The following is a 56,799-nucleotide window of genomic DNA, read 5'->3' as shown; positions in this document are numbered from 1 at the left end:
TCGCCCTCTACCGGTTCGTCGTCGCCGTCAACGAGATCCTCACCAACGCGGTACGGCACGGCGGCGGCAGCGGCACCCTGCGGCTGTGGCGCGACGACGGCCGCCTGCACTGCCGGATCAGCGACCGCGGCGCCGGCCTGAACCCGTACCGGCCGGTGCGCCGCCCGCCCGAGCGGGACACCAGCGGCCGCGGCCTGTGGCTGGCCCGGCAGAACGTCGACCGGTTCAGCATCGACGCCCGCCCGTCCGGCACCACCGTCACCCTGTCAGTCCCCACCCAGTAGCCGGGTGAGCGCGGCGGTGCGCTCGGCGGTCCAGCCCGGTGGCGGCGCGATCTGCGCCCACGCGGCGGCCGGCGCGGCGCCGAAGTTGTGGCCGTGCCCGGCCGGCACGTTGTTGGAGACCGCCATGTCCGCCGACACCTGCCAGAACGTCACGAACGGGTACCACCGCACGGCCGGCAGCACATCGGCGCCGCGCGGCTCGGCCAGCCAGTCCGGCCGGCTGACCATCAGCCGCGGCGACCACCAGGTGATCGGGTCGGACGGGTACTGCAGGTACACCACGCGCGGCTCGGACCACAGGTAGCCGGCGGCGCTCAGCTCGGCCGGGTCGGCGGCGAAGCGTACGGTCTCGCCCTGCTCGTAGACCGGCCGGACCTCCGGCGTGCCCTCGTCCCGGTGGTCGAGGAAGCCGTTCCACAGGTCGTTGTGGTTCGGCGGGCCGATCAGCAGCATCCCGTCGGTGCGGTTGCGGATGTCGGCGGGCCCGCTGAACGCGGACTCCGCGCCGAACGACCCCAGGCTCTCGCCGAACACCAGCAGCTTCGGGCGCCCGTCCTCGGGCAGCCGCGACCACACCCCGTAGACCGCGTCGAACAGGTCGCGCCCGGCGTCGCGCGCCCGGTCCGCGTCGACCAGGAACGAGATCGGGCTCGGCAGGTACGAGTACTGCGTGGCGACCAGGGCGCTGTCACCGTGGTACAGGTACTCGAGCGGGTCGGCCGCCTGCTCGTTGACCCAGCCGGTGCCGGTCGTGGTGATCACGCAGAGCACCGCGCGTTCGAAGGCGCCGGTGCGCTGCAGCTCCTGGACGGCCAGTTCGGCGCGCTCCCGCGACGACGCGGCCGCGTCCAGCCCGACATAGACCCGCACCGGCTGTTTCGGGTCCGGGCCGCCGAAACGTTCCAGCTCGGTGGCGTCCGGGCCGCCGCCGATGAAGAGGCGGCCCTGATTGCCGAGCGACTCCCAGCTGACCAGCGATCCGGGGCCGCCGGAGCGCAGCCGGTCGGCGGTGGCGGCCAGGTCGGGGCTGGTCACGCCGTTGAGCGTACGGAAGGAGGCGTCCGCGGCCTGGAACGCCGAGCGGATCACGATCCCGTCGAGGACGCCCAGCAGCAGCGCAACCACGGCCACGCCCGCCAGCACGCGGGCGGCCGCCGCCGGCACCCATCGGCCGAGCAGCGCGGCGAGGCGGTGCGCGGCGCGGCGCAGCAGCCGCACCAGGCCGACCCAGCCGGCCGCGGAGAGCACCGCGATCGGCAGGACCAGCGCATATCCGATCGCCGGTGGCGGGTCCAGGCCGATCAGCCGGTGGATCTGGCCCTGCCAGCGGGCTCCGAGAACCAGGAAGATCACGATCGCGGCGGCGCTCACCGCCGCCAGGACGCGCCAGGCCGCACGAGAGGCAACAGCGGCGGTACGCCCGGACAGCTGCTTCACCAGCCAGACGCCGAGGACGCCCAGCCCGTACCCGATGGCGGCCAGCAGTCCACTGATCAGCCCCTGGAACAGGTAGCTGCGGGGCAGCAGGGACGGCGTCAACGACAGGCAGAACATCACCGTGGCGCCGGCCAGGCCGGTGTAGCCGTACCGGCGACGGCGCAACCAGGTCCCCACCTTCACACCCGGCGATCCTGCCGCCGCCGGGCGTGGCCCGGCTCATCCCTGCCGGTTGATTTCCGGCTGCCGGGCGGTCCAGCTCGCCAGCAGACTCAGGGCGTCGGCGGTGGGCGAGCCGGGCTCGGCGGTGTACGCCAGCAGCGTCAGACCGTCGTCGGCGATCAGCTCCATCGCCTCGTACTGCAGGTCCAGGTCGCCGACGACCGGGTGGCGCAGCCGCTTGTTGCCGGTGCGGTGGAACTTGACGTCGTGCGCGGCCCACCGCACCCGGAACTCGTCGCTGCGGGTGGACAGTTCGCCGATCAGGGCGGTGAGCTCCTGGTCGTACGGGTAACGCCCGGCCTGGGCCCGCAGGATCGCCACGATGTCACCGGCGGTCCGGTCCCAGTCGACGTAGAAGTCCCGCGACCCCGGATCGAGGAACGTGAACCGGGCGCTGTTCGCCGGCCGGGCCACGCTGCTGAGCATCGGCGCGTACAGGGCCCGGCCCAGGGTGTTGGCGGCCAGGAAATCGAGCCGGCCGTTGCGTACCCAGGCCGGCGCGCCGACCATGCTGTCCAGGATGCGCTGCACCGCCGGCCGGATCCGCCGCTGCCCGGCGGTGCGCCGCCGGGTGGCCGGGCCGGCGTTCGCGGTGCGGGCCAGGTCGAACAGGTGGATGCGTTCCGCGTCGTCGAGCTGCAGCGCCCGGACCAGCGCCTCCAGCACCCCCTCGCTGACCCCGGCCAGGTTCCCGCGCTCCAGGCGGGTGTAGTAGTCGACGCTGACCCCGGCGAGCAGGGCGACCTCCTCGCGGCGCAGCCCGGCGACGCGCCGGTTGCCGCCGTACACCGGCAGCCCGGCCTGCTGCGGGGTCAGCCGCGCCCGCCGGGTGGTGAGGAAGTCACGGGTCTCGCTGCGGTGGTCCATGCCCACGACGGTAGGCCCCGGCGCGCGCCGGCTGGGAGGTACTGCCAGTACCTGGGTCGTCAGGAACTCCCACACCGGGCCGGCGCCGTGTTTGCTGGGGACATGCAGAAACGCACTCTCGGTCAGGGCCTCGAAGTCTCCGCGCTCGGCTTCGGCGCCATGGGAATGAGCCAGAGCTACGGTCCCGGGCCGGACCGGGACGCCAACATCGCGCTGTTGCGGGCGGCGGTCGAGCGCGGGGTCACCTTCATCGACACCGCCGAGGTGTACGGGCCGTTCGTCAACGAGGAACTCGTCGGCGAGGCGCTGTGTCCCGTCCGTGATCAGGTGGTGATCGCCACGAAGTTCGGCTTCGACATCGCCGCCGACGGCCGGCAGAACGGCGTGAACAGCCGGCCCGAGCACATCCGGCAGGTCGCCGACGCCTCCCTCAAGCGGCTGGGCACCGGCCACATCGACCTGTACTACCAGCACCGCGTCGACCCGGACGTGCCGATCGAGGACGTCGCCGGCGCGGTCAAGGAGCTGATCGAGGCCGGCAAGGTGAAGCACTTCGGCATGTCCGAGGCCGCTGCCGGCACCGTGCGCCGCGCCCACGCCGTCCAGCCGGTGACTGCGTTGCAGAACGAGTACTCGCTGTGGTGGCGGCGCCCGGAAGCCGAGATCATCCCGATGTGCGCGGAGCTCGGCATCGGCCTGGTGCCGTACAGCCCGCTCGGCAAGGGGTTCCTGACCGGCGCGATCGACGCGAGCACCGCCTTCACCGACGGCGACATCCGCGCCACCATCCCGCGGTTCGACGCTGCCGCCCGCCAGGCCAACCAGGCGCTGGTGGACCTGCTGTCCACCGTCGCCGCCCGCAAGAACGCCACGGTCGCCCAGATCGCGCTGGCCTGGCTGCTCGCCCAGCAGCCGTGGATCGTGCCGATCCCGGGCACCCGCCGGCTGTCCCGCCTCGAGGAGAACCTCGGCGCCGCCGACGTCGAGCTCACCGCGGCCGATCTCGCCGAGATCGAGGCGGCCGCCGCGAAGATCGAGGTGCAGGGCGCCCGTTACCCCGAGCACCTGGAGCGCATGACCAACCGCTGATCAGGCGATCTTGCGGCGGTAGGCGGCCATCGCGGCCGCGTACGCGACCACGGTGATGCCCACACACCAGGCGATCGCGATCCAGACGTCGTTGCCGACGGGTTGCTGATCGAACAGGGCGCGCATCGAGTTGACGATCGAGGTGACCGGCTGGTTCTCGGCGAAGGCCGCCACCGGCGCCGGCATGGTGTCGGTGGGGACGAACGCGGAGCTGATGAACGGGAGGAAGATCAGCGGGTAGGAGAAGGCGACCGCGCCGTCCGGACTCGACGCGGACAGGCCGGCGAGCACCGCGACCCAGGTCAGGGCGAGCGTGAACAGCAGCAGCATCCCGATCACGGCGAGCCAGGCGAGCACTCCCGCCGAGGACCGGAAACCGATGGCCAGCCCGACCAGGACGATCACGACCACGGACAGGGCGTTGGACACCAGCGAGGTCAGCACGTGCCCCCAGAGCACCGACGAGCGGGCGATCGGCATCGAGTGGAACCGTTCGAAGATCCCGCCCTGCAGATCGTTGAACAGCCGGAAGCCGGTGTAGGAGATGCCGCTGGCGATGGCGATCAGCAGGATGCCGGGGATCAGGTAGTTGACGTAGTTGTCGGCGCCGGTCTGGATGGCGCCGCCGAAGACGTAGCGGAACAGCAGCATGAACGCGATCGGCGTGATCGTGACGGTGATGATGGTGTCCAGGCTGCGGGTGATGTGCTTCATCGACCGGCCCAGCATCACGCCGGTGTTGCTGAGTACGTGCGTGCTCATCACTGCCCCTTCTGATCGGCGCCGACGGTGGCCAGGAAGATCTCTTCCAAGGAGGGTTGCCGTTCCACGTACTCGACCTTGGCGGGCGGCAGGAGTTCGCGCAGTTCGGCGAGGGTGCCGGAGACGATGATGGTGCCCTGGTGCAGGATCGCGATCCGGTCGGCGAGCTTCTCGGCCTCCTCCAGGTACTGCGTGGTGAGCAGGACGGTGGTGCCGTTGTCGGCGAGGCTCTGGATGACCTGCCAGACCTCGATCCGGGCCTCGGGATCCAGGCCGGTGGTGGGTTCGTCGAGGAAGATCACCGGCGGATCGCCGATCAGGCTCATCGCGATGTCGAGGCGCCGGCGCATACCACCGGAGTAGGTGCCGACCGGCCGGCCACCGGCGTCGGTGAGACTGAACCGCTGCAGGAGGTCGTCGGCGATGTCGCCGGAGTCTTTGACCTGCCGCAACTTCGCGATCATGATGAGGTTCTCGCGGCCGGTGAGGATCTCGTCGACCGCCGCGAACTGCCCGGTCAGACTGATCGACTCGCGGACCTGCTTCGGCTGGGTGATGACGTCGAACCCATTGACCTCGGCCGTGCCCGCGTCCGGCTTGAGCAGGGTGGCCAGGATCCGGATGAGCGTGGTCTTGCCGGCGCCGTTGGAACCGAGCAGCGCGAAGATGCTGCCCCGGGCCACGTCGAGGTCGACGCCCTTGAGCACCTGCACCTTGCCGTACGACTTGTGCAGTCCGGAAACCTGTATCACTGCTCGCTCCCTACTCACAGAACACCTGGACCTTGGTCCCGGGCTCGTCGAGGTCCACGGAGATGTCGTCGAGCGAGTCGACGAGGTCCTCGAGCTGCTCCGGCTTGAGCTGGCCGAGGTCGAACGGGACGCCGGACCTGGCCAGCTGCTCGTTGACCTTGGTGACCGCCACCGGCGGGATGAGGCTGGTCAGTCGGACCCCCGCGCTCAGCAGCCGCAACGGGACCCGGATGTTGATCCGGGTAGGTCCGGTGCCGAGGCCGTCGTCCTCCGTGTTCACCAGTACGCGCAGGTGTTTGGGCCGGCCTTTGGGGCGGGCCGCGACCGCCGGCGGTGGCTCGGGCACTTCCTGTCCCAGGGCGTCGATGAGCCGCTCGGCCTCGTCCGCGGTGATCTTGCCGTCGGCCAGCATCTCGAGGATCTGGCGGCGCTGTTCGTTCATGATCTGCTCTCTTCCTTGGCTCATCGGATGCTGATCTGCATGGCGAATTGGCCGTCGTCGATGTCGATCCGGGTGCCGGGCAGCGCCCACAGCAGCCGCCCGAGGCCGAGCAGGGCGCCGACCGCGCTGATCTTGAAGATGACGCAGGCGACGATGCCGCCCAGCACGGCGAGCAGCAGCAGCGGCGACAGCAGCAGGGCGACCGGTACGACCGGCACGTACAGCCGCAGCCAGGTCCCGTCGGTCCGGCGGTAGCGGGCGGTCACCAGCTGCGGTATCACCTGGACCTCTTCAGCTCGTCCAGCGCCTGCTGGACGGTGAGCTCGCCGCGCTGCAGGCGATCGACGACGTCGGCCCCGGCGGCCGCCGGCCCGGACTCGGGCTCGGCGAAGTCGAGATGCTCGGCGAAGGCGAGGTTGCCGGCGATCCGGTTCAGCCGGGACTTGATCGTCGGGTAGCTCACCCCGAAGATCCGCTCCATCTCCTTGATCGAGCCGTGCGCCCGCACGAAGGCGGCCACGAAGACCTGGTCGTCGGCGTTGAGCTGGGCCAGCTGCGGCGGCTCGAACTGGCCTTCGATCGCCACACCGTTGCCGGTGAGCCGGACGCGCTCGACGGTGAACGGCTGCCCTTGGGTGAGGTCGGTCAGGTCTTGCCAGTCCACGCTCGGCTCCTTCGCTCAGCTCGTACAAATTAAGTTGTACTTTGATTTTCTTAAGCAAGCAACATGCGAGCGTTGATTTTCTTGATTCGGCCATGAAGATCTCGTAGGCGGCGCTAGCGTGGGGATGATCAAGCCGCCGGTGGAACCGATGCGGGCCGTGCCGGTGAGCGACCTACTGGAACCGCGCACCCACGGCACCCCGCAGTACGAGATCAAGTTCGACGGATGGCGGTGCCTCGCCTTCACCGGTGAGCGGATCCACCTGCAGTCGCGGAACCTCAAGCCCCTGACCCGCTACTTCCCGGACGTCGGCGCCCACCTCGACGCCGCGCTGCTGCCGGACACCGTCCTCGACGGCGAACTCGTGGTCTTCGACCCCTCAGCCGGCCGGACCTCGTTCCCGGCACTGCAGGCGCGCGTCACCGCCGGCCGCCGGCTGGCCGCCGAGGTCGCCGCGCGCCCCGCCTCGTACGTGGTGTTCGACCTGCTCCAGTTCGACGGGCACGAACTGCTCGACCGCCCGCTGCTGGAGCGGCGGATGCTCCTGGAAGAGCTGCTCACCGGCGTACCGGGCCTGACCGTCTGCCCGGCCACCCGCGACCCCGGCGAGGCCCGGCGATGGTTCGGCGACTACACCGCCACCGGCGCCGAAGGGCTCGTGATCAAGGACCTTTCCAGCCGTTACCGGGCCAAGGGGCGGGGCTGGTGGAAGTGGCGGCACCGCAACACCACCGAGGCGATCATCGGGGGAGTGCAGGGCACGCTGCGGGAGCCGACCGCGCTGCTGCTCGGCCGGCGCGCCCCGGACGGGCGCCTGCACTATGTCGGGCACACCGTGCCGCTCACCGCCGGGCAACGCGCTGACCTGGCCGGCCTGCTCACACCGGCGGGACCCGACCATCCCTGGCCGTGCCCGCTGCCGGCCGCCTGGTCGGGGCGCTTCGGCCGGGCCGGCCCGCTCGACTACCTGCCGGTGCAGGCGTCGCACGTCGCCGAGGTGAGCGTCGACGAGGCCTACGAGCACGGACGCTGGCGGCACCCCGTCCGATTCATGCGATTACGGCCGGAACTGCAGCCATCGCAGGTCGAACCTGTCAGCCGCGCAGCTCGGCGTTGAGCCGGGCGGCCTGGCGGATCAGGTGGTCGCGTTCCGGGATGTTCGGCGCCGACCGGGCGGCCTGCGCGTACAGCCGGGCCGCCGTCACCAGGTCGCCGTCGCGTTCGTGCAGGTACGCCGCGACCGCCGCGTACCGGGGCAGGGCCGGATCGAGCCCCGCGAGGGCAGCCAGCCCGGCCCGCGGCCCGTCGGCCTCGCCCACCGCGACCGCCCGGTTGAGACGCGCCACCGGACTGTCGGTGATGCGCACCAGTTCGTCGTACCACTCCACGATCTGCACCCAGTCGGTCTCCTCGGCCCGCTGGGCGTCGGCGTGCAGCGCCGCGACAGCGGCCTGCGCCTGGAACTCGCCGAGCCGGTCGCGGGCGAGCGCGGCCTGCAGCACGTCGACCCCCTCGGCGATCATCCTGGTGTCCCAGAGGCTGCGGTCCTGCTCGGCCAGCGGCACGAGCCTGCCGTCCGGGCCGGTCCGGGCCGGGCGCCGGGCGTGGTGCAGCAGCATCAGCGCCAGCAGGCCCGCGACCTCCTCGTGGTCGGTCATGGCCGCCAGTTGCCGGGTGAGCCGGATGGCCTCCGCGGACAGGTCGACGTCGCCGGAGTAGCCCTCGTTGAAAACCAGATAGAGCACGCGTACGACGGTGGCGACGTCACCGGACTGGTCGAACCGGACACCGGAGACCGTCCGCTTGGCCCGGCTGATCCGCTGGGCCATGGTCGCCTCCGGCACCAGGTACGCCTGCGCGATCTGCCGCGTGGTCAGACCACCGACCGCACGCAGCGTGAGCGCCACCGCCGAGGCCGGGGTCAGGGACGGGTGGGCGCACAGGAAGTACAGCTGCAGCGTGTCGTCCACCGCCTCACCCGGGGCGGGCGCGGGCTCCGCCTCGACCAGGTCCTCGCGCCGCCGCCGGGAGCCGTCCGCGCGTACGGCGTCGAGGAACTTGCGCCACGCCACCGTGACCAGCCAGCCCTTGGGGTCGCGTGGCGGCTCGCCCGGCCAGGCGCGGACGGCCTCGACCAGGGCGTCCTGCACGGCGTCCTCGGCCGCCGCGAAGTCCGCTCCGCGACGGACGAGGACGCCGATCACCGCGGGCACCAGCTCCCGGAGCAGCGACTCGTTCACTCGGTGGCCGTGGCCTGCACGCCGTACGCCGGGCGCACCTCGAGCCACTCGTGGATCGGCCGGCCACCCGCGCCCGGCGCCGCGGACAGCTCGGCGGCCAGTTCCAGCGCGCGGTCGTAGGTCTCCACGTCGATCAGCATCCAGCCGGCGATCAGATCCTTCGTCTCCGCGAACGGGCCGTCGGTGACCGGCGGCCGGCCCTCCCCGTCGTAGCGCACCCACGCGCCCTCGGACGAGAGCGCCTGCTCGGCGACGAACTCGCCGGTCCCCTCCAGCCGGCTGGCGAAGTCCCGCATGTACTGGATGTGCGCGGTGACCTCCTCCGGCGTCCACTGGTCCATCGGCACGTCGTTGACCGCCGCCGGCGCGCCACGGTAGTGCTTGAGCAGCAGGTACTTGGCCATCGATTTCTCCCTCATGCGATCCGGCCCATTGTGGCCGAGTTCGCACCGGGGACGGAGCCGCGCCCGGCTTCTCGACATCCCTGACGAGGCGAAAACTCGATGGCCGGGCCGGCGCGGTGCTGCCATGATCTTCCACGGGTCGCTAGCTCAACTGGTAGAGCATTCGACTGAGTAGCGCGTCCGCTCCCCGCCGGTGCGGGCATGGAGGCGCTTCCTTCTCCTTCGCTGGATCGAAGGGTTCGGGGTTCGAGTCCCCGGCGGCCCACTCTGCACGGCTGCCGGATCGACCCGGCGGAACGGAGGGCCTCGTGCTCGAGAAGCTGATCATTCAGAAGACGTTGCGGGTGCCGGCGAGCACCGGCGCCGCCGGCGACGGCACGCCGGTCGCCCGGCAGCTGGATGCGGTGCTGCTCGACGCCGGGTTCTCGGCGTCGCGGGCGCTGCTGGAGCACATCGGCGCCCTGGCCCCGGAGCCCGCGATGGATCTCGCCGCCACGGTGGTGTCCGCGGTCCGCGAGCTGGTCGGCGACCACGTGCGGCACAACGCGTACTTCATCGGCTTCCCGCACGACGTGCCGGACACCGTCGAGTTCTGGGTGGAGCGGCTGGGAGCGGCCGTGCTCACCGGCGGCGGCGACGCGGTCTTCTCCGGCGGGGTGAACCTGCTGGAGCTGCCGGGCTACGGCACCTACCAGCACACGTACGCGGAGCTGCTCGCCGCGCACGACGAGCTGATCGCCGGAGCCGGTGACCGGATCACGCTGCTGCACCTCGGTGACACCGCCGAGGTGGAGGCCGAGCGGCTCTACCTGGCGCTGGCCGGCAGCACGACGCCGCACGGCGAAGCCGGCCTCGAGCTTCTCAGTCGGCTCGCGCTCGCCTGTGCGGACGGTCCGCAGCCGGACGACATTCCGGTACGCGAGAACCGCGCCGTGCTCAATGGGATCCGCCTGGTCCTCGGCCGTCCGCTGGTCGCCGTGGACACCACGACCGACGTGCTGCGCCTGGCCTGCCAGGTCTCCGGCGGGGACGTCTCGCTGATGGCGGCCACCCGGTTCCGTGCGTTCCGGCGCCCGGAACGGCGGATCCTGCTGGCCGCGCTGAACGAGGTCGTCGGTGCGAGCCCGGCCAAGCTCGGTGACGTCGGCCGGTACGCGGAGCGGTGGAAGCGGCTCGGCGAGCGGCTCCACCCGCACGAGTACGAGCAGTGGCCGTACGCCCAGCAGGTCTTCGCTGTGGCCCGTGGCGAGCGGAAGGCGCGCAGCCTGGCCGGCCGTGCGGAGGCCGCGATCCGTGACGGGGCGATCGGCCCGGCCGCGTCGGTGCTGACGGCCGCGCCGGGCCTGCTGCTGCGTTCGGCGGACCGGCTGCTGCGGCTGGCGCCGGCGTCCGAGCGGGCCACAGTGGTCGACGCGGTCACCGGTGCGCTCGGCTCGGCGTCCGGCCGGGTGCTGTGCTCGCTGCGGGAGCACGTCGGCAACCGGCTGACCCCGGCGTCCGCCCGGATGTACGCGAGCCGCTCCCGCAACGCGTGGGTCGGGCCGGACCGGCGGGCGCCGCTGCCTGCTGAGCTGGTGACCGAGCTGTCGGCGCGGCTGGACGCCGAGATCAGCGCCCGGCTGCCGGAGCCCGAGCGGCCGCTGGTGGTCGACCCGGCCGTGCTCGACGTCGCGCTGCCGCTGTCCGGCAAGGCGGCGGAGGGCGGGTTCGCGGTGCTGCCGCGCGGCTCGCGGGCGACGGTGTCCGGTGAGTTGCTGCGCTTCTTCACCTACTGGCGGCAGAGCAGCCGGCGCACCGACTACGACCTGTCGGTGCTGCTGCTCGACGACGACTATCACACGGCGGGGCAGGTGTCCTGGACCAACTATCACCACGGCGGGGTCGTGCACTCCGGTGACATCACGGAAGCTGCCGACGGTGCCACCGAGTTCATCGACGTGCCGCTGAGTGTCCGTGGCAGCTTTGTCGTGCCGCAGGTCTACATCTACGCGGGGGAGTCGTTCGACGAGGTCGCCGAGTCGATGTTCGGGTACCAGACGCGTACGCGTGAGCAGCGCGGCGCCCCGTTCGACGCCCGGACCGTCCGGGCCCGTTCGCAGCTGCGCGGGCAGGGCCGGATCGCGCTGCCGATGGTGTTCGCGCGGAGCGGGGACGGCTGGCAGGCGGTGTGGCTGCACCTGTACCTGCGTGGCCAGCCGTCGTTCAACCGGGTGGAGGAGAACACGTTCACCACCGCCGACCGGGTACGTGCGCTGATGGAGCGGGACTACCTGACCGTGTCCTACCTGGTCGACCGGTGGCGCAGCCGGGCTGACGTGACCACCTGGGACGGTGCGTCGCTGCCAGACGAGCCGGTCACCTACATCGGCATCGAGGCGCCGGAGGACCTGCCGGAGGGATCGGAGGCGTACACCCTGGACCGGCTCAACGAGCTGATCCCCGCATAACCGGCACGAGCCGAGGCCATGTGAACGCTTCCTTCTCTTCCGTTCGATTCGGGAACCTCCGCGCAGGCGGGGGATTGGTCATTCAGCGCTCACGCTCTCCTCGGCTCGTGCCAAAGTACGGCCGGCGTCTCCGACCTTCGACCGGGGACGCTGCGGCCTGCGCTCCGATGAGTTCCGCACCGCCCGTCGCGACGATCGGGTGGTGCGAAAACTCATCCCGGCCGGCCTGCTCGCGCTCGCCGCCGTCCCGGTGTTCGCCGGCAGTGCGCGGCTCGCGGAGTTCGCGGGCGGGGCGCCGATTCTGCCGGACAGTGAACGGATCACTTCGGCGCCCGTACCCGTCATCCTGCACATCGTCAGCGTCACCGTCTTCAGCGTCCTCGGCGCGTTCCAGTTCGTGCCTGGCCTGCGCCGCAGGCGCTGGCATCGCCTGGCCGGGCGGATCCTGGTCCCGGCCGGGCTGCTCGCCGCGCTGAGCGGCCTGTGGCTGACCCTGTTCCTGCCGCGCACCGAACTCGACAGCTCTCCGCTGGTCGCCATCCGCGTCGCGGTCGCGCTGTGGATGGTCGCGTCGCTGCTCCTGGGCCTTTCTGCGGCCCGGCGGCGTGCCTTCGGCCGGCATCGCGCCTGGATGATCCGGGGTTACGCGATCGCGATGGGCGCCGGAACGCAGGCCTTCACCCAGGGCGCCTGGCTCGCCGTAGCCGGCCCGTTGACCACGTGGGGCAAGACGGGCACACTGCTCGCCGGCTGGTTGATCAACCTGGCCGTCGCGGAATGGCTGATCCGCCGCCCACGCACCTGATCCGCCCGGCCGGGTTCTATTACTGTTCGGCAGGTGGACCAGATGCGCCGGGCCGTCGTTCTGGCTGAACACGGCCAGTTCTACATCCAGGATGTGGACGGGCAGGCCGCGGCCGAGGACGACGGTGACTACGACTGGCCGGAGGCGTGGTCGGACGAGGCGGTCGACGAGTGGCGGATCGGCCTGGACGGGCCCTGCTCGATCGCCGTCGGAACCGCCCGCAGCGACCACGTCGAGACGATCCTGCAAGCGCATGCGGCCGCACCGCCGCTGCCACCCGGCGCCGAGCACGTCGTGGAAGCAGATCTCGCCGTGCCGAGCGGCGCCGTCCACGTCTTCGGATGCATGGAACGCCCCGGACCGCAGCACCGGGTCGCGGTCCCGGCGGGCGCATACCGGATCCGGGTCTCCCACGTGCCGTCCGAGCCGCCCGCGGCGGCGAAGTCCGCGCAGCCGGGACCGCACTTCCGCTACCACCTGGACCTGTGGCCGTGCACCGGCGCGAGCGGCGTCACCGTGATCCGGCATGGACTGCCCACCTGATCGCCGGGCACAGACACCCGCGCGGCGTCGCCCATTTGGGCGCGTGGTTGCCCGCTGGCGCTGAGGCATGGAATGCGGCGGCGATGAGGTGCGTGGCTGCCAGCTGGCCGAGCCCGGCCGGCGCTGAGGCATGGAATGGGCGAGGCGCCGAAAGTGCGCGGCTACACCGTTGTAGCGGTGGGGAGTTCGTTGAGCCAGGCGGCGGGGGCGGCGCGGAAGGAGTCGGAGACCGGGACGGCGGCGTCGCGGAGGGAGCGCTGCCAGGACATGGCTCGGGAGACGCGGGTTACGCGGCAGGCCAGCGTGGCTGAACGGCGCAGCGTCGAAGGGGAGGCCAGGTCGGACCACGGTTCCAGGTAGGCGTCGCGGAGCCGGGGGAGTGCGACCGGGCGGTCCGCCGGGTCGAGCGCGTCGTGCATGACGTTCAGCGCGACCAGCAGCGAGCCGAACGGGTGCGCGATGCTGGCGTCGCCCCAGTCGAAGAAGCGCAGGCCGGGAAAGACGTTGTTGTCGTGCAGGTCGTCATGTTGCAGAGCGGCCGGGATGCCGTCGGCCGCCAGCTCGGCGCACCACGAGCTGAACGACGGACCGAGGGCCGGCACGGCGGGGTCCAGCTGGGCGCGCACCTGCGGGTCGGCCAGCAGGCCGGCCAGGTGGCCGGGCAACAGCGGAACCCGCTGGTCAGGCACGCCGAGGGCAAGCAGGGCGGCGACATGGGGCTGGGTGGCGCGCTGCAATCGGGCGTACGCCTGAAGCACCTCGACCCACGTGTCCAGCCGGCTGTCCGCGTTCAGCGTCGAGCGCAGCGTCGGACCCGCGTCGGCGGTCAGCATCCAGCCGCGTTCGGTGTCGACGGCCAGCGGGGGCAGGGTGGCGCCCGGCGCGATCCGGGTCAGCGCGGAGGCGAGCGCCGCCTCGTACCGGCAGTCGGTGGTGTTCGCCTTGAACCAGCGGGTTCCGGCGGCGGTCGGCGCGCGAAGGGTGACCGACCACGGGCGTACCCGGAATTCCTCGATCGAGCCGGTGACCGGCGTGCCCAGGTCGGCCAGCCGGCTCTTGATCCAGTCTTCGGCGCCGGCCCGCCAGCCGGGATCGTTCCAGTCGTTCGCGCGCACGAGCGCACACCCTAGGGGCGGACCACCCGATGCGGCACACGATTTATCAGGGATCTGGGGATCAGCCGCGCCCTGCTGCAGGTGCACCTCAAGAAGCTGGAGAAGGCCGGCCTGGTCACCGCGCACCTGGAGCTGCCCGGCGACGGCAAGGCGCTCAAGTACTACGAGACCACGCCGTTCTCGCTGCACCTCACACCCGACGTGGTGGCAGCTGCCGCCATGACCCTGAGCACCGCCGGAGACGGCGACGCCGTACCGAAAGGAAACATCTAGATGGACGTCGCCTCGGTCTTCCGCACTGATCGTGCTGCGGCCCGCCACCGCCCTGCCGATCGCGATCTTCCTGGTCCAGTTCATGGTCATCGACCAGTTGCTCAGCCTGATGTTCCTGCGCTGGCCGCTGCTGAGCCCGAACTACTTCGCCCGCGTCGATCGGCGCATCTACCGGTGGAACTGGTCGCCGCCGGCGAAGGCGCTGAACACCGCCGCGGTGGTACTCCTGGCTGTCTTCGCTCCGATGGCCGTGGCCGTCACGTTCGCCCTCGGCGTGGCCGCCGCTGCCGGCCAGACCGCGGGCAAGGTCCTGACCTTCCTCGCCGCACGCGGCGCGATCCACTCGACCTGGCTGCGGCGCCGGCTGAGCAGAGCCGCACCGAACCGATCGAGACAACCGGGCCGGGTCGGCACGATGCTTGCGCGCCCGAAGGCGGCCGGTGCGCGACTCGTCGAGCAGATGGACCGTCCCCGGCAGGCGACCGGGGTGCTGCTGGTCAGCGCCGTGACCGGAGTGCCACCGCTGATGGCCGCCAGCGTCTACCTGGGCCGCACACCCCTTCGCCCGGCGGCGTTCGCGGTGACGTGCCTGCTGGGCCGGGCGATCCGCTTCGTCACGGTCGTCCTGGCCCCGCAACTCGTCGGCCACTGACGACCGGTCAATCCCAGCAGAGGCAGAACGGCTTGCCGGCCGGGTCGGCGTAGACCCGCCAGTTCGCGCCGGACGCGGGCAACCGGGTGGCGCCGATCGCCAGGGCCGCCGGCTCGGCCGTCTCGATGTCGTCGACGGTGACGTCGAGGTGGAACTGCTGCGGGTACGCCGGGTCCGGCCAGCGCGGCGCCACGTACCGCTCGACCTGCTGGAACAGCACCGGATGCGCGCCGTCCTCGCCGATCATCGCCATGCCGTCGCCGGCGTAGGTGACCGGCTTGCCGAGCAGCTCGCTGTAGAAGACGCTCAGCTCCTTGGCGTCGGGGCAGTCCAGCATCACGCCCATCAGCGTGACCTGCGGATCGTCGGCCTTCAGGCACAGGTCGAACGGGTGGCCGGCCGGATCGGTGAGGGTGTGCCAGGTCTGGTTGCGGCGCTGCGGGGTGGCGCCCAGCGTGACGGCCTGCTCGGCCGCGGCGTCCAGGTCGGGCACGCGCAGGTCCAGGTGGGCCTGTTGCGGGTGCGCGGGGTCGGGCCACTGCGGCGGAGTGTGGTCCGGTGCGGACTGCATGGCGATCCGCCAGCCGTCGGGAGTGGTCAGAGTGATCCACTCGTCGTCGGCGTAGACCTGGGTCCAGCCGGCCAGTCCGGTGTAGAACGCGGAGAGCCCGCCGATGTCGCGTGCGTCCAGCACGATGGTCCGCAACGTGCCAATCATCAGCCAGATCTACCACAATTCTCCCGGCACGGCTGTACCTACCTGCACCCCACCTGGGTAGCCTGCCCGCATGTGGTGGGGGCCGCGCCGGCGAAGACTCTTCTCATGACTCGCCACGCGCTCGCCGTACCCCGATGTTTCGTCCTTGTCGTGCTGGCGGCAGCCGGTTTCGCGTACGGATGGATCGTCCTGACCGCCGTGACCCTGCTCGCGCCCTTCCCGTCCGCGGTGGCCGGCCAGATCCGGCTGGCCGGGCTCGGCCGGCGCCTGGCCCGCGACTGGGCCGGCGCCGACCTGCCGGACGTCGACCGGTTGCCGCCGCCCGTGCCGCAGCGCCGCGCCGACGGCTGGTACGTGCACGCGAACACCCTGTTCAAGTCCCCGAGGATCCCGGCCTGGATGAGCCGGATGGACCACTACGCCGACGACGAGGAGGCCGGTCGCGAGTGGCGGTGGCTGATGCTCGCCCCGTTCTCCAGCGCCCTGCCCGTCCTGCTCCCGCCGGCCTTGATCGTCACCGGGGTGCTCGTGCTGATCTTCCAGCCGTGGCCGTGGTCCGTGCTCGCTGCCCTCACCGCGGTCACGGTCGCCGTGCTGGTCGCGCCGGCCGCTCTGCGCAGGTATGGCCAGGCGACGCAGGCGCTCCTGCGCCGGGAAACCGTGCGCACGGAGCGCAAGCAGCGATGGATCGGCCGGGCCTGGGACGCCACCTGGCAGGTCGCCGGTCTTGCCGGGCTCTCGCTCGCCGCGTTCGGCGCCGCGCTGCTGGCCACGGTCGCGGTGGTGCTCAGCCTGGGCGGCCTGCTGCTGAGCGTCACCATGCTGACCCGCCCGCTGGCCGAGATCTACCGCCGGTTCGCGCACCGCTGGACCGGCGTGGACCTGCCCAGCCCCTACCGGCCGTTCCCGGCGCCGCCGCCGCTCGGCGAGGACGGCACCTACCGGGTCGGCCGTGGCCTCTACACCGAACGGTCCGACGCGGTCAGCATGCAGCGGTACGGCTGGATCAGCGGCGACCCGGCCACCTGGCGCGACCAGCTGTGGGCCCTCGGCGGCCTGCTGCTGGCCCCACTGTCGTTCGTCCCGGCCGCCCTGGTGATCTTCGGGTTCTTCGGCCTGGTCTGGCAGCCGCTGTCCTGGTTGCCGTGGGGCGTGCCGGTCGGCCTGGCCAGCGGCTACTGGGTGACACCGTTCTGGCTCTGGTACGCCTTCGAGTACGCCGGTGTCGTCCCGTCGTCGGTCCCGGACTGGACGAGCATCCCGATCGGACTGGCGATCACCGCACTGGGCCTGGTGTCCGCGGTCCCGGTGCTGCGACTACGGCTGCGGTGGGACAGCGCGCTGCTGCGCCCGACGGCCGCGACGGTCCTCGCCCTGCGGGTCGCCGAGCTGCGCACCAGCCGTACCGATGTGGTCGACTCGCAGGCCGCCGAACTGCGCCGCATCGAACGCGACCTGCACGACGGCCCGCAGGCCCGGCTGATCGCGGTCGGCCTCGGCCTGGGCGCCGTCGCCCGGCTGATGGAGACCGACCCGGCGCGGGCCCGGCAGCTGCTCGCCCAGGCCCAGGACGCGTCGGCGACCGCGCTGACCGAGCTGCGCGACCTGGTCCGCGGCATCCACCCGCCGGTCCTGGCCGAACGGGGACTGGCCGACGCGGTACGCGCAATCGCGCTGGACACCCCACTGCCGGTGACCGTGCACGCCGACCTGCCCGGCCGCCCCGAACCGCCGGTCGAGTCCGCCGTCTACTTCACCGCCTGCGAGACCCTGGCCAACGCGGCCCGCGTCGCCTCGCACGTCACCCTCACCCTGTCCCATCACGACGGCGTCCTGCGTATGGTCGTCACCGACGACGGCCCCGGCGGCGCCGACCCGGCCCGCGGCACCGGGCTGAACGGCATCACCCAGCGCCTGACCAGCTTCGACGGAACCCTGACCCTGCACAGCCCGGCCGGCGGCCCGACCGTCATCACCGTGGAGGTCCCATGCGTGTTGTCCTCGCCGAGGACCTCCACCTGCTGAGGGACGGCCTGGTCCTGCTGCTGGAGAGTCACGGTTTCACGATCGCCGCCGCCGTCGGCGACGGCCCGTCGCTGCGCGACGCCCTGGCCAAGCACCGGCCCGATGTGGCGATCATCGACGTACGCCTACCGCCCACCTTCACCGACGAGGGCCTGCAGGCCGCCCTGCAGGCCCGGCGGGAGAACCCGGGCCTGCCCGTCCTGGTGCTGTCCCAGCACGTCGAGCAGCTCTACGCCCGCGAGCTGCTGGCCGACGGCGCCGGCGCGGTCGGCTACCTGCTCAAGGACCGGGTGCTCAACGGCGACCAGTTCGCCGACGCGGTACGCCGGGTCGCGGCCGGCGGCACCGCGATGGACCCGCAGGTCATCGCGAAACTGCTCACTTCGGGCGGCGCCGGCTCCCCGCTGGCCCGGCTCACCCCGCGGGAGAACGCCGTGCTCGAGCTGATGGCGCAGGGCCGCTCCAACGCCGCCGTCGCCCAGCGGCTGTTCCTGAGCGAGAGCGCGGTCAGCAAGCACATCGCGAGCATCTTCACCAAGCTCGATCTGGCCCCGTCGGACGACGACAACCGCCGGGTGATGGCCGTGCTGGCGTTCCTCAACAACGGCTGACAATTTGATTACATGCTTACAGAGTTACAAAGGTCTACGGTGGACGCCATGACGGTCGAATACATCCGGTACCAGATCTCCGGTGACACGACAGCATTCGAGCAGGCCTACTCCCGGGCGCAGCGGTTCCTGGCGCAGGCGCCGCAGTGCGTCGACTACGAGCTGAGCCGCTGCACCGACGAGCCGTCCGCCTACATTCTGCGGATCACCTGGACCTCGGCGGAGGACCATCTCAAGGGCTTCCGGGGCGGCGACCTGTTCCCCGGCTTCCTGGCCGAGATCCGCCCCTACATCGAGTCCATCCAGGAGATGCGCCACTACGAGCCGACCACCGTGCGGGGCGAGGGCCGCGCGGTGCCGAGCCTGTACGAGTGGGCCGGCGGCGCTGAGGCGTTCGAGCGGCTGACCGAGCGCTTCTACGACAAGGTGACCGCCGACGACGTGGTCGGGCCGCTCTTCGCCCACATGGACCCCGGGCACCCGCGGCACGTCGCGATGTGGCTGGCCGAGGTGTTCGGCGGCCCGGCCCGCTACACCGGCGAGCGCGGCGGATACCCGCACATGCTCGCCCATCACCTGGACAAGGCGATCACCGAGCCGCAGCGGCGCCGCTGGGTGAGCCTGCTCGCTGACGCCGCCGACGAGGTCGGCCTGCCCGACGACCCCGAGTTCCGGGCCGCCTTCATGGGCTACCTCGAGTGGGGCACCCGCCTGGCGCTGGCCAACTCGCAGCCCGGCGCCGATCCGCCCCGGCAGGCCCCGGTGCCGCACTGGGGCTGGGGAGTCGCCCCGCCGTGGCTGGGCTGACCCGCCAGTCGTGAACCCGGGCGGGGGAGCGGCCGGCGACTTCGCCGGCCGCGTTCGGGCACACCGGATCCTCGACCCGTGAGCGCGGCACCCTCGGCACCGTCTTTGGGCGGTCGCCCAGATCGATCGTCCAGCCCTGGTCGCGGCCCTGAACTGTCAGGTGCGCTGCCGCGCAGCGCCTTGCAGGCCAGCAGCAGTCGTTCACCGCGGGCAACGCGATGCTGGCCGCCCTGGCCCGGCTGCGGACTGGGCCGTGCTGTCAGGAACGCGGCGCGTACATGATGACGGCGACACCGGCCAGGCAGATGGCGGCGCCGATCACGTCGTACCGATCCGGCTTGAACCTGTCGACCAGCATCGCCCAGGCCAGCGACCCGGCGACGAAGACGCCGCCGTAGGCGGCCAGGATGCGACCGAAGTTGGCGTCAGCCTGCAGGGTGGCGACGAAACCGTACGCGCCGAGCGCGGCGATGCCCGCCCCGATCCACAGGACGCCCTTGTGCTCGCGGACGCCCTGCCAGATCAGCCAGGCGCCGCCGATCTCGGCGAGGGCGGCCAGGGCGAACAGCAGGACCGAGCGGATGATCGTCACCGGCGTATGTCAGCACATCGACCGGGCTGAGTCACCCGGAGCCCGGCCAGCCGATCGCGTCGAGGAACTCCTGGACGGCCTCGACCACCTGCCCGAGCACGGCGATCGAGCCGGTGAGCGGGCCCGGCACGTACAGGCCGTGGTCGGCGTCGGGCACCTCCAGGACGTACGGGGTGAGCGCGCGCGCCAGCGACGGGTTCCAGCTCTCGTCGCCGGTGCCGCCGACCAGCAGGAACGGCGCGGTCGCCCGGCGCAGCGCCGCTGCGATCCACGGCCCGTGCAGCAGCGGGGTGAGCCACACCGCGGGAAGGGAGCGGTCCGCGGCCAGCGCCGCGGCGTTCGAGCCGAGTGACTTGGCGATCAGCAGCGGCCGGCCGCCGAGCGCGTCGAGGGCCGGGCTGATCTCGGCGGCCACCCAGTCCTGGAGCAGCGGGTCGAACACTTCCGGGGGTTCCTGCGACCAGGAGTGCCGGTGCACCCGGGCGCCGCGACGGTCGGCGACGTCACCGGCGTACATGGTCAGCGGTGCCCCGGGCCCGAACAGCCGGCCGGGAATCACGACAGCGTCAGCCACAGCCTGCACGGTAGCGCCGCGCTGCACGGCTCCCGCCGGTTCGTCACTGTCGAGAGCGATTCCCGAGGTCCCGGCTGCGCCCCGCCTGGTATGGGCATCCGGCCGCCTCGAACGCGCCCGCCGTGCCGAGCACCCGTGCCAAGTCACCGTCGAGCAGCGCCTGCGCCCGCTCCACCATGGCCTCCGCGACCGGGTTGCCGGCCACGATCCCCCGCGCCGCCGCTACCCGCGCCTCAGCCGCCGGCGAGCCGGCCAGGACCGCGGCCTCCGCCCGCAACGCCACGTACCAGTGCAGCCAGATCCAGGTGACCCACTTCCACACCTCGTCCGGCTCCGGCGCCAGCCGCTCGACCGCCTCGGCGGGCCGGCCGCGGTGCAGCAGCAGCATCGCGTCGAACACCGGGCCGTAGCCGAGCGCCCGGCCCGGCGAGACGCCCACCCGCTCCAGGATGGCCGTCCACTCCCGGTAGCCGTCCTCGTCGCCGCTCAACCCGTGGACCATGGCGATGCCGGCCACCGCCGGGCCCAGGTAGGACCGCACCGGGCTGCCGGCCCGCTCCCACGCGTCACGGAACCGCAGGCTGCTCGCCCGCACCTCGTCGACGTCGCCGGCGAGCGCTCCGGTCATCAGCAGCCAGCTGGTGGCCCGGTGACCGATCTCGGCCAGCAGCGGATGATCGGCGAGCTGCCGCGACCACCGGCGCGCCCCGGCCAGGTCGCCGGCCCCGAGCGCCGCCTCGGTGGCGTCGCCGAGCGCGTCCAGCACCTCGTGCGTGCCGGCCGGTGTGTGCGGGGCCGACGCCAACCGGGTCATCCGCCACCGGGCCGTCTCGGCGGTGCCGAACGTGTCGCCCGCCCAGCTCGTCGCGCCGGTCAGGGCGCCGAGCGCCGCCGACTCGGCGAGCGGGTCGCCGGTGCGTCCGGCCAGGTCGACGGCGCGTTGCGCGTATTCGAGGGTCTCCGGGACCATGTTCTCCGCCGGGCCCTGAGCCGACCCGAACGCGTCCGCCAGCACCCCGGCCTCGGCCAGCGCCACCGCCGCGAGGCCGGCCGGATCGTCACCGGCCAGCTGCCGCGCCGCATCGACCAGCGCGACCACCTCGCCGTGCGCCGGGACCTGCTCGAACTTGCCGGAGAACCGGTACGCGTCGGTCGCCGCGTTCGCGAGATCCACCGCCGCGCCCGCGTCGTCGCCGGCCTGCCGCGCCGCGTCGGCCGCGGCCAGCCGCAGCCGGAACATGTCCTCCCCGCGCATCCGCAGCCCGGCCGCCGCCGCAGCCTGCCGCAGCATCGCCGCGGCCGCACGGGGTTCGCCGGCCAGCGCGGCCGCCTGCTCATAACGCTGCTGAGATTCCGAGATCAGCGTACGAGTGAAGGCCAGTTCCGCCATCGCCCGAGCCAGCCCGTACGCCTCGCCGTGCCGCCCGGCCGCCGCCCACGCGAGAGCCGCTCGCAGATCGTCGGCCACCCGGTCGAACCGCCCCCGCCAGTCCGCGGTGTCCGCACCGCTCAGCCCGCCGGCCTCGTCCAGACACCAGCGCAGATGCCCGTCCCGCGCCTCGTCCAGCTCACCGGCCGCCGCCAGCTGCTCGGTGCCGTACTGGCGGATCGTCTCCAGCGCCCGGTACTCGGTGCCACGCTCGGTGGCCGTGACCGTCAGCAGACTCTGCTCCGCGAGCCGGGCCAGCCCGTCCACCACGACACCCACCGCCGAGCCGGTCACCCGGGCGGCGGCCGTGACCATGAACGGGTTCACGAACACCGACACCCGCCGCAGCAGCTCCCGGTCCTCCGGTTCGAGCAGCGCGTGACTCCAGTCCAGGGCGGCCCGCACCGACCGGTGCCGGTCGTCGGCGCGCGGCCCACCCGCCAGCAGCCGCAGCTGATCCGACAGCCCCGCGGCCAGCCCGTCCGCGCCCAGCGCCGGCCACCGGGCCGCCGCCAGCTCGATGGCCAGGGCCATCCCGTCGAGGCGGGCGCAGACCGTCACGATGTGATCGCGCAGGCCCGGCGGGGGAGGGCCACCCACCGACGCCGCCCGGTCCAGGAACAGCGTCACCGCATCGGCGTCACCGTCGAGCGACAGCGGCGGCACCGGGTACACCCGCTCGAACGGCACCATCAGCCGCGCCCGGCTGGTCGCCAGCACACTGACCCGCGGGCACGCCGCGAGCAGCCGCTCCAGGAACGGCGCCACCCCGTCGCGGACCTGCTCACAGTTGTCCAGCACCAGCAGCGCCCGCTGATCGGCGAGCGCCGCGAACACCGACTCGTCCAGGCCCTGCCCCGGCTGCTCGCCCAGCCCCAGCGCCCCGGCGACCGCCGCCACCACCATGCCGGCGTCACTGACCGGAACCAGGTCGACGAACCACACCCCGTCCGGGAACTCGCCGGCGGCGTCGGCGGCCACCGCCAGCGCCAGCCGGGTCTTGCCCACCCCGCCCGGGCCGACCGCGGTCACCTGCCGCTGTCTGCCGATCAGCTCGGCGAGGGCGGCGCGCTCGGGCACCCGCCCGACGAACGAGGTCAGCGGCGCCGGCAGCACCGGTCGCGCCGTGTGGCCTGCCGTCGGCGCCGGAGCGGCCCGCCGCGCGAGCGCCCGGCGGTCGGCCACGTTCAGCTTGCGCAGCAGGGAGGAGACGTGCGATTCGACGGTACGCACGGAGATGAACAGCTTCGCCCCGATCTCCGCGTTGCTCAGGTGCTGCCCGACCAGCGCCAGAACCTCCGCCTCACGAGCGGACACCTCTTCCGTCGTCATGGCGGCAATTCTTGCGTACGATCGCTGTCGTCTTTGATCCGTGCTCTTTCCGTGCTCGGCACGGATGCCCGCACCGCGCCGCGCAACCAGGCTGGGCCCATGTTGGAAACCCGCACCTCTCCGATCGCCCGGCTGCTGCGCAACCCCGTGCTGCGCCGGGTGCTGCCGGCCACCCTGGTCTCCGCGCTCGGCGACGGCATGAGCATGGTCGCGGTGGCCTGGCTGGCCGTGCAGATCGCCCCGGCCGGGCAGGCCGGTGTCTGGACCGGGCTCGCCGTCGCCGCCTACGCGCTTCCGGCGCCGCTCGGCGTGGTCCTGCTGGCCAAGCCGATGCGTGCGCTGCGCGCCTCGCAGTTGATGGCCTCCGACGCGGCGCTGCGGGCGCTCACCCTGGGCGCCATCGCCATTCTGGCGATCACCGGGACGCTCAACCCGATGGTGTACGTCCTACTGCTCGCCATCTCCTCCCTGCTGCACGCCTGGGGCAACGCCGGCGCCTACACGCTCATCGCCGAGCTGCTGCCCGACGAGGAGGACCGGGTCGCCGGGAACTCGCTGCTGTCCACGTTCGCCCAGGCCTCGTTCGTGATCGGCCCCGCCCTGGCCGGCCTGCTGACCGCCGTCACCGGTCCGGGCTGGGTGATCGGCTTCGACGCCGTCAGCTTCGCCGTCCTCGCTGTCGCCGCCCGGTCGGTGCGCACCCGCACCAGCGCCGCCGTGACCCCCACGGAATCCACCACCGGCGCCTGGCGCACCATCGCCGATCGTCCCCGCCTGCTCGGCCTGCTGGCCGTGACCTGCGCGTTCTTCTTCCTGTACGGCCCGGTCGAGGTGGCCCTGCCGATCCACGTCGCGCACGGCCTGCACGGCTCACCCGGCCTGCTCGGCCTGTACTGGACGGTCTTCGGCATCGGCGCCACCATCGGCGCGCTGAGCGCGTCGGCGCTGCGGCGCCGCCCACCGTGGCAGGTCGTCACCGTGATCATCATCGGCTGGGGCGCGGCGCTGCTGCCGCTCGGCCTGACCGACACGATCTGGCCCGGCATGCTCGGGCTGGCCGTGGGCGGGCTGATCTACGGCCCGTTCACCGCGATCACCACCGCGCTGTTCCAGAGCAGCACCCCGCCGTACGCGCTGAGCCGCGTCCTGGCCGCCCGCACCGCCCTGACCACCCCGTCGACCGCGCTCGGCACCCTGCTCGGCGGCCCGGTCGTCACCGCCCTCGGCGGCCGGCTGACCTTACTGCTGTCGGGCCTGCTCACGGTGGCCCTCGGCGTAGCGGTGGCCGCGGTCCTGCGCCTCGCCCGGACCCCGTCGCCGGCCCGTTGCGAGCAGGGCTAGGACCGCCGCACCCAGGCTGATCACGGCGGCGACTCCGGTGATCGAGGCGAACGCCGTCTCGAACGCCGGGCGGGCCGGCTCGGGGACAGCCATTCCGCCGACAGCCGGGTAGGCATGCCGGTAGACGGCGACGCCGAGGGAGCCGAGCAGGGCCATGCCGAGTGCTCCGCCGAACTCTGCGCCGGTCTCCGCGACGGCGCCGGCGGTGGCAGCGCGTTCCGGGCGGGTGCCGGTGACGATCAGTTCGGTGGTGAGGGCGTAGACCGGGGCCAGGCCCAGGCTGAACAGGCTGCTCCCGGCGACGACCAGGGCCAGGTCGGCCGGGGTCCCGGCGGTGCCGCCGACGGCGACGAGGGTGAGGACGGCGGCTCCGGCGGCGACGGCGAGCAGTCCGGCGCCGACGACCCGCAGGGGTGCGAGATGGCGTACGGCCAGCGGCGCGATCATGGTGGCGAGCAGGTAGACGACGACCGAGGGCATGTTCCACAGCCCCGCCTGCAGCGGTGCGAGACCGATGCCCCATTGCAGGTACTGAGCGACCGCGACCTGGATGCCGTAGTGGGTGAAGAACGTGAGCACGCTCGTCACCAGTGCCACGGCGACGCCGGGACCGCGGAACAGGCCAGGTTCGATCAACGGATTCGGGGTGCGGTGCTGCCGGCGAACGAAAACAGCGCCGAGAACGACGCCCACCGCGACCGGCACAGCGAAGTTGGTCAGGCCGTGACCGTCCGCCCCGCTCTTGATTCCGTAGACGATGCTGAGCAGCGCGAACAGGCTCAGCGCCGCCCCGGCGACGTCGAAGCCGGCCGGGTCGGGGTCGCGCAGTTCGGGCAGCGCAGGCCCGGCCGCGAGGACCAGGACGGCGACCGGAACGGCGAGCAGGAACACCGCGCCCCACCAGAGGTGCGCCAGGAGCAGGCCACCGACCAGCGGAGCGAGCAGGCCGCCGAGCGAGAAACTCGCGGTCCAGACGGCGAGGGCCGTGGTGCGCTCGCGTGGCTCACGGAACAGGCCGCGGATCAGGGCGAGCGTCGTCGGCATCAGCGTCGCGCCGGCCACGCCCATCAGGGCACGGGCGGCGATCAGGGTCTCGGGGGTACGCGCGAACGCGGCAACCACCGAGACCGCGGCGAACAGGGTGACGCCGATGAGCAGGAGCCGCCGCCGGCCGATCCGGTCGCCGAGCGCACCCATCGCGAGCAGTGATCCGGCGACCAGGAACGTGTAGCCGTCGATGATCCACAGCAGTTGCGCGCCGGTGGGATGCAGATCGGCGGTGATCTCGGGAACGGCCAGGTTGAGCACGTGCGAGTCCATCGACACGAGCAGGCAGGGCAGGGTCAGGACGGCGAGGGCGGTGCGTTGCGTGCGGTTCATCCGGCAACCTCCGTAACGGCATAAACTCGTTCATGACGTTACGACCCGCGGCCGCATGGTGCAACGCGGTAAACGCCTTCAACGCGTTACCATGGGGGAGTGACGGTCCCAGTCGAACCGATGAGCGCCGCCGATGTCGTGGCCCTGGTCAACGAGTGGGGCAGCCTGCCGCGGCAGGTCGGGGCGCGCCCCACCCCGGCATCCGAGCTGGTCGGCGTCGCCGATCGGCTGCACCCGGTCTTCGCCGCCACCGATCCGGCCGAGCGCGCCGCCACGGTGACTGCGATCCTGCACGACACCGGCGTGCGTCCCGGGCTGCGGATCTCCGACGGGACCCTGGCCGCCGGCTGGTCCGTGCCCGATCGGGCGGACACCGTGCTGGCGGCGGCGGCCCTCGCCCTGCGCGAGCGGCTGGCCGCCGACCCGGACCGGATCGGCGTCTGCGGCGACCGGCAGTGCGCCGACGTCTACGTGGACTCCTCGCCGGCCGGCCATCGGCGGTTCTGCTCGGTCACCTGTCAGAACCGAACCCGGGTCGCCGCCTTCCGGGCCCGGCGCCGCAGCACCCCCTGACACACGCCATCGATGCGGATCGTCGTCTGATAGGCGGCGCGTTGCGGCCGAACGGGTGACAACTCTGCACCTGTGCGTGGTGTCCCATGCATGAATGAGGGCAAGGGCCCGCGTTCTGCTTGCGGTGGTGACCACGCTCATGGTGTCGGCCGTGCTGGTCGGCGCGACCCCGGCCGCGGCCGCCGATCCCCATGTGATTCCGCGTGATCCGGTGGCCATCGACGACATCGACGCCCTGCTCGAGATCTACGGCCCGCCCGAGCCGCGCAGGTCGGCGGATCCGACGGCGGACGCCCGCTGCGGCAGCGCGGCGATCGACCCGGTGCCGGACGGCCAGCCGATCGTGGTGAGCATGCCGCCGGCCCGGGGGTTCACGGTCGGCGCGATCCCGTCGTCGTGGTGGCGGAGCCCGCCGGTCACCGACCCGACGTGGCTGTTGCAGTTCCAGGGTCTGATGTGGATGCGGCCGCTCGCCCGGCGCGCCGCCATGGACGGCCAGCAGCAGTCCCTGGCGGCCATCGTCGGTCAGGCGGTGCGGTTCCACCAGCAGAACCCGGATCCGAACGCCAACCGCTACGGCTGGGACGAGGGCACCGCGTTGCGCCGGCTGGAGACGATGAACTGCCTCTACGCGCTGACCGGCGCGGCATCGTTGCGCACCGGCATGGCGGCCGACGCGAAGGTCCTGCTCGGCTGGCGCTACTACGGCCCGCCCAACCACCCGGTGCACAACCACGGCCTGATGGCCAATCTGCAACTGGTCCGCGCGGGCGACCTGCTCGGCATGCCGGCCTGGAAGAGCACCGCCGTCAACCGGATGTCGAAGGAGGCGCCGCTCGCATTCTCCCGGCTGGGCACGTCGTACGAGCAGTCGTCGATGTACCAGAACGTGAACGCCGGCCTGTGGGCGCAGGGCGCGAATGTGCTCCATCAGTCCCCCGGCACCGAGAGTGCGTCGACAGCGATCGACGCGACCGTGGCGAAGGCCCGGTCGGTGTACCAGTGGATGACCGAACCGGACGGCGCCATCGTCCAGGTCGGCGACTCCGATCAGCAGGCCGGGAGCATCGGATCGCTGACCACGCCGCGGGTGTTCCGGGACGGCCAGACTGGCTGGATCATCGGCCGCTGGTCGTGGACGGACCCCACCACCACGTACTACACGGTCCGGTACGGCCCGGGCCGGCGCGCGCACGGCCACCACGACCGGGCCGGCGGGGTCACGTGGTCCAGCCGCGGCGTGCGGGTGCTGGTCGGACCGGGCCGCTTCAGCTACGACCTGACCGACCGATACAACGCCTACCAGCTCAGCCCGAAGGGCCAGAACGTCGCCATCCCCGACAAGCGCAAGGTCACCAACGCCGGCGGCTCGGTCTCGGCGTACGTGGTCCAGGCGCCCGCCCATGCCTGGACCATCAAGGACCGGATGTTCGGCGTCGACCACGTCCGCAACGTCAACGTCAACCGGGACCTGCCCGCCATGCGGGTCAGCGACAACTTCCCGGCGGTCACGCTCTGGCGGCAGCACTGGCACCTCGACCCGGCCTGGAAGCACGTGTCGGGCAGCGTGAACGGCACCCGGCTGGTGTTCGCGCACCCGTCGGGCCGGCGCGTCACGATCACGACGACCGGCCGGATCTCCAGCTTCGTGCAGGGCATCACCCGGCCACCGGCGGGCTGGCACTTCCCGCGGTTCGGCTCCCGGGTGTGGGCGTACGAGATCGTGATCCGTTCGTACGGCCGCGCCTGCACGACCACGTTCCGGCTCAGTTGATCGGAGCCCCTGAAACACGTCATTTTGTTCCGGAACCGGCGGCTTATATTGACCGGTTTCTTTTAACATTCCTAATCTTTAGCGGCCCGCAGTCATCCCCCACGACTCGGAGGGTCGCGTTCCCCATGCAGCTCCTTTCTTTCAAGATCAGGTGGGCATCCGTCGCGGCGGCGCTCACCGTCGTTGCCGCCGGCACCGCCGTCGCGCTCAGCAGCCAGGGCGTGTCCCAGGCCGCCGTGCTGCCCAACGGTTTCAAGAGCGTCGGCTACATGCCGTCCTGGGCGGGCAGCGTCACCAGCGTCCAGTACAGCAAGCTGACCCACATCAACTACTCGTTCGCCCTGCCCAACGCCAACGGCACCCTGCAGCCGATCGAGAACACCGCCAAACTGCAGCAGCTGGTCACCCTCGGCCACCAGAACAACACCAGGATCTCGCTGGCCATCGGTGGCTGGAACGACGGCAACGACTCCGCGTTTGAAGCCCTCGCCGCCAACGCCGGCACCCGCACCACCTTCGTCAACACGGTGATGAACGTGGTCCGCCAGTACAACCTGGACGGCATCGACATGGACTGGGAGTACCCGGACCCGGGCGCCTCGGCCACCAACTACACGGCGCTGATGCAGCAGCTAAGCACGGCACTGCACAACGAGGGCAAGCTGCTGACCGCGGCGGTGGTCAGCGAGGGCGGCACCGCCAACGGGGTGCAGCCGGCCGTGTTCGGCTACGTCGACTGGCTCAACATCATGGCGTACGACGGTGGCAGCCCGCACGCCAACTACGACTGGGCGATCAACGCCGCCAACTTCTGGAAGAGCCGCGGCCTGCCCAAGGCCAAGACCGTGCTGGGCGTGCCGTTCTACAGCCGGCCCGGCTACCTGACGTACGCCCAGCTGGTCGCGCAGGACCCGGCCAACGCCAACCGGGACTGCACCCCGTCCGGCGAGTGCTACAACGGCATCCCGACGGTCAAGCGCAAGACCCAGTGGGCGCTGGCCAACGCCGGCGGCATCATGAACTGGGAGCTTTCCCAGGACGCCACCGGTGCGAACTCGCTGGTCAGCGCCATCTACGACACCGTGATGGGCGGCGGCCCGACCAACCCGCCGGCCGGCCGGACCGGCCGGATCACCGGCATCGGCGGCAAGTGCGTGGACATCGCCGGGGCCAACAGCGCCAACGGTACGGCGGTGCAGCTCTACGACTGCAACGGCACCAACGCCCAGACCTGGACCGTCGGCACCGACGGCACGATCCGCGCCCTCGGCAAGTGCCTGGACGTGGCCGCCGCCGGCACCGCGAACGGCGCCCTGGTGCAGATCTACGACTGCAACGGCACCGGCGCCCAGCAGTGGCAGTCGCAGTCCAACGGCACACTGCGCAACCCGTCCAGCGGCCGCTGCCTGGACGCCCAGAACAACAGCTCCGCCAACGGCACCCGCCTGCAGATCTGGGACTGCTTCGCCGGCGCCAACCAGCGCTGGACCCTGCCCTGACCCACGCGTACGGCCGGTCTCCGTGCCGTGATCCGTAGCGGGTTCCGTGGTCGCCACGGATGCCCGTACCGGCCCTTCGCCAGCATGCTGAGAGCACGAGATCACAGCTGGCGAAGGGACGGGACGATGACCGAGACGACGACGCAGGAACGGTTCACCGACGCGGAGCGCGCCGCCATGAAAGAACGGGCCGGCGAGGTGAAGGCGGCCCGGCGCGGCCCGCGCAGCAAGGCGGACGCCGAGGCCGACCTGCTGGCGAAGATCGCCGAGATGGGCGACGCGGACCGGGCGATGGCCGAGCGGCTGCACGCGATCATCAAGGCCTGCGCGCCGGAGCTGACGTCGCGGCTCTGGTACGGGATGCCGGCGTACGCGAAGAACGGCAAGACCATCTGCTACTTCCAGCCGGCCGGCAAGTTCAAGTCCCGGTACGCCACGCTCGGCTTCAACGACGACGCCCACCTGGACGACGGGGCGATCTGGCCGGCGTCGTACGCGCTGACCCGCCTGACGTCCGCCGACGAGCGGCGCATCAGCGACCTGATCCGAAAGGCCGCGGGGTGAAGGTCGGCGTCTGCCAGACCCCGGAGATCCTCGGCGACGTGACCCGGGCGGTGCACCTCGTCCGGGACGTCGCCGCCTCAGCGCACGCCGATCTGCTGTTGTTCCCCGAGTGCTTCCTGCAGGGCTACCTGGCCATCGAGGAGCACGTGCGCGACCAGGCTCTCGAGATCGGGTCACCGGCGTTCCGCGCGCTGCTGGCCGACCTGGGTTCCCTCCGGCAGATGCTGGTCCTCGGCATGATCGAGCGCGCCGGCGACGACTTCTACAACACCGCGGTGGTCATCGCCGGCGGCCGGCTCATCGGCCGCTACCGCAAATGCCACCTGACCGCCGGAGAATCGGTGTTCACCGCGGGAGCCGACTATCCCGTCTTCACCTGCGCGGGAACGCCATTCGGAATCAACATCTGCTACGACGCCCAGTTCCCGGCCGCGGCCGCCGCGGTCGCCGCCGCCGGAGCGCGGGCACTGCTGCTCCCCGCCGGCAACATGATGCCCCGGGAGAAGGCCTACCACTGGCAGCACCGGCACAACGAGATCCGCGCCCAACGCGTCCGGGAAACCGGCCTGTGGCTGGCCTCCGCCGACGTCACCGGCGAACGCGACAACCGCATCGGCCTGGGCCCAACCTGCATCCTGAACCCAGCCGGCCAGATAGCCGCCGCCGTCCCTCCCCACACCACCGGCGTAGCAGTCGCCGAGATAGACCCATGACCCACACACAGGCCACCTCAACGACCCCGTCTACGCCGGCCAGGGCTCCCGCCCGCCGCCGCCCTCTGCCCGCCGCCGCCCTGCGCGCCCGGCGCCCGGCCGGCCGGGCGGGCGGCGTCGGGCAGCCAATGCCCGCCGCCCGGTGCTTGGCGCCCGGCGTTTGGCGTCCACGCCGCCCGCCCGTCCGTCCGTGCCGCCCGTCCGTCCGTGCCGCCCGTCCGTCCGTGCCGCCCGTCCGTCCGTGCCGCCCGTCCGTCCGTGCCGCCCGTCCGTGCCCATCCGCCCGTGCCGTCGGTGCACGTCCGTCCGCCCGTGCTGTCCGCCCGTGCTGTCCGCTCGTGCTGCCTGTCGGGGCGGCGGGGGCACGGACGCGATTGCCACAGGTGGTTTCACCTTCCTCCTATGTCGGCCGACGGCGGTCAACGAGGATGCGGGGAACTAGGCACCTCCGGCTCCGGGATCGCCACGGCAAGCACACCCGGTCGGGCACCTACAGTGCCCGACCCCTGGTCGCAGTCACTCGCCTTGGCCAACCGTCACCCTCAAGAATTGGCTGCGTGAGCGACGACTGGGCCGTGCGAGCCGTCGCTCACGCTGGTCTTGTGGGCTTGATTAGCGTCGTGGACGACGGCTGGGTCGTGCGAGCCGTCGCTCACGCCGGTTAGGGCTCGTCGAAGAACAAGCCGTTGCTTGGCGGATTTCGATGCGTTGATCTGTTATGGCGGTATCGGAGGAGGAACGGGGCAGGCTGGCAGCGAAGTTTGAGGTGATCTTGCCGCATCTGGACGAGCGGCAACGCCGGTTGCTGCTGGGTGCTGAGGCTCGGGTGCTGGGGCATGGCGGGATCCGGGCGGTAGCGCGAGCTGCCGGGGTCCGGGAGGGCACGGTGGCTGCGGGCGTCGATGAGTTGGAGGCCGGGGTGGCGCCGCTGGGCCGGGTCCGCCGTGCCGGTGGCGGCCGGAAGCCGGTGACCGAACATGATCCCGCTCTGATGCCGGCGTTGTTGGGGCTGGTCGAGCCGGACGAGCGGGGGGACCCGATGTCGCCGCTGCGATGGACGACGAAGTCGTTGCGCCACCTTGCGCAGGAACTGGCCGGGCGGGGTCATAAGGCCGGGCCGGACACGATCGCTGCTCTGCTGCACGGTGAGGGATTCAGCCTTCAGGGCAATGCCAAGACTCTGGAAGGCAGACGCCATCCCGACCGCGACGCCCAGTTCGGCTACATCAACGAGCAGGTCAAGGATTATCTGTCCAGCGGTGACCCGGTCGTCAGCGTCGATACGAAGAAGAAGGAACTCGTCGGCGCGTTCGCGAACAAGGGCCGCGAGTGGCGGCCTGCCGGTGAGCCGGCCGTAGTCCGCACCCACGACTTCGCCGATCCGCAGCTGGGACAGGTGATCCCCTACGGGGTCTACGACCTGGCCGCCGACACCGGCTGGGTCGCCGTCGGCACCGACCACAACACCGCCGCGTTCGCCGTCGCCACTCTGCGCCGCTGGTGGGACGGCTACGGCCGTGACCGCTACCCGAACGCCGGACGGCTCTTGATCACCGCGGACGCCGGCGGATCCAACGGCTACCGCACTCGCGCCTGGAAAACGGATCTGGCCGCTCTCGCCGCCGAAATCGGGCTACCGATCACCGTCTGCCACTTCCCGCCCGGCACCAGTAAATGGAACCGTATCGAGCATCGCTTGTTCGCCCACATCTCGATGAACTGGCGGGCACGACCCCTGACCAGCCACGAGACCATCGTCCACACGATCGCCGCGACCACCACCAGCAGCGGGCTGCGCGTGCACGCCGAACTCGACACCGGCCACTACCCGACCGGCGTCGTCATCACCGACGAGCAGATGAGCACCCTGGCCATCGACCGTCACGACTGGCACGGCGACTGGAACTACACCCTGCGCCCCGACCCGGCCACACCCGCCGGCGAACCCGCGACAGCCCTACCACCGCTGCATCACCTGGCCGCGCTGGTGCACCCGGCCATCACCGGCATGCCCGACAGCGCATGGAACGACCTGATCAACCGGCTCACCGTTCCCCATCAAGCCCAACACGAAGCGTTCCTGCACAACCTGCGCGGCCACGCCCGGCCCCGCGGCGGCGGCCGCAAGATCCGCGTCACCCTCAGCCACCAACTACTGGCCACCTTGCTCCACGACCGCTACCAACTGCCCCGCAAGGTCATCGCCGATCTGTTCGGCGTCGCCGGCACCACCATCAACGTCGCCATCCGCAACACCCGCACCCTGCTCACCCAAATCCAGCACCCCATCGAACCCAGCAACATCCGCCTCACCAACCACACCGACCTCGCCGCTCACACCCGCGCCGCCGGATTCACCGCACCCGCCTTGATCAAAACAGCGAGTTAAAAATCGACGAGCCCTTATGAAGGCTGGATGAGAAGCGCGGCTAACGCCTGAGCACCCGAGCTGTCGCCCATGCACGGAGTGACACCCGATTCGGTCTCCCGGCGCCAGCCAGCTGGGTTGAGCTGGCGCTGGCGCATGCGAGGGCGGGGCGGCGAAGGCCGGGCGGCGAGGGCGTGGCGGCGGAGGGGCGTCGCTGGAAGACGGAGGCCAGGCGGCGAGGGCGGGCGGAAAAGGGGCCCCGCCGGAAGGCGATCGTGGCTGCAGGGCATGGCCATGGGCGAGCCCGAAATAAGGGCGTGAGCGACTGGTTGGGAGGGCGTCAGGTTTCGCGAGTGGCTTCGGCGACCTGTTGGAGGTGGCTGCGGTAGGACTGCCACCACGCCGCGTCGCCCGGGGCCATGTTGTCGTTGTCGGCGCGCAGCCCGGCGGCGCCGTCGATCAGTTCGCGGACGATGTCTGCGTGTCCCGCATGCCGGTTCGTCTCCGCGATCACGTGGACCAGGATGCGGTGCAGCGTCACCGAGCTGCGTTCCTCGGGCCACCACGGCACCCGGCCGGCGGCGTCCAGGTCCAGCGCCGCGATAGTGGTGTCGGAGTGCTGCCACACCCGGCGGTAGAAGTCGACGATCACCGCGCGCGACTCCGACGGCGTCGCCCACATGTCGGCGTTCGGCTCGGCGTCGTCCTCGAGGCCCGGCAGCACGTCGGCGAGCGGCCGCCCGAACGTCTCACCGAAATAGCCGGCCTCCACCAGCGCCACATGCTTGACCAGCCCCAGCAGGTTGGTGCCGGTCGGGGTCAGCGGGCGCCGCAGGTCGTACTCGGTGAGCCCGTCGAGTTTCCACAGCAGCGCGTCGCGGGCGGTCTGCAGGTAGTGCTGGAGGTCTGCTTTGGTCATGGGGAGCAGCATGGCATGACGGCGATCTCTAGGATGGGCGAGTGATCCTGGGTCGTCGATCTGAGCTGCAGGAATTGGAAGCCCTGTCGGCCCGGGCGGTGGCCGGCGAGGGCGGCGCCCTGGTGCTGCGCGGCGAGGCCGGGATCGGCAAGTCGGCGCTGCTGGAACACGCCGCCCGCGAGGCGGCGGCGCAACACATCCGGGTGCTGGAGACCGCCGGGGTCCAGGCCGAGGTGCATATTCCGTACGCCGGACTGCATCGCCTGCTCCGCACCGTGCCGGAGCTTTCCGGCGCGGCCGTGGAGATCCTCGGTTCGCCGGACACCCTGCCGTTCCGGGCCGCCGCCGCCCTGCTTGACCTGATCAGCGAGGCCGACGTGCCGATGCTGATCGCCGTCGAGGATCTGCAGTGGCTGGACGAGGCGAGCTGGGACGCGCTGGCGTTCGCCGCCCGCCGCCTGCGTGCCGACCGGGCGGCGATGCTGCTGACCGCCCGCGACGGCGAGGACGTGGATCGCCGCCTGACCAGGGCCGGGCTGGCGGAGATCCGGCTGCATCCGCTGGGCGACGAGGATTCGCGCGAGCTGCTGCGCAGGGTGGCCCCCACGCTGACGCCGGGTCTGGCCGGCCGGGTGCTGGACGCGGCCGGCGGGAATCCGCTGGGGCTGGTGGAGCTGGGCGAGGCGGCTTCGCGCTCGGGCGGCGCGGCGCTGCTGCCGAACTGGTTGCCGCTGAGCGAGCGGTTGCAGCGTACGTTCTCCGGGCTGGTGGCCGAATTGCCCGCCGCGACCCGCGAGCTGCTGCTGGTGGTCGCGCTGAACGACGGCGACGACCTCGGCGAGATGCTCCGGGCCCGCCCCGGCGCGCAGCCCGACGACCTGGAGCCGGCCGTGGTGACCCGTCTGGTCCACGTCGACGAGCACCATCGGGTCCGGTTCCGCCACCCGCTGCTGCGCTCGGCGCTCTACCAGTCCGCGACCATCGCGCAGCGCCGGCGGGTGCACGCCGCCCTGGCCGAGGCGGTGGCCGCCGACCCGCAGCGCAGTGTCTGGCACCGGGCCGCGGCGGCGTCCGGCCCGGACGAGGAGCTGGCCCGGCAGCTGACCGAGACCGCCATGGAGGCCCGGTACCGGCAGGCCGCCGGCATCGCGATCACCGCGTTCGAACGGGCTGCCAAGTTGAGCGAGGACCCCCTGTCCCGGGGCCAGCGGCTGGTCGCGGCGCTGGACGCCGCGAACGAGGAGGGCGATCCGGAACGCAGCCGGCGCCTGCTGGCCGAACTCGAGGGTCACCCGCTGGAGCCCGGCGACCGGATGCTGTACGAGCTGATCCGGGAGACCTATCAGGGCACCCGCTGGACCGGCGCGGAACGGCTGGAACACCTGGCGGAAGCCGTCGAGAAACTGGCCGCCGCCGGTGAGGTCATCCGCGCGGTGCAGACGCTGTGCCTGTTCGCCCTGCGGGTCCACTTCTCCGATCCCGGGCGGGAGCTGATTGATCGGCTGGTCACCGTCGTCGACCGGCTGGCGGGCATGACCGACGATCCGCAGACGGCCGCGCTGATGGCGCTGATCGCCCCGGTCGAGCGCGGCGCGGTCGCGGGCCGGCGGCTGCGCGCCGCACTGGTCGAGGGCGGCGCGGACCCGTACGTGCTCTCCCATCTGGGAATCGGTGCCGGCGGCATCGGCGACAGCCCCGCAGTGATCGCCTTCACGACCGCGGCGGAGATCGGCCTGCGGGCCCAGGGCCGGCTGGGTGTGCTGGCCCGGGTGCTGATCGCCCGTGCCGCGCACGCCGCCCACCTCGGCGACTCGCGTATCGCGATCACCTCGGCCGTGGAAGGCGTCGCTCTCGCGCTGGAGGCCGGCGAGCGGAACTGGGTGCCGACCGCCTGGATCGCCGAGGGGGCGGGCCGGGCGCTGCGCGGTGACATCGCGGGCGCGCTGCAGCAGGCCGACGCCATCGAGGCCGCGCTGCTGCCGGCCGGTCCCACGCCGCTGCTGTCCGGGGTGTCGCAGGTGCGCGGGATCGCGGCGCTCGCGGCGGGCCGCCCGGAGGAGGCGTTCCGAGAACTTCGCCGGATCCTCGATCCGGCGGACCCGCATCACCACCGCTGGACCGGGTTCCTGCTGGTCGGGCATCTCGCGGACGCCGCGGTGGGCTGTGGCGCGCTCGCCGAGTTGCGGCAGCTGGTGGACGAGCTGACCCCGGCGGCCGAGCAGGGTCGGTCGCCCGCGCTGCTGCGCGGCCTCGGGTACGCGCGGGCGGTGCTCACCGACACCGACGAGGGGTACGAGCAGGCGCTGGCCGACGATCTCACCGAGTGGCCGTTCGAGCAGGCGCGACGGCGTCACGCGTACGGCGCCTGGTTGCGCCGCCGGCGCCGCCCCGCCGAGTCCCGGCCGCTGCTGCGGGCCGCGGCCGCCACCTTCGACGCGCTCGGCGCCACCGCGTGGGCCGACCGCTCCCGCGCCGAACTGCGTGCCTCCGGCGAGTCGCTGCGCCGGCCCACCGACACCACCGCCGAGCTCACCCCGCAGGAGACCCAGATCGCCCGGCTGGCCGCGGAGGGGCTGAGCAACCGGGAGATCGCCGAGCGGCTGTTCCTGTCGCCGCGCACCGTGACCACCCATCTGTCCCGGATCTACCCGAAGCTCGGCATCCGTTCGCGCGCCGAGCTGGCCAGGGTGGCCGGGATTACATAGTTCTACGTACGCGAGTCGCGGCCGCCGGTCCCTAGGTTGAGGGAAACCACGACGTTCGGGGGACGCGCGCATGCTGTTCGGGGACCGGCTTCGCGAGTTACGGCGGGACGCGGGTTTGACCATGGAGCAGCTCTCCGACGCCTCCGGCGTCAGCGTCCGGGCTATCAGCGACATGGAGCGAGGGCACAGCAGAGCACCACAGCCGCGTACGCTCGCCGCGCTCGCCACCGCACTGGGACTGTCCGAGCGGGAGCACGAGGAGCTGGCCGAACCGGGCCGGGAGCTGCGGTTGCAGACGGCGCGGACCCGGCCGCGGCTGTGCGAGCCGCCGCGGGCGGTGACCGACTTCGTGGGCCGCGACACCGAACTCGCCCTGGTGGCCGGCGCCGACCAGGCTGGCCCGGTGGTGCTCGTGCACGGGCAGCCCGGTGTCGGCAAGACCGCGTTCGCGCTGCGCGCCGCCGAGCTGCTGCGCGACCGGTTCCCCGGCGGCTGCCTGTACCTGAATCTGCGCGGCGTCGACCCGCAGCCGATGGGCCCCGGTGAGGCCGCCGCGATCCTGCTGCGCGCCCTCGACGTGAGCTCCCGGCGGATGGCCGACTCCGACGAGGAACGCTGCAGCCAGTTGCGGGCGGCCCTGCGCGAGCGGAACTGCCTGCTGGTGCTCGACAACGCCGCCGACGAGGCCCAGCTGCGCCCGCTGCTGCCCGGCAACGGCGCCGGCCTGGTCGTGGTGACCAGCCGCCGGGTGCTCGGCGGTCTAGAGGACGTGCTGCGCGTCGCCCTCGCTCCGCTGGCCCCGGCCGAGTCCGCCGCCCTGCTGGCACGCATCGCCGGGCAGGCCGCCGACCCGGCCGCGGCCGGCGACGTGGAGGCGGTGGCCCGGCTCTGCGGCCATCTGCCGCTGGCGCTGCGGATCGCCGGCACCCGGCTGGCCAACCGTTCCGGGTGGACGGTCGGGAACCTGGTCGCCCGGCTGGCCGACGCGGATCGGCGGCTGGCCAACCTGCACACCGGGGACACCGGTGTGGCGGCCGCGTTCGCGCTCTCGCACGCGCAGCTCTCCGGCGAGGGGCGGGCCCTGTTCCGGCGGCTGGCGCACGTGCCGGGCACCGACTTCGCCGCGCCGATCGTCGCCGTGCTGACCGGCGCCGACCCGGACGACACCGAGGACCGGCTCGACGAGCTGGTCGAGCTGGGCCTGCTCGAGCACGAGGGCGCCGACCGGTTCCGGTTCCACGATTTGATCCGGCTGTTCGCCGGGGAGCGTCTGGGCATCGAGGAGCCGGCCGGCAGCCGGGCGGCGACCCGGAACCGGATGGCCCGCTGGCTGCTGGAGACCACGATCGTGGCCGGCCGCTGGTTCGAACCCGGGTACGGCGCGCTGCCGGACGGCTGGGCCGGCCTGGTGCCGCTGGCCACCCTGGAGCAGGCGGGGGAGTGGCTGCAGGCCGAGGCCGGCAACTGGCTCGGCGCGCTGCGGCTGCTCGCCGGCGCCGGTGAGGACCGCCTGGTCGTCGAGGTGGCCGAGGCCCTGCACTGGTTCTCCGACACCATGGTCGCCTGGCCGGGCTGGTACGAGGTGTACAGCCTGTCCCGCAACGCGGCCGCCCGCCTGGGCGACCGGCATCTGGAGGTCGTGCACCTCAACTACTACTCGTGGGCGGCCACCCACTGCGCCCGCCGCTTCGACGAGGGCATCCAGGCGGCGCTGGCGGCCCGCCGGCTGGCCGTCGAGATCGGCGACGTCAAGGAGGAGGCGTGGGCGCTGCAGTACCTGGCCTCCGCGCGGCGCTACGCGGGACGGCTCGAAGGCGCCCTGCACGCCTACCGGCAGGCGCAGGAGCTGGCCGACCGGGTCGGTGACCACGACGGCTACCTGCAGCTGTTCCAGGGCATCGGGCTGACCCTGAGCGCGCTCGGCCGGCACGAGGAGGCTCTGGAGCAGTTCCGGGCGACCCTGCGGGAGGTCCGCGTACGCCCGGTGGCGCCCCGCCCGGCGCTCGGCGCAACAGCTGTCGCCCGGGTCTCCGCCGCGCATTCCCTCGCCGTGCTGGGCCGGTGGGAGGCGGCCCTGGCGGAGGCCGAGCTGGCCCTGCCGGTGGCCATCGAGCTCGGCGAACCCACCAACCTCGGCTACCTGCACCTGGCCACCGGGATCGCGCGGGCCGGGCTGGGCGCCGCCGCCGAGGCCCGCGACAACCTGAACCGGGCGCTGGAGCTGCTGGAGGGCAGTGTCAGCCAGGACGTGCACGAGGTCCGATCGCGCCTGGCCGCGCTGCCGGGGTGAAGTTCTGCCGGTCGTCCTGCATGGTCACTATCGGACAGCGCTGATTGCATCTTCCGTATGGCGGCGTGACGCCACACGCCGTACGGATGAAAGGTCGTCCTCTCGATGTCTTCTCCCGTTTCCCGACGGACCGTCCTGGCCGGCACCGCTGCCGTGGCCGCCGCAGGCGCCGCGGTGGCCGCCAGTGCCGCACCGGCTGCGGCCGGCGGCAAGGGCCCGAAGCCCACGATCGTGCTGGTGCACGGCGCGTTCGCGGACGCCACCGGCTGGTCCGAGGTGATCAAGCGGCTCACCCACGACGGCTATCCCGTGCTGGCCCCGCCGAACCCGCTGCGCGGTGTCGTGTCCGACTCGGCGTACCTGGCCAGCTTCCTGAAGACCGTGCCCGGCCCGATCGTGCTGGTCGGCCACTCCTACGGCGGCGTGGTGATCACTAACGCCGCGACCGGCAACAAGAACGTGAAGGCCCTGGTGTACGTGGCCGCGTTCGCCCCGGCCGCCGGCGACACCGTGGTCGGCCTGCAGAACCAGTTCCCGGGCACCGAGCTGCACCTGGAGCAGATCGACTTCCGGCCCTACGAGATTCCGGGCGTCAAGAGCGTCGACGGGTACGTGAAGAAGGACGTGTTCCGGTTCATCTTCGCCGGTGACCTGCCGCGGTCCACGACCGACATCATGTGGGCGACCCAGCGGCCCGGTGACGGCGGCACCCTGCAGGAGCCGTCCGGGGACCCGGCCTGGGCGGCCATCCCGTCGTACTTCCTGGTCGCCCGCGAGGACAAGCTGATCCCGCCGGCCGCCCAGCGGTTCATGGCGCAGCGGGCCGGCTCGCACGTCGTCGAGGTGAAGGCCTCGCATGTCGCCATGATCTCCCAGCCCCGCATCACCGCCGATTTGATCCGGAAGGCCGCCCGATGAGCTTCGTGACCACCTCCGACGGAACGCACATCTTCTTCAAGGACTGGGGCGCCGGCCGGCCGGTCGTGCTCAGCCACGGCTGGCCGCTCAACTCGGACAGCTGGGAGGCGCAGGCCCTGTTCCTGGCCGAGAACGGCTTCCGGGTGATCGCGCACGACCGGCGCGGGCACGGCAGGTCCACCCAGACCTGGCACGGCAACGAGATGGACACGTACGCCGACGACCTCGCCGCGCTCATCGAGCACCTGGACCTGCGCGACGTCACGCTGGTCGGGTTCTCCACCGGCGGCGGCGAGATCACCCGATACATCGGACGGCACGGCACCGCCCGGGTCGCCCAGGCGGTGCTGGTCTCCGCGGTGCCGCCGCTGATGGTGCGCCGCGACGACAACCCGGACGGTGTGCCGATCGAGGTGTTCGACGGCATCCGGGCCGGTTCGCTCGCCGACCGCTCGCAGCTCTACCACGACCTCGCCGACGGGCCGTTCTTCGGCAACAACCGGCCCGGCGTGCAGATCTCGCAGGGCATCCGGGACGCCTTCTGGCTGCAGTCGATGGCGGCCGGGCACCGCAACGCGTACGAGTCGATCGCCGCTTTCTCGGCCACCGACTTCCGCGACGACCTCGCCAAGTTCGACGTGCCCACTCTGGTCATCCACGGCGACGACGACCAGGTCGTGCCGTTCGAGGTGGGCGGCAAGGCCTCGGCCGCGCTGGTCAAGGACGCCGAGCTGATCGTCTACCCGGGCGCGCCGCACGGCATCACCGACACCCACAAGGAACAGCTCGGCAACGACCTGCTGACGTTCCTGCGGGCCTATCAGGCCTGACACCGGGGGACAGCAGGGCCGGACGGCGGACCGCCGTCCGGCCCTGCTGCATGGTTACGTTAACAAGAGCTTTCCTAACACGTTCTTAACTGGCTGGACACTCTTGACGGTCTGGAATGTTAGCGAGAACATCGACGGGCACCGTCCCCACGGTGGGCGCAGACTCCCCGATCTGCGCCGCCCCAACCACCTGACGAGCGATTCCCCATCGATCGGAAGGCACATCCCCATGCGCAAGATCCTCGTGGCCGGCCTCGCCGGCCTGCTGGCCCTGGTGGCCGGCGCGACCGCGGCCGAGGCCGCCGTCTACCCGAACCCGGGCCTGGTCACCGGTTCCACCGGCGCGCACGACCCGACCATCGTGAAACGCCCGGCCGGCGGTTATCTGCTGGCCACCACCGGCGCGGGCATCACGCTGAAGACGTCCGCCGACCGGACCCGGTTCACCGACGCCGGCCGGGCGTTCCCGAACGGCACGTCCTGGGCGAACACGTACACCAACGGCGACGCGAACCTGTGGGCGCCGGACCTGTCGTACCACGCCGGTAAGTACTGGATGTTCTATTCGGCCTCCACGTTCGGCTCCAGCCGCTCGGCGATCTTCCTGGCCACCAGCGCCACCGGCGCGTCCGGCAGCTGGGCCAACAACGGTCTGGTCGTCGAGAGCACGACCAGCAGCAACTTCAACGCCATCGACCCGAACCTGATCGTCACGGCGTCGGGGGAGTGGTGGCTGAGCTTCGGATCGTTCTGGTCCGGGATCAAGATGGTCAAGCTGAACCCGTCGACCGGCAAGCGGGCGGACAGCACGATTCACCACCTCGCCGAACGGTTCGTGAACAGCAAGTCGGTCGAGGCGCCGGTGATCTTCTACCGGGGCGGCTACTACTACCTGTTCGTGGCGTTCGACTTCTGCTGCCGGGGCGCGTCCAGCACGTACCGGATCATGGTGGGCCGGTCCCGGTCGGTCACCGGGCCGTACGTGGACCGCGCGGGCACCGCGATGACGGCCGGCGGCGGGACCGAGATCCTCGCCTCGCACGACGCGATCTTCGGCCCGGGGCATCCCGCGGTTCTCGCCGACACCGACGCGGACGTGCTGGTCTACCACTACTACACCTCCTCGGGTGCCGCACGGCTCGGCATCAACCTGCTCGGCTGGGATTCGTCCGCCTGGCCGTACGTCTACTGATGGGAACCTTGATGCTGAGATTCCGCGCGGCGCTCGCCGTGCTCCTGATGGCGGCCGCGTCCTTCGTCGCCGTGACGCTGCGCCCGGCCGAGAGCCAGGCCGCGGTGTCGTTCACCAACCCGGTGGCGTCCGCCCCGTACGGCGCCGACCCGTGGATGGGCTACTACAACGGCTACTACTACGTGGCCGCGACCACCTGGAACTCGCAGGTCGTGATCAAGCGGGCCACCTCGGTGGCGGCGCTGCCCGGCGCGACCGAGTCGGTGGTCTACACCGGCACGGCGTCGAACAGCTGCTGCAACGTGTGGGCGCCCTCGATGCACCGGCTGTCCGGGCCGAACGGCACCCGCTGGTACCTGTACTACAGCGCCGGGACGACGGCCTGCTGCGACGGGCAGCGCTCGTTCGTGCTGGAGAGCTCCGGCGACAACCCGATGGGGCCGTACACGTTCAAGGGCCAGCTGAACGTGCAGGCCAACAACGGGTGGGCGATCGACGGCAGCGTGGCGACGATCGGCGGGAAGAACTACTTCCTGTACTCGTCGTGGGTCGGTGACCTGCAGTCGCTGTTCATCGCGCCGATGAGCAACCCGTGGACGGTCTCGGCGTACGGCACGCGGATCTCGTACCCGACCTACGACTGGGAGAAGCAGGGCGGCAACACCGAGGAGGGCCCGTACATCCTGCAGCGCAACGGGCAGACGTTCCTGACGTTCTCGGCGTCGTCGTGCAACACCGCGGACTACAAGATCGGCATGCTGACGCTGACCGGCTCGAACCCGCTGTCGGCGTCATCGTGGACGAAGAAGAGCACCCCGCTGTTCCAGCGCTCCGACGCCAACAGCGTCTACGGGCCGGGGCACCACTCGTTCTTCACCTCGCCGGACGGCTCGGAGACGTGGATGGCATACCACGCCAACGAGACCACGGCGCAGGGCTGCGGCGCGACCCGGACCACGCGGATCAAGAAGGTCAACTTCAACAGCGACGGCACCCCCAACCTGGGTACGCCGGACCGGCTCTCCACCTCGCTGACCGCCCCCGCCGGTGACCCGGGCGGCGGCGTGTCCTTCCCGGTCGCCGGCACTCGCTACCGGCTGGTCAACCAGGCCTCCGGCAAGGTCCTCGACGCGCAGAACTGCGGGACCGCGAACGGCACGGCGATCCAGCAGTGGACGTCGCTGGGCAACGCCTGCCAGCAGTGGACGTTCACGAAGACCACCAGCAACTACTACCGGATCACCAACGCCAACAGCGGCACCGTGCTCGACTCGGTGAACTGCGGCGCAACCAACGGCACCGCGCTCAACCTGTGGGCGAACCTGAACAACGCCTGCCAGGAGTGGAGCCTGACCCCCATCAACGGCGGCTACCTGATCGCCAACCGGGGCAACGGCCTGGTCCTGGACGTCACCAACTGCGGCGCCGCCGACGGCGTCGCGGTCCGCCAGTGGGCGTCGCTCGGCAACGCCTGCCAGCAGTGGAACATCACCGCCTAGACGGCGATCAGATCCCGGCGCGCGGCCTCGTATTCGCTCTTCAGGCGGGTTACCAGGTCGCGTGCCGGGCGTACCGCGTCGACCGCGCCGATGCCCTGGCCGGAGCCCCAGATGTCGCGCCACGCCTTGCTGTTCGTGGCGGTCGCCGCGCCGAAATCCATCGCCGACGGGTCGGAGCCGGGCAGGTTGTCCGGGTCCAGGCCGGCGGCCTCGATGCTGCCGCGCAGATAATTGCCGTGTACGCCGGTGAACAGGTTGCTGTACACGATGTCCTTCGCGCTGCCGGCGACGATCATCTCCTTGTACGCCGCGCCGGCCTGTGCCTCGGTGGTGGCCAGGAACGCGCTGCCCACATAGGCCAGATCGGCGCCGGCGGCCTGTGCGGCGAGGATCGAGCGGCCGTGTGCGATCGCGCCGGACAGCAGCAGCGGGCCGTCGAACCAGGAGCGGATCTCCTGGACCAGCGCGAACGGTGACTGGGTGCCGGCGTGCCCGCCCGCGCCGGCGGCCACCGCGATGATGCCGTCGGCGCCCTTGTCGATCGCCTTGCGCGCGAACTCGTTGCTGATCACGTCGTGCAGGACCAGTCCGCCGTACGAATGCACCGCGTCGTTGATCTCCGGCCGCGCGCCGAGAGAGGTGATCACGATGGGCACCCGGTGCTCGACGATGACCGCCATGTCCTGCTCGAGGCGGCGGTTGGAGCGGTGCACGATCTGGTTCACCGCGAACGGCGCCACCTTCGCGCCCGGATTCGCCGCGGCATAGGCGGCGTTCTCGCTGGTGATCCGGTCGAGCCACGCGCCGAGCAAGTTGGCCGGGCGGGCGTTGAGCGCCGGGAACGAGCCGACCACGCCGGCCTGGCACTGGGCGATCACCAGGTCGGGTCCCGAGCACAGGAACATCGGGGAGGCGACGACCGGGATCGTCAGGGTGTCCTTGAGCAGCGCGGGAAGGGCCATGGCCGGATGCTATGCCGAATCAGGGCCTCTATGCAACTAGTTGCATACAGCTCGGAGCAGCGCGACCAGATCCGCCGTCGCGGGATGGCTGGGCGGTTCCCGCCAGGCCACGTGCAGCTCGATCGGCGGGGCGCCGGTCAGCGGGACGTAGGCCACGGCCGGGTACGGGTAGGTGGCCGCGGTGGCGGTGCTGGTCACCCCGACGGTCCGCCCGGCGCTGATCGCGGCCAGCCAGTCGTCGGTGTTGGCGACCTCGACCGTCCTCGCCGGGGTGGTGCCCGGTGGCCAGAGATCCAGCGTGGTCGTACCCGTCACGGTGTTGAGCGCGACCGTCCAGTCGCTGAGGTCCGCCAGCGTGCAGACCTCGCGCCGGGCCAGGTCGCTGTCGGCGGGCACCGCCGCCACCCGCGCCTCGGTGGCCAGCAGCAGGCTGGCCACCTCACCGGGCAGCTCCACCGGGTCGCGCAGCACGACCACGTCGGTGCGGCCCTGCGCCAGCCCGGCGGTCCGGTCGTCGATGCGCAGCAACTGCAGGGGAATGAGCGGGTGGGCGGCCTGCCACTCGCGCAACACGGTCGTGGTGCGAGCCCCGAGCGCCGACCAGGCATGCCCGAGCCGCAGCGGCCACGACCCGGCGCGGGCCGGATCCAGGACCTCGTCGACCGCAGCGACCGCGGCCCGGGCCCGCTCGTGGAAGGCGCGCCCGGCCGGCGTCAGCTCCAGATGATGCGTGGACCGGTCGGCCAGCCGGACCCCGAGGTGCTCCTCCAACTGCCGCAGTGTGCGGGACAGCGCCGGCTGGGTCAGGCGCAGGCTCGTGGCCGCCCGCGTGATGCTGCCCTCGGCGGCGATCGCCAGGAAGGCGCGCAGATGCCGCAGGTCGACGGTCATAACCGTGGAGCATAACCACGAGCGGATCGGCATTTCCCTGCTCGCCGGACACTGCCTAGCGTCGTTGACGTGACCGACACCCTGCCGCGCATCGAGACCGCACCCCGGCGCACCAGCTCGACCGCGGTCGGCCTGGTGCTCGCCGGCGCGCTGTCGGTGCAGTTCGGCTCGGCGGTCGCCGCCTTGCTGTTCCCGAAGGCCGGCGTCGCCGGGGTGGTCGCCCTGCGCCTCACCATCGCGGCGGTGCTGATGCTGCTGGTCTGCCGGCCGCGGCTGCGCGGGCACCGCCGGGCGGACTGGCTGCTGGTCGCCGGGTTCGCGGTCGCACTGGCCGGTATGAACACGCTGATCTATCAGGCCATCGACCGGATTCCGCTCGGCACCGCGGTCACCATCGAGGTACTCGGGCCGCTGCTGCTGTCGGTCGTGATGGCCCGGCGGGCCGCGAGCTGGCTATGGGCCGGGTTTGCCGCGACCGGCGTCGTTCTGCTCGGCTACCAGGGCTTCGAGCGGCTGAATCCGGCCGGCGCGGCGTACGCCCTCGGCGCGGCGGTCATGTGGGCTGCGTACATCGTCTTCTCCGCCCGGACCGGCCGCCGCTTCCCGAAGGCCGACGGCCTGGCCCTGGCGATGGCCGGCGCCGCCCTGCTCACCCTGCCCTTCGGCGTCGCCGCGAGCGGAACCGCCCTGCTGCACCCGGCCACCCTGGCGCTCGGCGCCGCCGTGGCGATGCTGTCGTCGGTGCTGCCCTACACCCTCGAACTCCTCGCCCTGCGCCGGATGGCCACCGCCACCTTCGGCGTGCTGACCAGCCTCGGCCCGGCGATCGCGGTGCTCGCCGGCTTCCTGGTCCTCGGCCAGCGGCTGACCTGGGTGGAACTCCTGGCCGTCGCCCTCGTCATCGCCGCCAGCGTCGGCGCGGTCCGCACCCGCTAGCCGGCCAGGTCCGCCTGCATCTGCCGCAGCCACTGGATCGCCGCCGGCGGATCCGTCGCCAGTTGCTGGTGCACGCGGGCCAGGTCGGTCGCCCAGTCCGGCTCGGTGTCCGGCTGGAACACCTGCAGCACCACCGAGTAGTAGAGCAGGGCCGCCGCCAGCGCGGTCGATGCCTGCTCGTCGGCGGCTGCGCGCAAGCCGTCACTGGTGATCCGCGGCCACGAGTCGTCGGCCATCAGCTTCGGATCGCCACCCTCGGCGGCCACCCTGCTGAAACCCCGCTTCACCGCGTGGACCTCGAGAGACACCAGCTGCGTGGCCACCGCGTCCAGGTCCGAGCCGGCCGTGGACCGGCGATGCAGTTCGAACATCGTGCGCGCCACGCGCAGCACATCGCGCGGCATGCCGCCGGCCAGGCAGTGGCACAGCATCCAGAACCGCGACGGTACGCCGGACACGCGATTGCGCAGCAGGGCCACCGAGTCGGACATCAGCATCGGGCGCAGGTGCACGATGTGGTCGAAGGCGCTGTCGAAGACCGTACGGGCACGCACCACCCGGCGCTCGAAGTTGGCCAGCGCCTCCTCCGAGACCGCGACCAGGTACGCGCAGTGTTCCACCCCGAAGATCGCCTTGATCTCGTTGAGGAACGTCTCGGCCAGCTCCGGCTCGGCGATCCGGTCCAGCTCGTCGATCGCGATCACCAGCTTGCCGCGGCCGCCCGTCTCGGCCCGCCACCACGCCGCCACCTCGGTGGTGAACTCCCGGTAGGCGGCCACCACGTCCGGCAGGCTCTGCGGCTGCTCCGCCCACTGCCGGCCCCACTTCCAACCCAGCTGCACCGACAGCGGCGCGGCCTGGCCGGCGTGCTCGACCGACATCGTCTGCAGGTACCGGATCTGCCGCAGCCGGCGGGTCGCCTCGGCCGACAACTGTGCGCCGCTGGTCTGCTCGGCCGCCCGCAGGCCGCGCGCCAGCAGGTAGCACGTCAGGCCGAGCAGGACGTACGTGCCGGTCAGCTCAGGCAGCGGATAACGGTCCACCAGCAGCTCGCGGGTGCCGGGGAACAGCACCGCCAGCACGCAGCAGACGAACAGGAGCCGCATCAGGCCGGCGGCGAGGCGGCGCAGCCTCGCCGGCTTGGTACGGCCCGGACGCCGGAGCACCGCCTCGCACAACTGGGCGTACAGGTGCAGCATGAAATCCCGCGGCTCGTACCGCACCGGCGCCGAGATCATCAGCCCGAACGTGTCGGCGTCCGCCGCGTCCTCGGTCAACGACCGCAGCATCGTCGTCTTGCCGACACCGCGCGAGCCGCTGATCGCCACTGCGTGCGCGCCGAGGAAGAACACCAGCGTGCGGACCTGCTCGATCTCCGAACGCACGACGAGGCGGTCGGCGCTCGCATCGGCCAGGGTGGGCGAGATCGGCATCCGCGGCAGCACCGGGGCGGGCCTTCCCGCATCGTCCGCGCCGACTTCGTCCGCCTCGTCCTCGTGCTCAGCCGCTCCCGCCGGACCGTCGGCGTGCCGTTCGAAGGCCGCGCGCAGCCGATCCTGGATGATCTTGTCAGCGGCCATGCTCCAGTTCGCCGCCGGCATGATCCAGGAGAGCAGCCGGCCCGGCGCGGCCCGCAGCACGGCGGCGACCGCGAGCGCCAGGCAGCCGAGCAGCAGATAGAGGTCGATCTCCGGCAGTTCGTTGGCGCGGACCGCGAAGGTCCATCGGCGGGCCACATCGGCGGGCAGCAGGGTGCCCTCGTACAGGGCTTGTATCAGTGTTCTTGCTGGCTTGACCAGAAATTGGATGAGCAACCCCGCCACGATCAGGGCGGCGATCAGGGTCAGCACCAGCGGCACCAGGCCGCGGATCCCGGCCCGGCGCGGGCCGGTCAGCGCATTGAAGATCTCGGCAGGCGGTTCGGTCGCGGCCCGCACGGCATCGCCCCAGAATTCCGGGTACGCGGCGCGCAGCCGCTGGAACTCCGGTGTGCCGCTCTCCCGGATGGCCGTGCTCTTGTACTGGCTGCGCAGAAAGCCGGCGGCGTGCTCCTCGACCCGGGCCCGTTGCCGCTCCAGGAACAGGTCGAGGCCGTCGACGCTCGCCGTGACCGCCACGAGCACCGCTGCGCCGATCAGGACCACGCCGACGGAGATCGCCGCCAGCGTCGTGTGGGCGGCGGCGAAGGCCCAGACGAACAGCGCCAGAAAGACCAGCGGCCCGGCGCCGAGCAGCCGGACGAGCGGGCGTGACCCGCGGTCTCGCCGGCTGCGCCGGTGGGAGTCCGTCAACTGCTGGCCTTCTGCCACACGGAGATGTGGCTGTCGCTGTCAGCGGTGAACGGCTCGCGGTTCCAGCCGCCCCAGCGCTGCACCAGTTGCAGCCCGGCGATGCGGGCCATGAGGTCGAGTTCGGCCGGCCACACGTAGCGGTGTGGCGTGGAGAACCGCCTGGCCTCACCGCCGAGATTCCAGTAGTGGTGCGACCAGGCGATCTGGGTCACGACGTCGTACTCCTCGAAACCCAGATGCGCCGGGGTGTGCGTGAAGACGTGCCGCGTCTGGCCGGGCGGCAGGCGGCGAAGCTGCGGCACGTAGTTCTCGATGACGAACCGGCCGCCCGGCTCGAGGTGGCGGGCCGCGTTGCGGAAGGCCTGCACCTGCTGATCCTGGGTGGTCAGGTTCGTGATCGTGTTCCGCAGCAGGTAGACCAGGGAGAAGCTCGCCCCGACCTCGGCGCTCGCGAAGTCGCCGATGGTCACGGCGACATCCGCACTGTCGGGAAGCTGCCCGGCCATCGCGGCGGACAGTTCGATGCCGTGCACGCGCACCCCTCGGCGGCTCAGCCGCAGCGCGACCCGGCCGGTTCCGATCCCCAGCTCCAGAGCGCTGCCGCCGGCCAGACCGGCCAGGAAATCAACGGCAGGATCGAGTACGGCGGGGTCGAACAGCTCCGGCCACAGCCGGGCGTAGTGTTCGGCTATCCATTCGTCGAAATACGGCTCTGCCATGGGTCAAGGCTTGCGGCCCACGCCTCCGAAAGCGTCGATGTCGATCGGAGTGTCCACCCGGTCGTCCGGCCGCCAGCGCGGGCACGGCACCACACCCGGCTCGACCAGCTCGAGGCCGTCGAAGAACGAGGCGATCTCCTCCGGGCTGCGCAGCTTGTAGGGCATCGCGCCGGTCTCGTTGTAGCCCTCCTGAGCCTCCTGGATCTCGGCGCTGACCACACTCGTGCCGTCGTTGAGCGACAGGTAGCTGCCGGACGGCAGCGGTTCGAGCAGCTCCCGGACGATCGCGCGGGCCCGGCCGGTGTCGTCGACGTGCCCGAGCACGCCGCTCAGGATCAGCCCGACCGGCTGGTCGAAGTCGAGAATCGTCCGGGCGGCCGCGAAAATGGCCGCCGGATCACCGAGGTCGGCGTCCACGTACTGAGTGACACCCTCCGCCGTGCCGGTGAGCAGCGCGCGGGCGTGCACCAGGACCAAGGGGTCGTTGTCGACGTACACGACCCGGGCCCCGGGAGCGATCCGCTGGGCAACCTCGTGGGTGTTGTCGGCGGTAGGCAGACCGGTGCCGACATCCAGGAACTGGCGGATCCCCGCTTCCCTGACGAGATACTCGATGCTGCGGGTGAGAAACTGCCGCGACGCCCGGGCCACGTCGACCACCCCCGGGAAGACCCGCCGGTACTCGTCACCCGCCGCCCGGTCAACCGCAAAGTTGTCCTTGCCGCCCAGCCAGTAGTTCCAGATCCGGGCGGAATGCGGCACCGAAGTATCGATGTTCGTCTCGTCCACAATGCACAGTCTTGCGAGATCCCGCCCCAGGCGCAAGAACCCTCCCAGCGGCACGCGGCCTCATATTCGAAGCTGCTCGCGAAGGACGTGGCGGATGCTTCGTCCTGGACTGGACTAGGGACGCTGGGTGCGGCCGGCTTGTACACCGGTGCGATCCCGGCCGCCCTGCGACAGTGCCCGGCGGACTCCGCGGCGCATCCGGCGTGAGGCGTTGGGCTGCTGGGTGAGGGTGAGCACCTCGGCCTCGGTGAGTTCGGGGCGGGTGGCCAGCGCGAGCGCAGCGGCAAAGGGGCGGCCGCCCGGCTGGTTGAGCGAGGCCACCACCTCGCCCAGCACGAACCGCAGCACCGTCCGGTCCGCATGCGGATGGCCGGCGATGTCGGCCAGCACCTTGTTGCGCGTCCATCGGTTCAGACTGTCGAGCGAGACTGCGCCCAGAGTGGTGGCATCCGCCTGCGGGCACCGGGCCACCTCGCTGCGCACGAACGGGTACGCGCTGACAGCCAGCATCCGCAAACCCTCTTGGTCGATGCGCGGGTCGTGCACCAGGTTCTGGTAATGCAGCGGCGTGCGCTCACGCGGCAGCAGCTCGTCGATGTGAACCACCGGCGCATCGTGCCACGCCGGGGTACGGGACCGCGCCGGTGCTAAGGCGCCATGGACCGATCCCCGGCGGAGATCAAGTTTCGTCGACGACCACCGCCCGCATCAGGAAGCCCGCGAACCGCCGATCACCGCAGTCCGCCACCCACTTCCGGGCCTCCTGCACCGGCGTGATCAACCCGGAGCCGGCCGCCCGCTCCGGGTCGCAGTCCAGCTGCCAGCCGTCCATCCAGGCCGTGATGCTCACGCCTTCTCCGCCAGCGAGACCAGCCGCGTCAGATCAACCGCCAGCGCCTTCTGCACATCGTCGCCCATCTGCCGGGCCCACCGGCGTGCCCGGCGTCCCTGCAGGTAGGCGTGCACCGACAGGTGACTGCCGGCGCCCCGTGGTCGGGCCTCGTGATGCACTGTCAACCGGGCGCCGCGCAGCAGGGTGGTGTCCGCATACACCGAGTCGGGCTCGAAAGCGGTCACCACGAACGGTGTGGGCGTGCCTCCGACCGCCTTCGACACGCCCCGGGCGCCGACTGCGAAGGGCTCGTCGAGCCGGAGGAACTCCATGCTGGCGCTCCACTCCTGGTGAGTGGCCAGATCACACCACCGGGCATGAAACCACGCCGGCCCGACACTCGACTCAGCGGAAACCCGCGCAACCTCGATCATGCCCGGAACCTAACACCGGGGTACGACACTTCAGCCCTGCGTGTTCCCGATCAGCCGCTGTAACACCTTCAAGGCGACGACATAGTCGGCATCGTCGATTCCCTCATGGATCTGCCGGCGGATCTCAGGCGCGTACCCCTTCAGTTCCACCCGCGCCGCCTCCCCGGCCTCGGTGATCCACAACCGGCCGTCGTCCCCGTCGAGGCGCAGCCAGCCCCGGTCGACCAGCACCTCCGCCTCGGCCGCCAGGTCGTCCTCGGCCCGCAGATAGGACCGCATCTCGTGCCGCAGCTCATCGACGGTACGACCCTGCCCGTCGGGGGAGAGGTCACTGGGGGAGAGGTGCCGCAGCAGCCAGAATTGTGGCTGCGTGTACCCGTGTTCCGCCTGCCGCGCACGAGTGAAGGCGATCAGCGACTCGTACGCCACGCCGGTCCAGTAGGCGGCCGGCTGCCCGGCCAGTTCCGCATCGGTGACTGTCATGATGCCGACGCTATGACCTGAAGTTCGGTTCAGGTCAACCAGCGGGTCGCACCAAGATCACCAGCTGTCTATCCTGGCCCGGTGCTCCCCTCCCCGGCCGGACCCCGTGGCCTGCTCGACGTCGTTTCCGCCGGTTATGCGCTGGTCCGGGCCGAGTGGCGCCGCCTCCTGACCGTGCAGCTCCCGGTCGTGGCAGTACTCCTCACCGGCGGCCTCCTCACCGGAGCCACCTGGCTGGTAGCCGTCGCGACGGCGCTGCAGTTCTTCGCTGTCGTCACCGGGGCACTGATCTTGATGGGCTCTGCTAGGCCGTACCGGGACGCCGTACGCAAATCGCTCTTGCCTCTGGCCGCGCTGCTGCTGGCCGCCGGCGCCGTGCTCACCCTGCTCCCTGCCGTGCCCGGCACGCTCGGCGGGCTGATGCTGGCGGCGCTGGCCCTCGGCCCGGCCTGGCTGGCCGTCCGAACCTTGACGCCGCGCCCCGCCGGGATGGTGACCCTGGCGGTGCTGCTGGGCGCGGTCGTCCCCCAGATGCTCGTCGCCGGCCTGGCGGACCAGACCGCGCCGGCGCTCAAAGCTCCGGTCCTGATCGCCGCGCTGGCGGCATCCTCCGCAATCATCGCCGCCTCCACCGGCGCGGCCCCGGCGACCCCGAGCCCGCCGGCCGGCCGGCTCTGGGTGGCCGCAGCTGCCGTCCTGGCGCTGATCGTGCTGACCACAACCGGCATCGGCACGATCGACCTCGACCGTGGCTACCGCAGCACCGACGCACCGTCCGGCGGCACGCTGGCCGTGTCCTGGCCGCCCGGCCAGCACCCGGTCGTCGTCACCACCAACGGAGTTCGCTTCTGCGACTCTGATCTCTGCGACGACTTCACCGCCCACAACGGCGGCCCCGACCTGACCGATTTTCAGGGCACCGCCGGGATCGGCGTGAACGGCGCCGTCCTCACCGCGATGATCACCGGCGGACCGCTCAACGGCGGCCCGTTCATCGAGTACGCCCACTGCACCCGCGCCGAAGGCTGCCGGGACGGCCGCCTGCCGATCCGGTTCGCGGGCAAGGAGAGCGGCGAGAAACGCCTGCTCGAACTGGCCGTGTCGGTGGCCCCCGACAACGAGCTGTGGTTCTTCGTCGCCACACCGTTCGACGCCACCCGCTACCGGCTCCTGCTGATCCGCTGCCCCGACACCTCGTGCACCACCGCTGAGCAGCACGATGCCGGCACCGTCGAACGCCGCACTCGCCCCTACGGTCCCGTCCGGGACGGCTTCCTGACCCGCCTGTCCGTCGACGCCGACGGCCGCCCGCTCGCCTCGCTGTGGTCCGACGGCGTCGTACACCAGGTGACCTGTGCCCCGGTCACCTGCGACCAGATCCGGACCGCTCGCCCCGCCGCGCCCGAGACCGTCACCTTCTGGGCGACCCCTACGGTCGTCGGTGACGACATCGCCGCCCTCGACGACGGCAAGATCTGGCTGGGCGTGTGGTTGATGCTGGGGGACAAGTTCACCCACGCGCCCGGCGCCGTAGCCCGCGCCGGCGACACCGTCTACGCCACCGAAGCGATCCGCGGCGAGGGAATGGGCTACCAGCAGGTGCTGTTGCGCTGCACCGGGACCGACTGCCACCGGACCCCGCTCGACTCCTACGAACGCGGCCGGAACCCGGAGCTACTCGCCCCTGCCGCCGACGGCCGGGTCCTCATCGTCCGCGACGACAAGATGGTCCTGGTCGAGCACCTCTAGGAAGCCTTCCGGGTCAGGGTCTGATTTTCGGTTCCGGCATTTTCGGGGTACGAGCTACGCCGTCATGCCTTAGTCGTGGCCGTTCCGCCGTTCGGCGCGAGCCGGCTGCCGGGGCGCGGCAGTCGGCGCGCCCGCCGGGCTCATCCCGCTGGTCACGCTCAAACCGCAGCCGCCTGCTGGCGACGTCATCCGCTTCAGCGCCGGTTCTTCCATTCCGACTGGGCACGGAGAGCGGCTGGGTAGGGCGAGCGGCTTGCGCGGCCGGAGGCTGCGCTCAGAGCTGGGCTGGGGAGACGGGGTGAAGCGCAACGATCAGGGTGAGCCCGGCAGTCGCCTCGGGGGCCGTGACGCGATGCCTGGATCGCGCGGCACGGCAGAGCGGACACGACTTCGGCGCGACGGCGTAGCCCGTACCCCAAAAAGGCCGGAACCGAAATGCAGACCCTCACCCGAGATTCATTCGCGCGGCCACCCCGCCAACCGTCCGCGCAGCTCGGCGATCGCCCCCGCATCCAGCCCATACAGCGCGAACCGCCGATCATCCAGCCGGTCCAGATACCGCCCCGCGTCCGCCACATCCTCCGGATCGAGCGCCGGATCCGCGGCATGCGCCAACTCCAGCACCCGCTCCAGCGGATACCGCTCCAGAGCCGCCGCCACATCGATGTAGTCGCGCACCTCGCGCCGGTTCACCAGCGCCGCCACCTTGGTAGCCACAAGATCGTCGAGGTGCATCACCGGCCCGACATCCATCACCACCGGCGCCCGGTTGCGATCGAGCCGGCACAACGTCAACCGCAGCGCCCGGCTGTCCCCGGCCACCACGAACTCCTGAATGTCCGCCGACATCCCCGCGAACAACTCGTCCGCGTCTTCGCGCACCACCCGGTACCCGGCCGCGGTCAGCGCCGCCGTCACCTCCCCGGCCGCGGCAACCACCCCACCGGCGGTGTCCGTGAACAGGTCGATGTCCTCGGTAGGCCGCGCCACCAGCCCGTTCACCAGCCACGCCACCCCGCCGCCCAGCACGAACCCGTGCTTGTCGGCAACGGCCAGCGCGATGCGCGCCACGTCCCGGTAGAAGTCGTCGACACTCACGCGAGGATCAGGCGGCAACCCGGTTCCGCAGCCGCGGATGCCGGGCCTCCCACGCCGCCCGCACCGCGCGCGGCAGGTTCAGCTCCGGCCAGACCCGGACCAGCGTGCCGCCATCGAGGTGTTCCCGCAGCTCATCGACCCGGATCGCCTCGCGCAGCACATTCTCATACATCCACAGCAGCATCGTCGGCTGCGCCAGATCGAAGGCCCGCTGCGGATGCCACCAGAGCCGCAACGGCAGCTCCACGATCCCACCGGTCGGCCCGCGCAACTCACCGAGCGTGCCCGCCACGACCACCGGCCGATGCGGCCGGGCCAGGTGGATCACAGGACTCGCGCTCGCGGACATGTGACCAGCCTAAACCGACATCCCACCGGAAAGGCAAACTCCTAGAATCCTAGGATGCCTTAGGGGCAGTGCGCCGGGCAGTACCCAAGCCCAAAATCAACAGCGAAACCCATCGGGGTACGCCTACGAAGAGTCCCGCCACATCCTCAGCGGCCGCCCACAACACCGGGCCCCAGCGCCCGCGCCGGGCTGAAGCACGGGGTCGGGGGAGGCTTCCGCCTCCGAGGACCGGTCGCCATTCACATCGCCCGCGCCCGTCGCGGACCGGAAACCGGGGACCGGGGTCAGCTTTAAGGCGGGGAAGCACTCGCCGGGATCGGCGCCTGCCTTGGGAGGACCGGCCGTCCTTCACGGCACTCCGTCCAGGCCGCGGACCGGGGGACCAAGGTCAGCACTGAGGGCGGGGACGCACCGGCCCAGGACCGACGGCAGCTATAAAAGCGGAGGAAGCAGGCCCGGCTGGGACCGGCCGCCGCTTTCGGGGCGGGAGACACCCGCCTGAGACCGGCGGCGCTTTCGGGCGGGACGCACCCGCCTGAGGCCGGCGGCCGCTTGTGGCGGGGAAGTATCCGCCCCGGGATCGGCAGCCGCCGACCGAGGGTCGTCCGCCTGACGGGGGCTGGGCTCGCCGCGAACCGCTGGAGCGCCGGCGTGCGGGCGCCGGACAAGCAGTCAGAGTGGCTGGAGGCGCTGTTTGAGCAGGCAGAACTCGTTGCCCTCGGGGTCCATCAGGACGTGCCACGATTCGTCGCCGGTCTGGCCGATGTCGGCCGGCCGGGCGCCGAGCGCCAGTAGGCGCTGCAGTTCGGCGTCCTGGTCACGGTCGGTTGCGTTGACGTCGATGTGCAGGCGGGGCTTGCCCTTCTCCGGCTCGTCCCGGCGGCTCAGGAAGAGCGTCGGCTGCGCACCGCCGAACCCTTCGCGTGGCCCGATCTCCAGCGAGCCGTCGTCCTCGCGGCCGAGGATGACGAAGTCCAGGACCTCGCACCAGAACCGCGCGAGCACCTCGGGTTCGCGGCAACCGAGTACGAGCTCGCTGATACGACACGCCATGGGGAGACCTGCTCTCGGCCGGGGGATCTGCTGGGCGACCGCGACCGTACCGGACAGCCCCGGAACGGGCGAAACCCTTTCCGGGGCCGCGCGCTGTGGTCCGGATACGCGATAGTGGGGCATGCATCGACGGCCCCGGTATCCCGGCATTGTGCTGCTTGTCGCGTTGCTCGCCGGGTGCGCCACCGAGCAGTACCGGCTCGAGGAACTCACCCCGGCCACCCAGGCGGCCGCCGACGATGTGCCGGAGCAGCAGAAACTGCAGGCCCGGGCCGCCCTCGCCCGCTACGGCGCGGCGGTCGGCGCGGCCGGGAAGCAGCCGAGGTTCGTCCCGGTCGGTGAGCAGACCGCGCAGATCGGCGATGGGGAAGCGGCCAACGGCGCCTTCAAGCGTTCCCTGCTCGCCGGCAAGGTGGTCGCCACCCGCAAGCTGCCGGCCGCCCCGCGGCGCACCGGTGAGGTGGTCTGGGACGGCGGCGCCACCCTCTCGCTGCCGCTGATCTCCGCCGAACAGGCCCTCCACGAGGTGGTGACCGCACATCCGCAGGAGTGCGCGGACTGC

The 56,799-nt window shown here is 71.6% G+C and carries 55 protein-coding genes and 1 tRNA gene (2 of these 56 only partly in view); 28 read left to right on the top strand and 28 right to left on the bottom strand.

Features of this window, described 5'->3' with window-relative positions:
- On the top strand, positions 1-284 hold the 3' portion of the coding sequence (locus OHA21_RS14615; RefSeq protein ID WP_328474227.1) for an ATP-binding protein. The gene continues 100 nt to the left of window position 1, outside the view; only the last 284 of its 384 coding nucleotides appear in the window; its start codon lies beyond the left edge, outside the window; it ends in the stop codon at positions 282-284.
- Here the strand turns inward: OHA21_RS14615 and OHA21_RS14610 are convergent.
- Positions 267-1,904: an alpha/beta hydrolase gene (locus OHA21_RS14610; protein ID WP_328474225.1), complete on the bottom strand. Its 1,638-nt coding sequence runs from the start codon at positions 1,902-1,904 to the stop codon at positions 267-269. The genes OHA21_RS14615 and OHA21_RS14610 overlap by 18 nt on opposite strands.
- 36 nt (positions 1,905-1,940) lie before the next feature.
- Entirely contained in the window at positions 1,941-2,810 is an 870-nt protein-coding gene (locus OHA21_RS14605) for a helix-turn-helix transcriptional regulator (RefSeq protein ID WP_328474223.1), read from the bottom strand.
- Between the two features lie 102 nt (positions 2,811-2,912).
- Between OHA21_RS14605 and OHA21_RS14600 the strand changes: the two genes are divergently transcribed.
- On the top strand, positions 2,913-3,899 hold the full coding sequence (locus OHA21_RS14600) for an aldo/keto reductase (RefSeq protein WP_328474221.1): 987 nt from the start codon (positions 2,913-2,915) through the stop codon (positions 3,897-3,899).
- Here OHA21_RS14600 and OHA21_RS14595 read toward each other — a convergent pair whose 3' ends face one another.
- From OHA21_RS14595 to OHA21_RS14575, 5 genes are read right to left on the bottom strand one after another with little or no spacing between them, the layout of a single operon-like run.
- Positions 3,900-4,661, bottom strand: coding sequence for an ABC transporter permease (locus OHA21_RS14595; protein WP_328474219.1), 762 nt, complete (start codon positions 4,659-4,661; stop codon positions 3,900-3,902).
- Positions 4,661-5,413: an ABC transporter ATP-binding protein gene (locus OHA21_RS14590; RefSeq protein ID WP_328474217.1), complete on the bottom strand. Its 753-nt coding sequence runs from the start codon at positions 5,411-5,413 to the stop codon at positions 4,661-4,663. The genes OHA21_RS14595 and OHA21_RS14590 overlap by 1 nt, the downstream gene beginning before the upstream one ends.
- Before the next feature lie 10 nt (positions 5,414-5,423).
- Complete coding sequence (locus OHA21_RS14585) at positions 5,424-5,855, bottom strand: SHOCT-like domain-containing protein (RefSeq protein WP_328474215.1); 432 nt, start codon at positions 5,853-5,855, stop codon at positions 5,424-5,426.
- Positions 5,856-5,875: 20 nt separating this feature from the next.
- Positions 5,876-6,136, bottom strand: coding sequence for a hypothetical protein (locus OHA21_RS14580; protein WP_328474214.1), 261 nt, complete (start codon positions 6,134-6,136; stop codon positions 5,876-5,878).
- The gene (locus tag OHA21_RS14575) at positions 6,133-6,519 is read right to left on the bottom strand and encodes a DUF2089 domain-containing protein (protein WP_328474212.1); all 387 of its coding nucleotides are present in this window, start codon (positions 6,517-6,519) and stop codon (positions 6,133-6,135) included. The genes OHA21_RS14580 and OHA21_RS14575 overlap by 4 nt, the downstream gene beginning before the upstream one ends.
- Before the next feature lie 124 nt (positions 6,520-6,643).
- On the opposite strand from OHA21_RS14575, the gene OHA21_RS14570 reads away from it, so the two are divergent.
- Positions 6,644-7,636 (top strand): ATP-dependent DNA ligase, encoded by a 993-nt coding sequence (locus OHA21_RS14570; protein WP_328474210.1) that lies wholly within the window; start codon positions 6,644-6,646, stop codon positions 7,634-7,636.
- Here OHA21_RS14570 and OHA21_RS14565 read toward each other — a convergent pair.
- Positions 7,614-8,759, bottom strand: coding sequence for an RNA polymerase sigma factor (locus OHA21_RS14565; protein ID WP_328474208.1), 1,146 nt, complete (start codon positions 8,757-8,759; stop codon positions 7,614-7,616). The two genes, OHA21_RS14570 and OHA21_RS14565, sit on opposite strands and share 23 nt — an antisense overlap.
- Complete coding sequence (locus tag OHA21_RS14560; protein WP_328474206.1) at positions 8,756-9,163, bottom strand: YciI family protein; 408 nt, start codon at positions 9,161-9,163, stop codon at positions 8,756-8,758. The genes OHA21_RS14565 and OHA21_RS14560 overlap by 4 nt, the downstream gene beginning before the upstream one ends.
- A 136-nt stretch (positions 9,164-9,299) precedes the next feature.
- Here OHA21_RS14560 and OHA21_RS14555 point away from each other — a divergent pair.
- The 4 genes from OHA21_RS14555 (at position 9,300) to OHA21_RS14540 (ending at position 12,958) form a co-directional block, all read left to right on the top strand.
- A tRNA-OTHER gene (locus tag OHA21_RS14555) sits at positions 9,300-9,428 on the top strand.
- Between the two features lie 43 nt (positions 9,429-9,471).
- Positions 9,472-11,610 (top strand): hypothetical protein, encoded by a 2,139-nt coding sequence (locus OHA21_RS14550; RefSeq protein ID WP_328474204.1) that lies wholly within the window; start codon positions 9,472-9,474, stop codon positions 11,608-11,610.
- Between the two features lie 202 nt (positions 11,611-11,812).
- On the top strand, positions 11,813-12,415 hold the full coding sequence (locus OHA21_RS14545) for a DUF2306 domain-containing protein (RefSeq protein ID WP_328474202.1): 603 nt from the start codon (positions 11,813-11,815) through the stop codon (positions 12,413-12,415).
- Between the two features lie 42 nt (positions 12,416-12,457).
- Positions 12,458-12,958 carry a hypothetical protein gene (locus OHA21_RS14540; protein WP_328478416.1) on the top strand — a complete coding sequence of 167 codons (501 nt, stop codon included), beginning with the start codon at positions 12,458-12,460 and terminating at the stop codon, positions 12,956-12,958.
- Between the two features lie 161 nt (positions 12,959-13,119).
- Here OHA21_RS14540 and OHA21_RS14535 read toward each other — a convergent pair whose 3' ends face one another.
- Complete coding sequence (locus OHA21_RS14535) at positions 13,120-14,073, bottom strand: hypothetical protein (RefSeq protein WP_328474200.1); 954 nt, start codon at positions 14,071-14,073, stop codon at positions 13,120-13,122.
- A 45-nt stretch (positions 14,074-14,118) separates the two neighbouring features.
- On the opposite strand from OHA21_RS14535, the gene OHA21_RS14530 reads away from it, so the two are divergent.
- A complete protein-coding gene (locus OHA21_RS14530; protein ID WP_328478414.1) occupies positions 14,119-14,346 on the top strand; it encodes an ArsR/SmtB family transcription factor in 228 nt (75 codons plus the stop codon).
- Positions 14,347-14,377: 31 nt separating this feature from the next.
- The gene (locus OHA21_RS52715; protein ID WP_442875098.1) at positions 14,378-14,998 is read left to right on the top strand and encodes a hypothetical protein; all 621 of its coding nucleotides are present in this window, start codon (positions 14,378-14,380) and stop codon (positions 14,996-14,998) included.
- Between the two features lie 7 nt (positions 14,999-15,005).
- On the opposite strand, the gene OHA21_RS14520 is transcribed toward OHA21_RS52715, so the two are convergent.
- Positions 15,006-15,716: a VOC family protein gene (locus OHA21_RS14520; RefSeq protein ID WP_328474198.1), complete on the bottom strand. Its 711-nt coding sequence runs from the start codon at positions 15,714-15,716 to the stop codon at positions 15,006-15,008.
- A 105-nt stretch (positions 15,717-15,821) separates the two neighbouring features.
- Between OHA21_RS14520 and OHA21_RS14515 the strand changes: the two genes are divergently transcribed.
- The 3 genes from OHA21_RS14515 to OHA21_RS14505 are packed head-to-tail and all read left to right on the top strand — an operon-like array spanning position 15,822 to position 19,159.
- Positions 15,822-17,741, top strand: a complete 1,920-nt coding sequence (locus OHA21_RS14515) for a sensor histidine kinase (protein ID WP_328474196.1) — start codon at positions 15,822-15,824, stop codon at positions 17,739-17,741.
- A complete protein-coding gene (locus tag OHA21_RS14510) occupies positions 17,705-18,352 on the top strand; it encodes a response regulator transcription factor (protein WP_328474194.1) in 648 nt (215 codons plus the stop codon). Before OHA21_RS14515 ends, OHA21_RS14510 begins: the two co-directional genes overlap by 37 nt.
- Before the next feature lie 48 nt (positions 18,353-18,400).
- Complete coding sequence (locus OHA21_RS14505; protein WP_328474192.1) at positions 18,401-19,159, top strand: group II truncated hemoglobin; 759 nt, start codon at positions 18,401-18,403, stop codon at positions 19,157-19,159.
- 259 nt (positions 19,160-19,418) lie between these two features.
- On the opposite strand, the gene OHA21_RS14500 is transcribed toward OHA21_RS14505, so the two are convergent.
- From OHA21_RS14500 to OHA21_RS14490, 3 genes are read right to left on the bottom strand one after another with little or no spacing between them, the layout of a single operon-like run.
- Positions 19,419-19,751: a YnfA family protein gene (locus OHA21_RS14500; RefSeq protein ID WP_328474190.1), complete on the bottom strand. Its 333-nt coding sequence runs from the start codon at positions 19,749-19,751 to the stop codon at positions 19,419-19,421.
- A gap of 31 nt (positions 19,752-19,782) precedes the next feature.
- Positions 19,783-20,325, bottom strand: coding sequence for an alpha/beta hydrolase (locus OHA21_RS14495; RefSeq protein WP_328474188.1), 543 nt, complete (start codon positions 20,323-20,325; stop codon positions 19,783-19,785).
- Positions 20,326-20,368: 43 nt separating this feature from the next.
- On the bottom strand, positions 20,369-23,086 hold the full coding sequence (locus tag OHA21_RS14490) for an ATP-binding protein (RefSeq protein ID WP_328474186.1): 2,718 nt from the start codon (positions 23,084-23,086) through the stop codon (positions 20,369-20,371).
- 99 nt (positions 23,087-23,185) lie between these two features.
- Between OHA21_RS14490 and OHA21_RS14485 the strand changes: the two genes are divergently transcribed.
- On the top strand, positions 23,186-24,427 hold the full coding sequence (locus OHA21_RS14485) for an MFS transporter (RefSeq protein WP_328474184.1): 1,242 nt from the start codon (positions 23,186-23,188) through the stop codon (positions 24,425-24,427).
- On the opposite strand, the gene OHA21_RS14480 is transcribed toward OHA21_RS14485, so the two are convergent.
- Positions 24,326-25,807 (bottom strand): MFS transporter, encoded by a 1,482-nt coding sequence (locus tag OHA21_RS14480; RefSeq protein ID WP_328474182.1) that lies wholly within the window; start codon positions 25,805-25,807, stop codon positions 24,326-24,328. The two genes, OHA21_RS14485 and OHA21_RS14480, sit on opposite strands and share 102 nt — an antisense overlap.
- Before the next feature lie 99 nt (positions 25,808-25,906).
- Between OHA21_RS14480 and OHA21_RS14475 the strand changes: the two genes are divergently transcribed.
- The 6 genes from OHA21_RS14475 (at position 25,907) to OHA21_RS14450 (ending at position 33,319) form a co-directional block, all read left to right on the top strand.
- Positions 25,907-26,380, top strand: a complete 474-nt coding sequence (locus tag OHA21_RS14475) for a CGNR zinc finger domain-containing protein (RefSeq protein WP_328474180.1) — start codon at positions 25,907-25,909, stop codon at positions 26,378-26,380.
- Positions 26,381-26,507: 127 nt separating this feature from the next.
- The gene (locus tag OHA21_RS14470) at positions 26,508-28,154 is read left to right on the top strand and encodes a hypothetical protein (RefSeq protein ID WP_328474178.1); all 1,647 of its coding nucleotides are present in this window, start codon (positions 26,508-26,510) and stop codon (positions 28,152-28,154) included.
- A gap of 125 nt (positions 28,155-28,279) precedes the next feature.
- Positions 28,280-29,653 carry a glycosyl hydrolase family 18 protein gene (locus tag OHA21_RS14465; protein ID WP_328474176.1) on the top strand — a complete coding sequence of 458 codons (1,374 nt, stop codon included), beginning with the start codon at positions 28,280-28,282 and terminating at the stop codon, positions 29,651-29,653.
- Between the two features lie 126 nt (positions 29,654-29,779).
- On the top strand, positions 29,780-30,217 hold the full coding sequence (locus tag OHA21_RS14460) for an iron chaperone (protein ID WP_328474174.1): 438 nt from the start codon (positions 29,780-29,782) through the stop codon (positions 30,215-30,217).
- Complete coding sequence (locus OHA21_RS14455) at positions 30,214-30,930, top strand: carbon-nitrogen hydrolase family protein (RefSeq protein WP_328474172.1); 717 nt, start codon at positions 30,214-30,216, stop codon at positions 30,928-30,930. The genes OHA21_RS14460 and OHA21_RS14455 overlap by 4 nt, the downstream gene beginning before the upstream one ends.
- Before the next feature lie 718 nt (positions 30,931-31,648).
- On the top strand, positions 31,649-33,319 hold the full coding sequence (locus OHA21_RS14450; protein ID WP_442875064.1) for an ISAzo13 family transposase: 1,671 nt from the start codon (positions 31,649-31,651) through the stop codon (positions 33,317-33,319).
- Positions 33,320-33,638: 319 nt separating this feature from the next.
- Here the strand turns inward: OHA21_RS14450 and OHA21_RS14445 are convergent, their stop codons facing one another.
- Positions 33,639-34,217, bottom strand: coding sequence for a DinB family protein (locus OHA21_RS14445; RefSeq protein ID WP_328474170.1), 579 nt, complete (start codon positions 34,215-34,217; stop codon positions 33,639-33,641).
- A 41-nt stretch (positions 34,218-34,258) separates the two neighbouring features.
- Between OHA21_RS14445 and OHA21_RS14440 the strand changes: the two genes are divergently transcribed.
- The 6 genes from OHA21_RS14440 (at position 34,259) to OHA21_RS14415 (ending at position 43,651) form a co-directional block, all read left to right on the top strand.
- The gene (locus tag OHA21_RS14440; protein WP_328474168.1) at positions 34,259-36,922 is read left to right on the top strand and encodes an ATP-binding protein; all 2,664 of its coding nucleotides are present in this window, start codon (positions 34,259-34,261) and stop codon (positions 36,920-36,922) included.
- Between the two features lie 70 nt (positions 36,923-36,992).
- Positions 36,993-39,212 carry an ATP-binding protein gene (locus tag OHA21_RS14435; RefSeq protein ID WP_328474166.1) on the top strand — a complete coding sequence of 740 codons (2,220 nt, stop codon included), beginning with the start codon at positions 36,993-36,995 and terminating at the stop codon, positions 39,210-39,212.
- 105 nt (positions 39,213-39,317) lie between these two features.
- Positions 39,318-40,130 (top strand): alpha/beta fold hydrolase, encoded by an 813-nt coding sequence (locus OHA21_RS14430; protein ID WP_328474164.1) that lies wholly within the window; start codon positions 39,318-39,320, stop codon positions 40,128-40,130.
- Entirely contained in the window at positions 40,127-40,960 is an 834-nt protein-coding gene (locus OHA21_RS14425) for an alpha/beta fold hydrolase (RefSeq protein ID WP_328474162.1), read from the top strand. Before OHA21_RS14430 ends, OHA21_RS14425 begins: the two co-directional genes overlap by 4 nt.
- Before the next feature lie 229 nt (positions 40,961-41,189).
- On the top strand, positions 41,190-42,152 hold the full coding sequence (locus OHA21_RS14420; RefSeq protein ID WP_328474160.1) for an arabinan endo-1,5-alpha-L-arabinosidase: 963 nt from the start codon (positions 41,190-41,192) through the stop codon (positions 42,150-42,152).
- An 11-nt stretch (positions 42,153-42,163) separates the two neighbouring features.
- The gene (locus tag OHA21_RS14415; protein WP_328474158.1) at positions 42,164-43,651 is read left to right on the top strand and encodes a family 43 glycosylhydrolase; all 1,488 of its coding nucleotides are present in this window, start codon (positions 42,164-42,166) and stop codon (positions 43,649-43,651) included.
- On the opposite strand, the gene OHA21_RS14410 is transcribed toward OHA21_RS14415, so the two are convergent.
- Together OHA21_RS14410 and OHA21_RS14405 are read right to left on the bottom strand one after the other, a co-directional pair.
- Positions 43,648-44,613, bottom strand: coding sequence for an NAD(P)H-dependent flavin oxidoreductase (locus OHA21_RS14410; protein WP_328474156.1), 966 nt, complete (start codon positions 44,611-44,613; stop codon positions 43,648-43,650). The two genes, OHA21_RS14415 and OHA21_RS14410, sit on opposite strands and share 4 nt — an antisense overlap.
- Positions 44,614-44,649: 36 nt before the next feature.
- Positions 44,650-45,504: a LysR family transcriptional regulator gene (locus tag OHA21_RS14405; RefSeq protein WP_328474154.1), complete on the bottom strand. Its 855-nt coding sequence runs from the start codon at positions 45,502-45,504 to the stop codon at positions 44,650-44,652.
- A gap of 69 nt (positions 45,505-45,573) precedes the next feature.
- Between OHA21_RS14405 and OHA21_RS14400 the strand changes: the two genes are divergently transcribed.
- The gene (locus OHA21_RS14400; protein ID WP_328474152.1) at positions 45,574-46,440 is read left to right on the top strand and encodes an EamA family transporter; all 867 of its coding nucleotides are present in this window, start codon (positions 45,574-45,576) and stop codon (positions 46,438-46,440) included.
- Here the strand turns inward: OHA21_RS14400 and OHA21_RS14395 are convergent.
- The 7 genes from OHA21_RS14395 to OHA21_RS14365 form a co-directional block, all read right to left on the bottom strand.
- Positions 46,437-48,749, bottom strand: coding sequence for a P-loop NTPase fold protein (locus tag OHA21_RS14395; protein ID WP_328474150.1), 2,313 nt, complete (start codon positions 48,747-48,749; stop codon positions 46,437-46,439). The genes OHA21_RS14400 and OHA21_RS14395 overlap by 4 nt on opposite strands.
- Positions 48,728-49,450: a class I SAM-dependent DNA methyltransferase gene (locus tag OHA21_RS14390; RefSeq protein WP_328474148.1), complete on the bottom strand. Its 723-nt coding sequence runs from the start codon at positions 49,448-49,450 to the stop codon at positions 48,728-48,730. The genes OHA21_RS14395 and OHA21_RS14390 overlap by 22 nt, the downstream gene beginning before the upstream one ends.
- A 3-nt stretch (positions 49,451-49,453) precedes the next feature.
- Positions 49,454-50,239, bottom strand: a complete 786-nt coding sequence (locus OHA21_RS14385; RefSeq protein WP_328474146.1) for an SAM-dependent methyltransferase — start codon at positions 50,237-50,239, stop codon at positions 49,454-49,456.
- 114 nt (positions 50,240-50,353) lie between these two features.
- Complete coding sequence (locus OHA21_RS14380) at positions 50,354-50,845, bottom strand: hypothetical protein (protein ID WP_328474144.1); 492 nt, start codon at positions 50,843-50,845, stop codon at positions 50,354-50,356.
- A gap of 73 nt (positions 50,846-50,918) precedes the next feature.
- The gene (locus tag OHA21_RS14375; protein ID WP_328474142.1) at positions 50,919-51,089 is read right to left on the bottom strand and encodes a hypothetical protein; all 171 of its coding nucleotides are present in this window, start codon (positions 51,087-51,089) and stop codon (positions 50,919-50,921) included.
- Positions 51,086-51,505, bottom strand: coding sequence for a hypothetical protein (locus tag OHA21_RS14370; protein ID WP_328474140.1), 420 nt, complete (start codon positions 51,503-51,505; stop codon positions 51,086-51,088). Before OHA21_RS14370 ends, OHA21_RS14375 begins: the two co-directional genes overlap by 4 nt.
- 30 nt (positions 51,506-51,535) lie before the next feature.
- Complete coding sequence (locus tag OHA21_RS14365; RefSeq protein WP_328474138.1) at positions 51,536-51,988, bottom strand: MarR family transcriptional regulator; 453 nt, start codon at positions 51,986-51,988, stop codon at positions 51,536-51,538.
- Between the two features lie 81 nt (positions 51,989-52,069).
- Here OHA21_RS14365 and OHA21_RS14360 point away from each other — a divergent pair, with 81 nt between their 5' ends.
- Positions 52,070-53,737 (top strand): hypothetical protein, encoded by a 1,668-nt coding sequence (locus OHA21_RS14360; RefSeq protein WP_328474136.1) that lies wholly within the window; start codon positions 52,070-52,072, stop codon positions 53,735-53,737.
- Between the two features lie 456 nt (positions 53,738-54,193).
- On the opposite strand, the gene OHA21_RS14355 is transcribed toward OHA21_RS14360, so the two are convergent.
- The 3 genes from OHA21_RS14355 to OHA21_RS14345 form a co-directional block, all read right to left on the bottom strand.
- A complete protein-coding gene (locus OHA21_RS14355; protein ID WP_328474134.1) occupies positions 54,194-54,835 on the bottom strand; it encodes a nucleotidyl transferase AbiEii/AbiGii toxin family protein in 642 nt (213 codons plus the stop codon).
- Between the two features lie 7 nt (positions 54,836-54,842).
- The gene (locus tag OHA21_RS14350) at positions 54,843-55,184 is read right to left on the bottom strand and encodes a hypothetical protein (RefSeq protein WP_328474132.1); all 342 of its coding nucleotides are present in this window, start codon (positions 55,182-55,184) and stop codon (positions 54,843-54,845) included.
- A 672-nt stretch (positions 55,185-55,856) separates the two neighbouring features.
- On the bottom strand, positions 55,857-56,237 hold the full coding sequence (locus OHA21_RS14345) for a VOC family protein (RefSeq protein WP_328474130.1): 381 nt from the start codon (positions 56,235-56,237) through the stop codon (positions 55,857-55,859).
- A 151-nt stretch (positions 56,238-56,388) separates the two neighbouring features.
- Here OHA21_RS14345 and OHA21_RS14340 point away from each other — a divergent pair, with 151 nt between their 5' ends.
- Positions 56,389-56,799 carry the beginning of a hypothetical protein gene (locus tag OHA21_RS14340; protein ID WP_328474128.1) on the top strand. 480 nt of this gene lie beyond the right edge of the window, so only the first 411 of its 891 coding nucleotides appear in the window; the start codon lies at positions 56,389-56,391; its stop codon lies off the right edge, out of view.

The sequence above is a fragment of the Actinoplanes sp. NBC_00393 genome (assembly GCF_036053395.1).
Lineage (GTDB): Bacteria > Actinomycetota > Actinomycetes > Mycobacteriales > Micromonosporaceae > Actinoplanes.
Note: the sequence above shows the minus strand (reverse complement) of the source record. Positions and strands in the feature narration are given on the sequence as shown.

Excerpts from the sequence above, each read along its gene's own strand:
- OHA21_RS14605 (WP_328474223.1), bottom strand. The coding sequence starts at position 2,810 with ATGGACCACCGCAGCGAGACCCGTGACTTCCTCACCACCCGGCGGGCG.
- OHA21_RS14600 (WP_328474221.1), top strand. The coding sequence starts at position 2,913 with ATGCAGAAACGCACTCTCGGTCAGGGCCTCGAAGTCTCCGCGCTCGGC.
- OHA21_RS14595 (WP_328474219.1), bottom strand. The coding sequence starts at position 4,661 with ATGAGCACGCACGTACTCAGCAACACCGGCGTGATGCTGGGCCGGTCG.
- OHA21_RS14585 (WP_328474215.1), bottom strand. The coding sequence starts at position 5,855 with ATGAACGAACAGCGCCGCCAGATCCTCGAGATGCTGGCCGACGGCAAG.
- OHA21_RS14570 (WP_328474210.1), top strand. The coding sequence starts at position 6,644 with ATGATCAAGCCGCCGGTGGAACCGATGCGGGCCGTGCCGGTGAGCGAC.
- OHA21_RS14560 (WP_328474206.1), bottom strand. The coding sequence starts at position 9,163 with ATGGCCAAGTACCTGCTGCTCAAGCACTACCGTGGCGCGCCGGCGGCG.
- OHA21_RS14540 (WP_328478416.1), top strand. The coding sequence starts at position 12,458 with ATGCGCCGGGCCGTCGTTCTGGCTGAACACGGCCAGTTCTACATCCAG.
- OHA21_RS14520 (WP_328474198.1), bottom strand. The coding sequence starts at position 15,716 with ATGATTGGCACGTTGCGGACCATCGTGCTGGACGCACGCGACATCGGC.
- OHA21_RS14515 (WP_328474196.1), top strand. The coding sequence starts at position 15,822 with ATGACTCGCCACGCGCTCGCCGTACCCCGATGTTTCGTCCTTGTCGTG.
- OHA21_RS14510 (WP_328474194.1), top strand. The coding sequence starts at position 17,705 with ATGCGTGTTGTCCTCGCCGAGGACCTCCACCTGCTGAGGGACGGCCTG.
- OHA21_RS14505 (WP_328474192.1), top strand. The coding sequence starts at position 18,401 with ATGACGGTCGAATACATCCGGTACCAGATCTCCGGTGACACGACAGCA.
- OHA21_RS14490 (WP_328474186.1), bottom strand. The coding sequence starts at position 23,086 with ATGACGACGGAAGAGGTGTCCGCTCGTGAGGCGGAGGTTCTGGCGCTG.
- OHA21_RS14485 (WP_328474184.1), top strand. The coding sequence starts at position 23,186 with ATGTTGGAAACCCGCACCTCTCCGATCGCCCGGCTGCTGCGCAACCCC.
- OHA21_RS14480 (WP_328474182.1), bottom strand. The coding sequence starts at position 25,807 with ATGAACCGCACGCAACGCACCGCCCTCGCCGTCCTGACCCTGCCCTGC.
- OHA21_RS14465 (WP_328474176.1), top strand. The coding sequence starts at position 28,280 with ATGCAGCTCCTTTCTTTCAAGATCAGGTGGGCATCCGTCGCGGCGGCG.
- OHA21_RS14460 (WP_328474174.1), top strand. The coding sequence starts at position 29,780 with ATGACCGAGACGACGACGCAGGAACGGTTCACCGACGCGGAGCGCGCC.
- OHA21_RS14450 (WP_442875064.1), top strand. The coding sequence starts at position 31,649 with ATGGCGGTATCGGAGGAGGAACGGGGCAGGCTGGCAGCGAAGTTTGAG.
- OHA21_RS14445 (WP_328474170.1), bottom strand. The coding sequence starts at position 34,217 with ATGACCAAAGCAGACCTCCAGCACTACCTGCAGACCGCCCGCGACGCG.
- OHA21_RS14435 (WP_328474166.1), top strand. The coding sequence starts at position 36,993 with ATGCTGTTCGGGGACCGGCTTCGCGAGTTACGGCGGGACGCGGGTTTG.
- OHA21_RS14430 (WP_328474164.1), top strand. The coding sequence starts at position 39,318 with ATGTCTTCTCCCGTTTCCCGACGGACCGTCCTGGCCGGCACCGCTGCC.
- OHA21_RS14425 (WP_328474162.1), top strand. The coding sequence starts at position 40,127 with ATGAGCTTCGTGACCACCTCCGACGGAACGCACATCTTCTTCAAGGAC.
- OHA21_RS14420 (WP_328474160.1), top strand. The coding sequence starts at position 41,190 with ATGCGCAAGATCCTCGTGGCCGGCCTCGCCGGCCTGCTGGCCCTGGTG.
- OHA21_RS14415 (WP_328474158.1), top strand. The coding sequence starts at position 42,164 with ATGCTGAGATTCCGCGCGGCGCTCGCCGTGCTCCTGATGGCGGCCGCG.
- OHA21_RS14410 (WP_328474156.1), bottom strand. The coding sequence starts at position 44,613 with ATGGCCCTTCCCGCGCTGCTCAAGGACACCCTGACGATCCCGGTCGTC.
- OHA21_RS14405 (WP_328474154.1), bottom strand. The coding sequence starts at position 45,504 with ATGACCGTCGACCTGCGGCATCTGCGCGCCTTCCTGGCGATCGCCGCC.
- OHA21_RS14390 (WP_328474148.1), bottom strand. The coding sequence starts at position 49,450 with ATGGCAGAGCCGTATTTCGACGAATGGATAGCCGAACACTACGCCCGG.
- OHA21_RS14370 (WP_328474140.1), bottom strand. The coding sequence starts at position 51,505 with ATGATCGAGGTTGCGCGGGTTTCCGCTGAGTCGAGTGTCGGGCCGGCG.
- OHA21_RS14365 (WP_328474138.1), bottom strand. The coding sequence starts at position 51,988 with ATGACAGTCACCGATGCGGAACTGGCCGGGCAGCCGGCCGCCTACTGG.
- OHA21_RS14350 (WP_328474132.1), bottom strand. The coding sequence starts at position 55,184 with ATGTCCGCGAGCGCGAGTCCTGTGATCCACCTGGCCCGGCCGCATCGG.
- OHA21_RS14345 (WP_328474130.1), bottom strand. The coding sequence starts at position 56,237 with ATGGCGTGTCGTATCAGCGAGCTCGTACTCGGTTGCCGCGAACCCGAG.